This window comes from Streptomyces sp. NPDC048191 (assembly GCF_040652655.1).
In the GTDB taxonomy this organism is placed as follows: domain Bacteria; phylum Actinomycetota; class Actinomycetes; order Streptomycetales; family Streptomycetaceae; genus Streptomyces.
The window spans coordinates 1-53,906 of the sequence record NZ_JBEZMO010000039.1; the positions used below are offsets into that span (position 1 = coordinate 1).

61 protein-coding genes, 3 tRNA genes and 1 pseudogene are annotated in these 53,906 nt (G+C 68.1%); 6 read left to right on the top strand and 59 right to left on the bottom strand.

Annotation, left to right across the window (positions count from 1 at the left end; genetic code table 11):
* The 34 genes and pseudogenes from AB0D93_RS37055 to AB0D93_RS37220 all read right to left on the bottom strand — a co-directional run.
* Nucleotides 1–120 (bottom strand): annotated as a pseudogene (locus AB0D93_RS37055) (DNA-directed RNA polymerase subunit alpha); the annotation flags it as partial.
* Between the two features lie 145 nt (nucleotides 121–265).
* Entirely contained in the window at nucleotides 266–670 is a 405-nt protein-coding gene (rpsK, locus tag AB0D93_RS37060) for a 30S ribosomal protein S11 (RefSeq protein WP_003956432.1), read from the bottom strand.
* A gap of 65 nt (nucleotides 671–735) precedes the next feature.
* Nucleotides 736–1,116 carry a 30S ribosomal protein S13 gene (gene rpsM, locus AB0D93_RS37065; RefSeq protein WP_023547369.1) on the bottom strand — a complete coding sequence of 127 codons (381 nt, stop codon included), beginning with the start codon at nucleotides 1,114–1,116 and terminating at the stop codon, nucleotides 736–738.
* Between the two features lie 189 nt (nucleotides 1,117–1,305).
* The gene (gene rpmJ, locus AB0D93_RS37070; protein ID WP_003998809.1) at nucleotides 1,306–1,419 is read right to left on the bottom strand and encodes a 50S ribosomal protein L36; all 114 of its coding nucleotides are present in this window, start codon (nucleotides 1,417–1,419) and stop codon (nucleotides 1,306–1,308) included.
* Nucleotides 1,420–1,480: 61 nt separating this feature from the next.
* A complete protein-coding gene (gene infA / locus AB0D93_RS37075; protein ID WP_003948620.1) occupies nucleotides 1,481–1,702 on the bottom strand; it encodes a translation initiation factor IF-1 in 222 nt (73 codons plus the stop codon).
* Between the two features lie 311 nt (nucleotides 1,703–2,013).
* Nucleotides 2,014–2,850 (bottom strand): type I methionyl aminopeptidase, encoded by an 837-nt coding sequence (gene map / locus AB0D93_RS37080; RefSeq protein ID WP_362129656.1) that lies wholly within the window; start codon nucleotides 2,848–2,850, stop codon nucleotides 2,014–2,016.
* 101 nt (nucleotides 2,851–2,951) lie between these two features.
* The gene (locus tag AB0D93_RS37085) at nucleotides 2,952–3,614 is read right to left on the bottom strand and encodes an adenylate kinase (RefSeq protein ID WP_362129659.1); all 663 of its coding nucleotides are present in this window, start codon (nucleotides 3,612–3,614) and stop codon (nucleotides 2,952–2,954) included.
* Nucleotides 3,614–4,927 (bottom strand): preprotein translocase subunit SecY, encoded by a 1,314-nt coding sequence (gene secY, locus AB0D93_RS37090; protein WP_362129662.1) that lies wholly within the window; start codon nucleotides 4,925–4,927, stop codon nucleotides 3,614–3,616. Before secY ends, AB0D93_RS37085 begins: the two co-directional genes overlap by 1 nt.
* A gap of 244 nt (nucleotides 4,928–5,171) precedes the next feature.
* Nucleotides 5,172–5,627: a 50S ribosomal protein L15 gene (rplO, locus tag AB0D93_RS37095; protein WP_313742844.1), complete on the bottom strand. Its 456-nt coding sequence runs from the start codon at nucleotides 5,625–5,627 to the stop codon at nucleotides 5,172–5,174.
* A gap of 2 nt (nucleotides 5,628–5,629) precedes the next feature.
* Complete coding sequence (rpmD, locus tag AB0D93_RS37100) at nucleotides 5,630–5,812, bottom strand: 50S ribosomal protein L30 (protein WP_003998814.1); 183 nt, start codon at nucleotides 5,810–5,812, stop codon at nucleotides 5,630–5,632.
* Between the two features lie 2 nt (nucleotides 5,813–5,814).
* Complete coding sequence (gene rpsE / locus AB0D93_RS37105) at nucleotides 5,815–6,420, bottom strand: 30S ribosomal protein S5 (RefSeq protein ID WP_009190144.1); 606 nt, start codon at nucleotides 6,418–6,420, stop codon at nucleotides 5,815–5,817.
* A 37-nt stretch (nucleotides 6,421–6,457) separates the two neighbouring features.
* A complete protein-coding gene (rplR, locus tag AB0D93_RS37110) occupies nucleotides 6,458–6,841 on the bottom strand; it encodes a 50S ribosomal protein L18 (RefSeq protein WP_067045323.1) in 384 nt (127 codons plus the stop codon).
* A 3-nt stretch (nucleotides 6,842–6,844) separates the two neighbouring features.
* On the bottom strand, nucleotides 6,845–7,384 hold the full coding sequence (gene rplF, locus AB0D93_RS37115; RefSeq protein WP_362129668.1) for a 50S ribosomal protein L6: 540 nt from the start codon (nucleotides 7,382–7,384) through the stop codon (nucleotides 6,845–6,847).
* Between the two features lie 24 nt (nucleotides 7,385–7,408).
* Entirely contained in the window at nucleotides 7,409–7,807 is a 399-nt protein-coding gene (gene rpsH, locus AB0D93_RS37120; protein ID WP_007384075.1) for a 30S ribosomal protein S8, read from the bottom strand.
* 213 nt (nucleotides 7,808–8,020) lie between these two features.
* Entirely contained in the window at nucleotides 8,021–8,206 is a 186-nt protein-coding gene (locus AB0D93_RS37125) for a type Z 30S ribosomal protein S14 (RefSeq protein WP_003948630.1), read from the bottom strand.
* A gap of 5 nt (nucleotides 8,207–8,211) precedes the next feature.
* The gene (gene rplE, locus AB0D93_RS37130; RefSeq protein ID WP_019753095.1) at nucleotides 8,212–8,769 is read right to left on the bottom strand and encodes a 50S ribosomal protein L5; all 558 of its coding nucleotides are present in this window, start codon (nucleotides 8,767–8,769) and stop codon (nucleotides 8,212–8,214) included.
* Nucleotides 8,769–9,092 carry a 50S ribosomal protein L24 gene (gene rplX, locus AB0D93_RS37135; RefSeq protein WP_361252263.1) on the bottom strand — a complete coding sequence of 108 codons (324 nt, stop codon included), beginning with the start codon at nucleotides 9,090–9,092 and terminating at the stop codon, nucleotides 8,769–8,771. Before rplX ends, rplE begins: the two co-directional genes overlap by 1 nt.
* A 2-nt stretch (nucleotides 9,093–9,094) precedes the next feature.
* Entirely contained in the window at nucleotides 9,095–9,463 is a 369-nt protein-coding gene (gene rplN, locus AB0D93_RS37140) for a 50S ribosomal protein L14 (RefSeq protein WP_003998823.1), read from the bottom strand.
* A 245-nt stretch (nucleotides 9,464–9,708) separates the two neighbouring features.
* The gene (rpsQ, locus tag AB0D93_RS37145; protein WP_153539280.1) at nucleotides 9,709–9,993 is read right to left on the bottom strand and encodes a 30S ribosomal protein S17; all 285 of its coding nucleotides are present in this window, start codon (nucleotides 9,991–9,993) and stop codon (nucleotides 9,709–9,711) included.
* Nucleotides 9,993–10,217: a 50S ribosomal protein L29 gene (rpmC, locus tag AB0D93_RS37150; RefSeq protein WP_007494763.1), complete on the bottom strand. Its 225-nt coding sequence runs from the start codon at nucleotides 10,215–10,217 to the stop codon at nucleotides 9,993–9,995. Before rpmC ends, rpsQ begins: the two co-directional genes overlap by 1 nt.
* Entirely contained in the window at nucleotides 10,217–10,636 is a 420-nt protein-coding gene (gene rplP / locus AB0D93_RS37155; protein WP_009190136.1) for a 50S ribosomal protein L16, read from the bottom strand. Before rplP ends, rpmC begins: the two co-directional genes overlap by 1 nt.
* Nucleotides 10,637–10,641: 5 nt before the next feature.
* Nucleotides 10,642–11,463 (bottom strand): 30S ribosomal protein S3, encoded by an 822-nt coding sequence (gene rpsC / locus AB0D93_RS37160; protein ID WP_014674374.1) that lies wholly within the window; start codon nucleotides 11,461–11,463, stop codon nucleotides 10,642–10,644.
* The gene (rplV, locus tag AB0D93_RS37165) at nucleotides 11,463–11,810 is read right to left on the bottom strand and encodes a 50S ribosomal protein L22 (protein ID WP_019329637.1); all 348 of its coding nucleotides are present in this window, start codon (nucleotides 11,808–11,810) and stop codon (nucleotides 11,463–11,465) included. Before rplV ends, rpsC begins: the two co-directional genes overlap by 1 nt.
* A gap of 43 nt (nucleotides 11,811–11,853) precedes the next feature.
* Nucleotides 11,854–12,135 carry a 30S ribosomal protein S19 gene (gene rpsS, locus AB0D93_RS37170; protein ID WP_023547380.1) on the bottom strand — a complete coding sequence of 94 codons (282 nt, stop codon included), beginning with the start codon at nucleotides 12,133–12,135 and terminating at the stop codon, nucleotides 11,854–11,856.
* Nucleotides 12,136–12,147: 12 nt separating this feature from the next.
* Nucleotides 12,148–12,984, bottom strand: a complete 837-nt coding sequence (gene rplB, locus AB0D93_RS37175; protein WP_153539282.1) for a 50S ribosomal protein L2 — start codon at nucleotides 12,982–12,984, stop codon at nucleotides 12,148–12,150.
* A gap of 40 nt (nucleotides 12,985–13,024) precedes the next feature.
* Complete coding sequence (gene rplW, locus AB0D93_RS37180; protein WP_362129678.1) at nucleotides 13,025–13,444, bottom strand: 50S ribosomal protein L23; 420 nt, start codon at nucleotides 13,442–13,444, stop codon at nucleotides 13,025–13,027.
* Complete coding sequence (rplD, locus tag AB0D93_RS37185; RefSeq protein ID WP_030641187.1) at nucleotides 13,444–14,097, bottom strand: 50S ribosomal protein L4; 654 nt, start codon at nucleotides 14,095–14,097, stop codon at nucleotides 13,444–13,446. The genes rplW and rplD overlap by 1 nt, the downstream gene beginning before the upstream one ends.
* An 8-nt stretch (nucleotides 14,098–14,105) precedes the next feature.
* The gene (gene rplC, locus AB0D93_RS37190; protein ID WP_014674369.1) at nucleotides 14,106–14,750 is read right to left on the bottom strand and encodes a 50S ribosomal protein L3; all 645 of its coding nucleotides are present in this window, start codon (nucleotides 14,748–14,750) and stop codon (nucleotides 14,106–14,108) included.
* 16 nt (nucleotides 14,751–14,766) lie between these two features.
* Complete coding sequence (rpsJ, locus tag AB0D93_RS37195; RefSeq protein ID WP_003948644.1) at nucleotides 14,767–15,075, bottom strand: 30S ribosomal protein S10; 309 nt, start codon at nucleotides 15,073–15,075, stop codon at nucleotides 14,767–14,769.
* A gap of 419 nt (nucleotides 15,076–15,494) precedes the next feature.
* Nucleotides 15,495–16,595 carry a hypothetical protein gene (locus AB0D93_RS37200; protein ID WP_362129683.1) on the bottom strand — a complete coding sequence of 367 codons (1,101 nt, stop codon included), beginning with the start codon at nucleotides 16,593–16,595 and terminating at the stop codon, nucleotides 15,495–15,497.
* Between the two features lie 34 nt (nucleotides 16,596–16,629).
* On the bottom strand, nucleotides 16,630–18,864 hold the full coding sequence (locus tag AB0D93_RS37205) for a hypothetical protein (protein ID WP_362129686.1): 2,235 nt from the start codon (nucleotides 18,862–18,864) through the stop codon (nucleotides 16,630–16,632).
* Between the two features lie 47 nt (nucleotides 18,865–18,911).
* Nucleotides 18,912–19,319, bottom strand: coding sequence for a hypothetical protein (locus tag AB0D93_RS37210; RefSeq protein WP_362129689.1), 408 nt, complete (start codon nucleotides 19,317–19,319; stop codon nucleotides 18,912–18,914).
* Between the two features lie 123 nt (nucleotides 19,320–19,442).
* Nucleotides 19,443–19,631, bottom strand: a complete 189-nt coding sequence (locus AB0D93_RS37215) for a DUF397 domain-containing protein (RefSeq protein ID WP_362129692.1) — start codon at nucleotides 19,629–19,631, stop codon at nucleotides 19,443–19,445.
* The gene (locus AB0D93_RS37220) at nucleotides 19,628–20,473 is read right to left on the bottom strand and encodes a helix-turn-helix transcriptional regulator (RefSeq protein ID WP_362129695.1); all 846 of its coding nucleotides are present in this window, start codon (nucleotides 20,471–20,473) and stop codon (nucleotides 19,628–19,630) included. The genes AB0D93_RS37215 and AB0D93_RS37220 overlap by 4 nt, the downstream gene beginning before the upstream one ends.
* A gap of 128 nt (nucleotides 20,474–20,601) precedes the next feature.
* Between AB0D93_RS37220 and AB0D93_RS37225 the strand changes: the two genes are divergently transcribed.
* On the top strand, nucleotides 20,602–21,111 hold the full coding sequence (locus tag AB0D93_RS37225) for an ATP-binding protein (RefSeq protein ID WP_362129777.1): 510 nt from the start codon (nucleotides 20,602–20,604) through the stop codon (nucleotides 21,109–21,111).
* Between the two features lie 198 nt (nucleotides 21,112–21,309).
* On the top strand, nucleotides 21,310–22,275 hold the full coding sequence (locus AB0D93_RS37230; RefSeq protein WP_362129697.1) for a helix-turn-helix domain-containing protein: 966 nt from the start codon (nucleotides 21,310–21,312) through the stop codon (nucleotides 22,273–22,275).
* A gap of 213 nt (nucleotides 22,276–22,488) precedes the next feature.
* On the opposite strand, the gene AB0D93_RS37235 is transcribed toward AB0D93_RS37230, so the two are convergent.
* The 5 genes from AB0D93_RS37235 to rpsL form a co-directional block, all read right to left on the bottom strand.
* Nucleotides 22,489–23,145, bottom strand: a complete 657-nt coding sequence (locus AB0D93_RS37235) for a serine/arginine repetitive matrix protein 2 (protein ID WP_362129700.1) — start codon at nucleotides 23,143–23,145, stop codon at nucleotides 22,489–22,491.
* Between the two features lie 217 nt (nucleotides 23,146–23,362).
* Nucleotides 23,363–24,556: an elongation factor Tu gene (tuf, locus tag AB0D93_RS37240; RefSeq protein ID WP_362129702.1), complete on the bottom strand. Its 1,194-nt coding sequence runs from the start codon at nucleotides 24,554–24,556 to the stop codon at nucleotides 23,363–23,365.
* A 156-nt stretch (nucleotides 24,557–24,712) separates the two neighbouring features.
* The gene (fusA, locus tag AB0D93_RS37245; protein ID WP_362129705.1) at nucleotides 24,713–26,839 is read right to left on the bottom strand and encodes an elongation factor G; all 2,127 of its coding nucleotides are present in this window, start codon (nucleotides 26,837–26,839) and stop codon (nucleotides 24,713–24,715) included.
* Nucleotides 26,840–26,878: 39 nt separating this feature from the next.
* Complete coding sequence (gene rpsG, locus AB0D93_RS37250; RefSeq protein WP_003998848.1) at nucleotides 26,879–27,349, bottom strand: 30S ribosomal protein S7; 471 nt, start codon at nucleotides 27,347–27,349, stop codon at nucleotides 26,879–26,881.
* A gap of 2 nt (nucleotides 27,350–27,351) precedes the next feature.
* Nucleotides 27,352–27,723, bottom strand: coding sequence for a 30S ribosomal protein S12 (gene rpsL, locus AB0D93_RS37255; RefSeq protein WP_003948652.1), 372 nt, complete (start codon nucleotides 27,721–27,723; stop codon nucleotides 27,352–27,354).
* 404 nt (nucleotides 27,724–28,127) lie between these two features.
* Here rpsL and AB0D93_RS37260 point away from each other — a divergent pair, with 404 nt between their 5' ends.
* A complete protein-coding gene (locus AB0D93_RS37260; RefSeq protein ID WP_362129708.1) occupies nucleotides 28,128–29,252 on the top strand; it encodes a hypothetical protein in 1,125 nt (374 codons plus the stop codon).
* 25 nt (nucleotides 29,253–29,277) lie between these two features.
* On the opposite strand, the gene AB0D93_RS37265 is transcribed toward AB0D93_RS37260, so the two are convergent.
* From AB0D93_RS37265 to AB0D93_RS37310, 10 genes are all read right to left on the bottom strand, one after another.
* The gene (locus AB0D93_RS37265) at nucleotides 29,278–33,177 is read right to left on the bottom strand and encodes a DNA-directed RNA polymerase subunit beta' (RefSeq protein WP_362129711.1); all 3,900 of its coding nucleotides are present in this window, start codon (nucleotides 33,175–33,177) and stop codon (nucleotides 29,278–29,280) included.
* A 97-nt stretch (nucleotides 33,178–33,274) separates the two neighbouring features.
* On the bottom strand, nucleotides 33,275–36,760 hold the full coding sequence (gene rpoB / locus AB0D93_RS37270; protein WP_362129714.1) for a DNA-directed RNA polymerase subunit beta: 3,486 nt from the start codon (nucleotides 36,758–36,760) through the stop codon (nucleotides 33,275–33,277).
* 593 nt (nucleotides 36,761–37,353) lie between these two features.
* Nucleotides 37,354–37,743: a 50S ribosomal protein L7/L12 gene (rplL, locus tag AB0D93_RS37275; RefSeq protein WP_159535284.1), complete on the bottom strand. Its 390-nt coding sequence runs from the start codon at nucleotides 37,741–37,743 to the stop codon at nucleotides 37,354–37,356.
* Between the two features lie 111 nt (nucleotides 37,744–37,854).
* Nucleotides 37,855–38,385 carry a 50S ribosomal protein L10 gene (gene rplJ / locus AB0D93_RS37280; RefSeq protein ID WP_362129718.1) on the bottom strand — a complete coding sequence of 177 codons (531 nt, stop codon included), beginning with the start codon at nucleotides 38,383–38,385 and terminating at the stop codon, nucleotides 37,855–37,857.
* A gap of 1,413 nt (nucleotides 38,386–39,798) precedes the next feature.
* Nucleotides 39,799–40,710: a hypothetical protein gene (locus AB0D93_RS37285; RefSeq protein WP_362129721.1), complete on the bottom strand. Its 912-nt coding sequence runs from the start codon at nucleotides 40,708–40,710 to the stop codon at nucleotides 39,799–39,801.
* A gap of 122 nt (nucleotides 40,711–40,832) precedes the next feature.
* Complete coding sequence (gene rplA, locus AB0D93_RS37290) at nucleotides 40,833–41,558, bottom strand: 50S ribosomal protein L1 (RefSeq protein WP_362129724.1); 726 nt, start codon at nucleotides 41,556–41,558, stop codon at nucleotides 40,833–40,835.
* Between the two features lie 101 nt (nucleotides 41,559–41,659).
* Nucleotides 41,660–42,094, bottom strand: coding sequence for a 50S ribosomal protein L11 (gene rplK / locus AB0D93_RS37295; protein WP_030345386.1), 435 nt, complete (start codon nucleotides 42,092–42,094; stop codon nucleotides 41,660–41,662).
* Nucleotides 42,095–42,264: 170 nt separating this feature from the next.
* Nucleotides 42,265–43,128 carry a transcription termination/antitermination protein NusG gene (gene nusG, locus AB0D93_RS37300; RefSeq protein WP_362129727.1) on the bottom strand — a complete coding sequence of 288 codons (864 nt, stop codon included), beginning with the start codon at nucleotides 43,126–43,128 and terminating at the stop codon, nucleotides 42,265–42,267.
* Between the two features lie 80 nt (nucleotides 43,129–43,208).
* Nucleotides 43,209–43,496, bottom strand: a complete 288-nt coding sequence (gene secE / locus AB0D93_RS37305) for a preprotein translocase subunit SecE (protein ID WP_362129730.1) — start codon at nucleotides 43,494–43,496, stop codon at nucleotides 43,209–43,211.
* A 106-nt stretch (nucleotides 43,497–43,602) separates the two neighbouring features.
* A tRNA-Trp gene (locus AB0D93_RS37310) sits at nucleotides 43,603–43,675 on the bottom strand.
* A gap of 264 nt (nucleotides 43,676–43,939) precedes the next feature.
* On the opposite strand from AB0D93_RS37310, the gene AB0D93_RS37315 reads away from it, so the two are divergent.
* Together AB0D93_RS37315 and AB0D93_RS37320 are read left to right on the top strand one after the other, a co-directional pair.
* Nucleotides 43,940–45,166 (top strand): pyridoxal phosphate-dependent aminotransferase, encoded by a 1,227-nt coding sequence (locus AB0D93_RS37315; RefSeq protein WP_362129733.1) that lies wholly within the window; start codon nucleotides 43,940–43,942, stop codon nucleotides 45,164–45,166.
* Between the two features lie 125 nt (nucleotides 45,167–45,291).
* Entirely contained in the window at nucleotides 45,292–46,332 is a 1,041-nt protein-coding gene (locus tag AB0D93_RS37320) for an adenosine deaminase (RefSeq protein WP_362129736.1), read from the top strand.
* Between the two features lie 222 nt (nucleotides 46,333–46,554).
* Here AB0D93_RS37320 and AB0D93_RS37325 read toward each other — a convergent pair whose 3' ends face one another.
* The gene (locus AB0D93_RS37325; protein WP_362129739.1) at nucleotides 46,555–47,166 is read right to left on the bottom strand and encodes a helix-turn-helix domain-containing protein; all 612 of its coding nucleotides are present in this window, start codon (nucleotides 47,164–47,166) and stop codon (nucleotides 46,555–46,557) included.
* Nucleotides 47,167–47,272: 106 nt separating this feature from the next.
* On the opposite strand from AB0D93_RS37325, the gene AB0D93_RS37330 reads away from it, so the two are divergent.
* The gene (locus AB0D93_RS37330; protein ID WP_362129742.1) at nucleotides 47,273–47,905 is read left to right on the top strand and encodes an NAD(P)-binding oxidoreductase; all 633 of its coding nucleotides are present in this window, start codon (nucleotides 47,273–47,275) and stop codon (nucleotides 47,903–47,905) included.
* 19 nt (nucleotides 47,906–47,924) lie between these two features.
* Here the strand turns inward: AB0D93_RS37330 and AB0D93_RS37335 are convergent, their stop codons facing one another.
* The 9 genes from AB0D93_RS37335 to AB0D93_RS37375 form a co-directional block, all read right to left on the bottom strand.
* A complete protein-coding gene (locus AB0D93_RS37335; protein WP_362129780.1) occupies nucleotides 47,925–49,010 on the bottom strand; it encodes a UDP-N-acetylmuramate dehydrogenase in 1,086 nt (361 codons plus the stop codon).
* Between the two features lie 242 nt (nucleotides 49,011–49,252).
* Nucleotides 49,253–49,633, bottom strand: a complete 381-nt coding sequence (locus AB0D93_RS37340) for a DUF3291 domain-containing protein (RefSeq protein ID WP_362129745.1) — start codon at nucleotides 49,631–49,633, stop codon at nucleotides 49,253–49,255.
* A 54-nt stretch (nucleotides 49,634–49,687) separates the two neighbouring features.
* On the bottom strand, nucleotides 49,688–51,199 hold the full coding sequence (locus AB0D93_RS37345) for a DHA2 family efflux MFS transporter permease subunit (protein ID WP_362129748.1): 1,512 nt from the start codon (nucleotides 51,197–51,199) through the stop codon (nucleotides 49,688–49,690).
* A gap of 86 nt (nucleotides 51,200–51,285) precedes the next feature.
* Nucleotides 51,286–51,855, bottom strand: a complete 570-nt coding sequence (locus AB0D93_RS37350; protein ID WP_362129751.1) for a helix-turn-helix domain-containing protein — start codon at nucleotides 51,853–51,855, stop codon at nucleotides 51,286–51,288.
* A 123-nt stretch (nucleotides 51,856–51,978) separates the two neighbouring features.
* On the bottom strand, nucleotides 51,979–52,407 hold the full coding sequence (locus AB0D93_RS37355; RefSeq protein ID WP_362129754.1) for a MaoC family dehydratase: 429 nt from the start codon (nucleotides 52,405–52,407) through the stop codon (nucleotides 51,979–51,981).
* 7 nt (nucleotides 52,408–52,414) lie between these two features.
* Nucleotides 52,415–52,867 (bottom strand): MaoC family dehydratase N-terminal domain-containing protein, encoded by a 453-nt coding sequence (locus tag AB0D93_RS37360; protein ID WP_362129757.1) that lies wholly within the window; start codon nucleotides 52,865–52,867, stop codon nucleotides 52,415–52,417.
* Nucleotides 52,868–53,023: 156 nt separating this feature from the next.
* A complete protein-coding gene (gene rpmG / locus AB0D93_RS37365; protein ID WP_003948671.1) occupies nucleotides 53,024–53,188 on the bottom strand; it encodes a 50S ribosomal protein L33 in 165 nt (54 codons plus the stop codon).
* A 90-nt stretch (nucleotides 53,189–53,278) separates the two neighbouring features.
* Nucleotides 53,279–53,351 (bottom strand) — tRNA-Met (locus AB0D93_RS37370).
* Nucleotides 53,352–53,397: 46 nt separating this feature from the next.
* Nucleotides 53,398–53,470, bottom strand: a tRNA-Thr gene (locus tag AB0D93_RS37375).
* Between the last annotated feature and the right edge of the window lie 436 nt (nucleotides 53,471–53,906).

Genomic DNA, 53,906 nt, shown 5'->3' on the forward strand with positions numbered 1-53,906 from the left:
ACGACGGAGAGAGTTGCCGAGGGTGTAGCCGAAGCCCGGCTCCAGCGGCTCGATCACGAACCGGGAGCGGAACTCGTCGACGACCTCTTCGGTCAACGAGGGACGCTGAGCGATCAGCATGTGTGGATCAGATCCTTCTTTCGTGGACGCCCGCTATTTGACGTCCGACAGAAACCGCACCCGGTGAAAAGTGCGGGTACTGCAAGGGTACGGGCGGCACGACCCCAGGGAGCCGTACCGCCCGGACCAGCGACCGTGAGAAGCGTCAGACGCGACGACGCTTCGGCGGGCGGCAGCCGTTGTGCGGGGTCGGGGTGACGTCCTGGATGGAGCCGACCTCGAGGCCCGTGGCCTGCAGGGAGCGGATCGCGGTCTCACGACCGGAACCCGGGCCCTTCACGAACACGTCGACCTTGCGCATGCCGTGCTCCTGAGCGCGGCGGGCAGCCGACTCGGCGGCCATCTGCGCGGCGAACGGCGTGGACTTCCGGGAGCCCTTGAAGCCGACGTGGCCGGCGGAGGCCCAGGAGATCACGTTGCCCGACGGGTCCGTGATGGAGACGATCGTGTTGTTGAACGTGCTCTTGATGTGCGCGTGGCCGTGAGCGACGTTCTTCTTTTCCTTGCGGCGCACCTTCTTGGCAGCGCCCTGACGTCCCTTGGGGGGCATCTACTAACTCCTACGGGAGGTGGTCGGTCCTACAGCGAAGACCGTGGACAGGTGTCCGCTGCGGACTACTTCTTGCCCGGCTTCTTCTTGCCGGCGATGGCGCGACGCGGGCCCTTGCGGGTACGGGCGTTGGTGCTGGTGCGCTGACCGCGGACGGGCAGACCGCGACGGTGACGGAGACCCTGGTAGCAGCCGATCTCGACCTTGCGGCGGATGTCGGCCTGGATCTCGCGACGGAGGTCACCCTCGGTCTTGATGTTGTTGTCGACGTACTCGCGGATCGCGACCAGCTGCTCTTCGGTCAGGTCACGAACGCGGGTGTTCGGGTCGACGCCGGTCGCAGCCAGCGTCTCCTTCGAGAGGGTCCGGCCGATGCCGAACACGTAGGTGAGGGCGACCTCCACGCGCTTTTCGCGCGGGATGTCAACACCGGAAACGCGTGCCATTCAATGGCTCCTGGTGATCTTCGGAGGTCTTCCGCAGAACCGGCTCCCGGCCGCCGTACGAGGTACGAACCGGGTCCCCGGCCTCCGAACCGGGGGTGTCGAGCTGGATGGCTCGGGTTCTGCGTATGAACATATTCAGCTCGCGTCGCGCGAAACTCTGCGATAGAGGTGCAGAGGGTAGGTCGTGCGTCAGCCCTGGCGCTGCTTGTGGCGCGGGTTCTCGCAGATGACCATGACCCGGCCGTGACGGCGGATCACCCTGCACTTGTCGCAGATCTTCTTGACGCTCGGCTTGACCTTCATGGGATTGAGGTTCTCCGGGTCAGTGCCACCACCCCGCCGTTCAGCGGGATGCGGGCAAGATCTACTTGTACCGGTAGACGATCCGGCCACGCGTCAGGTCGTAAGGAGACAGCTCCACCACGACCCGGTCGTCAGGGAGGATGCGGATGTAGTGCATACGCATCTTGCCGCTGATGTGTGCCAGGACCTGGTGGCCGTTCTGGAGCTCGACCTTGAACATGGCGTTCGGCAGAGACTCGACGACAGTGCCCTCGATCTCGATGGCACCTTGCTTCTTGGCCACGCTTCGCCCTTCGAATCGACTACCTTGATCGGATCCCGTCTCACTCTCAGGCTTGAAGGCATGAGGGCGCACGAGAGCCGACGAGTCAGTCTACGTCGGCCTACCGGGAAAGGCGAATCGAGAGAGTCTGCCCCACGAGGGAGATCACTATGCGAGCGGGTCCGGCGCGGCCGTGATGCCGTACTCCGCCGGCTTCGCCCCTCCGCCGACCCGTCCTCGACGCCGCTCTCGCGGGCTCGGCGCCCAGCGCGCCTCCCAGGCTTCGAGCGGCTGCGCCGGCCTCCGACCGGCGGTCCCGGCCAGGGCCGTGGTCACGCGAGAGGGTCCGGCGCGGCCGTGATGCCGTACTCCGCCAGCTTCGCCTTGCCGCCGTCGGGGGCGGTGAGGACCAGGGGCCCCTCCGCCGTCAGGGCCACCGAGTGCTCCCAGTGCGAGGACCAGGTGCCGTCCGTCGTGATGACCGTCCAGTCGTCCGACAGGACCTCGGTGCGCGGGGTGCCGAGGGAGACCATCGGCTCGATCGCCAGGCAGAAGCCGGGCACCAGCTTGGGGCCCTTGCCGCGGCGGCGGTCGACGTAGTTCAGCAGGTGCGGGTCCATGTGCATCTCGGTGCCGATGCCGTGGCCGCCGTAGTCCTCGATGATCCCGTACTTGCCGCCGCCCGGCTTCGGCTGGCGGCGGATGTACGTCTCGATCGCGCGGGAGACGTCGACCAGCCGGTTGCCCTGCTTCATGGCGGCGATGCCGGCCCACATCGACTCCTCCGTCACCCGGGAGAGCTCGATCAGCTCCGGGGCGTGACCGGAGCCCACGAAGGCCGTGTAGGCGGCGTCACCGTGCCAGCCGTCGACGATCGCGCCGCAGTCGATGGAGATGATGTCGCCGTCCTTCAGGACGACGTCGTCGGAGGGGATGCCGTGGACGACGACGTCGTTCACGGAGGTGCAGATGGTCGCGGGAAACCCGCCGTAGCCCAGGAAGTTCGACTTGGCGCCGTGCTCGGCCAGCACCTTGCGGGCGACCTCGTCCAGGTCCTTGGTGGAGGCTCCGGGCACCGCGGCGTCGCGGGTGGCCGCGTGAATGGCGGCTACGACCAGGCCCGCCGCACGCATCTTCGCGATCTGCTCGGGGGACTTGATCTGCACCATGGGGGCCTGCGCTCTCCGTCACTCACGTCGGCTGGGGTATCTGTACAACAGTACGGCCGCGGCGCCCCGGGGAGGGCACCGCGGCCGCAGGAGCCGGGATCCTAGCTCTCGGCCTTCTCGCGCTTGAGGGCCTCGAGGGCCCGCTGCGTGATCTCGTCCACGGGGCCCAGGGCGGAGATCGTCACGACCAGGCCCTGCGCCTTGTAGTAGTCGATGATCGGCTCGGTCTGCGTGTGGTAGACCTCGAGCCGCTTGCGGACGGTGTCCTCGGAGTCGTCGTCGCGCTGGTACAGCTCACCGCCGCAGACGTCGCACACGCCCTCCTTCTTCGGCGGGCTGTACGTCACGTGGAAGACGTGCGACGACTCGTTGCGGCAGATCCGCCGGCCGGCGATCCGCTTGACGACCTCGTCCTCCGGGACCTCCAGGTCCAGGACGGCGTCCAGCTTGATGTCCTCGGTCTCCAGGAGCTCGTCCAGCGCCTCGGCCTGCGACACGTTGCGCGGGAAGCCGTCCAGCAGGAAGCCCTTCTCGGCGTCCGGCTTCTCCATGCGGTCCTTGGCCATGGCGATGGTGACCTCGTCCGGGACGAGGTTGCCGGCGTCCATGTAGGACTTCGCGAGCTTGCCCAGCTCGGTCTGCTGGCTGATGTTGGCCCGGAACAGGTCGCCCGTGGAGATGTGCGGGATCGACAGCTTCTCGGCGAGGCGGACGGCTTGCGTTCCCTTACCGGCACCCGGCGGCCCGACGAGGACGATACGCATCAGCGGAGGAACCCTTCGTAATTGCGCTGCTGGAGCTGGCTCTCGATTTGCTTCACCGTCTCGAGACCGACACCCACGATGATCAGGATGCTGGTACCGCCGAACGGGAAGTTCTGGCTTGCCCCGAAGCCCACCAACGCCATTGTCGGCACGAGAGCGATCAGACCCAGATACAGCGAACCCGGCCAGGTGATCCGGTTGAGCACGTAGCTGAGGTACTCAGCGGTCGGTCGGCCAGCCCGGATGCCCGGGATGAAGCCACCATACTTCTTCATGTTGTCGGCGACTTCCTCGGGGTTGAAGGAGATCGCCACGTAGAAGAACGCGAAGAAGACGATGAGCAAAAAGTACGCCGTGATGTAAATCGGGTGGTCGCCCTTGGTCAGGTTCTGCTGGATCCAGTCCTTCCAGCCCGACCTGCCTCCCGCGAACTGCGCCACGAGCGCCGGGATGTAGAGCAGCGAGGAGGCGAAGATGACGGGAATCACACCCGCCTGGTTCACCTTGAGCGGGATGTAGGTGGACGTACCACCGTAGGAACGACGGCCGATCATGCGCTTCGCGTACTGCACCGGGATGCGGCGCTGGGCCTGCTCGACGAAGACGACGAGCCCGACCATGACCAGGCCCACCAGGATGACCGTGCCGAACTCGATCCAGCCGCCGGCCAGGGTGCCCTGCTTCTTGATGGCCCACAGCGCGGACGGGAAGGTCGCGGCGATCGAGATGAACATCAGGATCGACATGCCGTTGCCGATGCCGCGGTCGGTGATCAGCTCACCGAGCCACATCACGACGGCCGTACCGGCGGTCATGCAGACGACCATCGTGATCGTCGTGAAGATCGCCTGGTCCGGGACGATGCTCGTGGCGACCGAGCAGCCGTTGAAGAGCGCGCCGCTGCGCGCCGTGGCGACCAGGCCGGTGCCCTGGAGGATGGCGAGGGCGACGGTCAGGTACCGGGTGTACTGCGTGATCTTCGCCGTACCCGCCTGGCCCTCCTTCTTCAGGGCCTCCAGGCGCGGGATGACCACGGTCAGCAGCTGAAGGATGATGCTGGCCGTGATGTACGGCATGATGCCGAGCGCGAAGACCGTGATCTGCAGCAGCGCACCGCCGCTGAACATGTTCACGAGACCGAACAGGCCCTGGTTGCCCTGTGCCTCGGTCACACACTGCTGGACGGCCTTGTAGTTGACGCCGGGGATCGGAATGTGGGTACCGACCCGGTAGACCACGATGATGGCCAGCGTGAAGAGCAGCTTCTTGCGCAGGTCGGGCGTCTTGAACGCCCGGGCGAACGCGGTGAGCACGGTGCCTCCTGCGACCCCCGCGCAACTGCGTCAAGGGTGACGGTCTTGAGGTTCGACGGATACAGACGAATTACTAACGGTCAACTGCCGCTCAGGGTGCCCCATGGGAAGCACCCGATGAAAGTAGGCAGTGCTGGCCACCTTACCGGCGAGAGCACCGCTCCTGGAACGACCAACCGGGGATACCCCTTTTGTGGAGTATCCCCGGTCGGGATCGTTCACGTCATCGAGGGACCTGAGGAACTCAGACCAGCTCGGTGACCGTACCGCCGGCGGCGGTGATCTTCTCCTTGGCGGAGCCGGAGACGGCGTCGACCGTCACCTGCAGCGCCACGGTGACCTCGCCCTGGCCGAGGACCTTGACGAGCGCGTTCTTGCGAACGGCGCCCTTGGCCACCAGACCCTCGACGGTGACCTCGCCACCCTCGGGGTAGAGCGCGGCCAGCTTGTCGAGGTTCACGACCTGGTACTCGGTCTTGAACGGGTTCTTGAAGCCCTTCAGCTTCGGGAGGCGCATGTGCAGCGGCATCTGGCCACCCTCGAAGCGCTCCGGAACCTGGTAGCGGGCCTTGGTGCCCTTGGTACCACGACCGGCCGTCTTACCCTTCGACGCCTCACCACGACCCACACGGGTCTTGGCGGTCTTGGCGCCCGGGGCGGGACGGAGGTTGTGGATCTTCAGCGGGTTCTGCTCCGCCATGATCAGTCGACCTCCTCGACCGTCACGAGGTGGCGGACGGTGTGCACCATGCCGCGGAACTCGGGGCGGTCCTCCTTGACGACCACGGTGTTGATCCCCTTGAGACCAAGCGACCGCAGGGTGTCACGGTGGTTCTGCTTGCTGCCGATGTAGGACTTGACCTGCGTGATCTTGAGCTGCGCCATGATTACGCACCCGCCCCGGCACGCGCACGGAGGAGAGCCGCGGGAGCGACGTCCTCGAGCGGCAGACCACGGCGGGCCGCGATCTCCTCGGGACGCTGCAGGCCCTTCAGGGCCTCCACGGTCGCGTGCACGATGTTGATCGCGTTGTCGGAGCCGAGCGACTTCGACAGCACGTCGTGGATACCGGCGCACTCGAGCACGGCGCGCACCGGGCCACCGGCGATAACACCGGTACCGGGGGACGCGGGCTTGAGCAGCACGACGCCGGCAGCCTTCTCACCCTGGATCGGGTGCGGGATGGTGCCCTGGATCCGGGGGACCTTGAAGAAGTGCTTCTTGGCCTCCTCAACGCCCTTGGCGATGGCGGCCGGCACCTCCTTGGCCTTGCCGTATCCGACACCCACGGTGCCGTCACCGTCGCCCACCACGACCAGCGCGGTGAAGCTGAAGCGACGACCACCCTTCACAACCTTGGCGACGCGGTTGATCGCGACGACGCGCTCAACGTACGCGGTCTTCTCGGCGGCAGCAGCGCCGCCGTCACGGCCCTTCCGGTCCCGCCGCTCGCCGCCACCGGCACCGCCACCGCGGCGCTGGGGTCCAGCCATTGGATTTACCTCTCTCTTTTCCGCTAGCTACGGCGGCTCAGAACCTGAGCCCGGCCTCGCGGGCGGCGTCCGCCAGGGCGGCGATGCGCCCGGCGTACTGGTTGCCACCACGGTCGAACACGACGGCCTCGACACCGGCGGCCTTGGCACGCTCGGCGACCAGGGCGCCGACCTGCTTGGCCTGCGCGGACTTGTCGCCCTCGCCACCGCGGATCGAGCTGTCCAGAGTGGACGCCGACGCCAGGGTGTGGCCCTTCAGGTCGTCGATCACCTGCGCCACGATGTGGCGGTTGGAGCGGGTCACGACCAGACGGGGACGCTCCGCCGTACCGGAAAGGTTCTTGCGGATCCGGATGTGACGGCGCTTGATCGCGGCGCGCTTGTAGGCGTCGCCCTTGAGGATCTTCTGCCCGTATGCCATGGCTTACTTACCCGCCTTTCCGACCTTGCGGCGGATGACTTCGCCCTCGTACTTGACGCCCTTGGCCTTGTACGGGTCGGGCTTGCGCAGCTTGCGGATGTTGGCCGCAACCTCGCCGACCTTCTGCTTGTCGATGCCCTCGACCGAGAAACGGGTCGGGGTCTCCACCTTGAAGGAGATGCCCTCGGGGGCCTCGACGACGATCGGGTGGCTGTAACCGAGAGCGAACTCCAGGTTCGAACCCTTGGCGGTCACTCGGTAACCGACACCGCTGATCTCGAGCTTCTTCACGTAACCCTGGGTCACGCCGGTGATCATGTTCGCCACCAGCGTGCGGGAGAGGCCGTGCAGGGCCTTGCTCTGACGCTCGTCGTTCGGGCGGGTCACCTGCAGGGTGCCGTCCTCGCCCTTAGCGATGTCGATCGGAGCCGCGACGGTGTGGGTCAGCGAGCCCTTGGGGCCCTTGACCGAGACCGTACGGCCGTCGATGGTGACGTCCACGCCGGCGGGAACCGCGATGGGGAGCTTGCCGATGCGCGACATAGCTGTTTCCTCCGTTCCCTTCTGCTACCAGACGTAGGCGAGGACTTCCCCACCCACGCCCTTCTTGCCGGCCTGCTTGTCGGTGAGGAGCCCGTGCGACGTGGAGATGATCGCCACGCCGAGGCCGCCGAGCACCTTCGGCAGGTTGGTGGACTTCGCGTACACCCGGAGACCGGGCTTGGAGATCCGCTTGATGCCCGCGATGGAGCGCTCACGGTTCGGGCCGAACTTCAGCTCGAGAACGAGGTTCTTGCCGACCTCGGCGTCCTCGACCTTCCAGCCCGTGATGAAGCCCTCCTGCTGGAGGATCTCCGCGATGTGCGACTTGATCTTGGACGCCGGCATCGTCACGGAGTCGTGGTACGCCGAGTTCGCGTTCCGCAGACGCGTCAGCATGTCTGCGATCGGATCAGTCATGGTCATGAATTGGCCTTCGGCCTCTCTCGCCGGGGTTTCCTGGTGCGCCATCCCTCTCCCCGATCCGAGACGGGACGGGTGCGGCGCGGTGGACCTACGGCGTAGTAAGTCGTACGGGCTGCCGTCAGGCGCCCAACCCTCCAAGCCTAAGCCATGAAGGGCAGGGCACCTGACACGCCCATTGCTTACCGAGAGCTTCAGGAATCCCTAAAAGGGGGATTACCAGGAGCTCTTGGTCACGCCCGGCAGCTCGCCACGGTGAGCCATCTCACGAAGGCACACGCGGCACAGGCCGAACTTGCGGTACACGGAGTGCGGACGGCCGCAGCGCTGGCAGCGGGTGTAGCCACGCACACCGAACTTGGGCTTGCGAGCAGCCTTAGCGATCAGAGCCTTCTTCGCCATCTCGCTCACGCCTCCTTGAACGGGAAGCCGAGGTGACGAAGGAGCGCGCGGCCCTCAGCGTCGTTGGTCGCCGTGGTGACCACGGTGATGTCCATACCCCGGACGCGGTCGATCTTGTCCTGGTCGATCTCGTGGAACATGACCTGCTCCGTGAGACCGAAGGTGTAGTTGCCACGGCCGTCGAACTGCTTGGGGGACAGGCCGCGGAAGTCGCGGATGCGCGGCAGCGCGAGCGACAGGGTGCGGTCCAGGAACTCCCACATGCGGTCGCCACGGAGCGTGACGTGGGCACCGATCGGCTGGCCCTCACGCAGCTTGAACTGCGCGATGGACTTGCGGGCCTTGGTGACGGCCGGCTTCTGACCGGTGATGGTGGTCAGGTCGCGGATCGCGCCCTCGATCAGCTTCGAGTCACGGGCGGCGTCGCCGACACCCATGTTGACCACGATCTTGACGAGGCCGGGAACCTGCATGACGTTCTCGTACTTGAACTCGTCACGCAGCTTGCCCGCGATCTCCTCGCGGTACTTCTGCTTCAGACGCGGAGTGGTGGTGGTAGCCATCAGATGTCCTCACCCGTCCGCTTGGCAACGCGGATCTTGTTGCCCTCTTCGTCGAAGCGGTAGCCGACACGCGTGACGACCTTCTGACCGTCCTTCTCCACGACCAGCTGAACGTTGGACACGTGGATCGGGGCCTCGGTGGTCACGATGCCGCCGGCCTGGGAACCGCGAGCGGTCGGGCCGGCCTTGGTGTGCTTCTTGACCCGGTTGACACCCTCGACCAGGACGCGGTCCTCGCGGGGGTAGGCCGCGATGACCTTGCCCTGCTTGCCCTTGTCCTTGCCGGTGATGACCTGGACCAGGTCGCCCTTCTTGATCTTCATGCTTACAGCACCTCCGGCGCGAGCGAGATGATCTTCATGAACTTCTTCTCGCGCAGCTCACGGCCGACCGGGCCGAAGATGCGGGTGCCGCGAGGGTCGCCGTCGTTCTTCAGAATGACGGCGGCGTTCTCGTCGAAGCGGATGTACGAGCCGTCCGGACGGCGGCGCTCCTTGACGGTGCGAACGATGACCGCCTTGACGACGTCACCCTTCTTCACGTTGCCACCGGGGATCGCGTCCTTGACGGTGGCGACGATGACGTCACCGATGCCCGCGTAGCGGCGACCGGAGCCACCGAGCACACGGATGCAAAGGATCTCCTTCGCACCAGTGTTGTCGGCGACACGCAGTCGCGACTCCTGCTGGATCACGTCTATCTCCTGTTTGTCTGCCGGTTCCCTCCGGGGGTTGGACCGGAGAGCCTGGCGGAACTGTCCTGCGAGGGGTGCCACGCAGGAATTGCTTGCCTATCGGAAGAGCCGCGTCGAACGACTCACGCTTTCACGTGTGCGTCTTCGCAGCTCAGCCGGTCCCCGGCGGGTGGGCGCGCAAGTGGTTCACGCGCCCACCCGCCGAGTAGGCGGAACTTGTCCTCGGGGTCGGAGCCCCGCAGGGACTACTTGGCCTTCTCGAGGATCTCGACGACGCGCCAACGCTTCGTCGCGGACAGCGGCCGGGTCTCCATGAGGAGGACGCGGTCGCCGACACCCGCGGCGTTCTGCTCGTCGTGCGCCTTGAGCTTGTTGGTACGGCGGATGACCTTGCCGTACAGCGCGTGCTTGACGCGGTCCTCGACGGCGACGACGACGGTCTTGTCCATCTTGTCGCTGACGACGAGGCCCTCACGGGTCTTGCGGAAACCGCGCGCCTCAGTGTTCTCAGTCACGTTCTTCTCGCTCATCAGGCGTTCTCCACCGTCTCGATGCCGAGCTCACGCTCACGCATGAGGGTGTAGATCCGGGCGATGTCCTTGCGGACCGCCTTGAGACGGCCGTGGTTCTCGAGCTGACCCGTCGCCGCCTGGAAGCGGAGGTTGAACAGCTCTTCCTTGGCCTCGCGGAGCTTCGCCAGAAGCTCCTCGTTGCCCAGCTCGCGCAGCTCGGACGCCTTGGTACCGGCCGACATCACGCTTCACCTGCCTCGCGCTTGACGATCCGGCACTTCATCGGCAGCTTGTGGGCCGCACGGGTCAGCGCCTCACGGGCGATCTTCTCGTTGGGGTACGACAGCTCGAACATCACACGTCCGGGCTTCACGTTCGCGATCCACCACTCCGGAGAACCCTTACCGGAACCCATGCGGGTCTCGGCAGGCTTCTTGGTGAGGGGACGGTCCGGGTAGATGTTGATCCAGACCTTGCCGCCACGCTTGATGTGACGGGTCATCGCGATACGAGCCGCCTCGATCTGGCGGTTCGTCACGTAGGCCGGGGTCAGCGCCTGGATGCCGTACTCGCCGAACGCAACCTGCGTTCCACCCTTGGACATACCGTTGCGCTTCGGGTGGTGCTGCTTGCGGTGCTTGACCCTACGGGGGATCAGCATGACGGTCAGGCCTCCGTTCCGGTGCTCTCAGCCGGAGCGGCGGCGGGAGCCTCGGCCTTGGGGGCCTCGGCGCCGGCAGCCTGCTGCGGCTTGCGACCGCGCCGCTCGCCACCGCGGCCACCACGGGCCGGGCGGTCGGCGCCACCGCGGGCCGGGCGGTTACCCGCACGGGCGGCAGCGTTCTCGGCGCGGACCTCGGCGATGTTCTTCACGTCGCCCTTGTAGATCCAGACCTTCACACCGATGCGGCCGAAGGTCGTCTTGGCCTCGAAGAAGCCGTAGTCCACGTTCGCGCGGAGCGTGTGCAGGGGCACGCGGCCCTCGCGGTAGAACTCCGAGCGGGACATCTCGGCGCCGCCGAGGCGGCCACCGCACTGGATCTTGATGCCCTTGGCGCCGGCCTTCATGGCGGACTGCATGCTCTTGCGCATGGCCCGACGGAAGGAGACGCGGGAGGAGAGCTGCTCGGCGACGGCCTGGGCAACCAGCTGAGCGTCGGTCTCGGGGTTCTTGACCTCGAGGATGTTCAGCTGGACCTGCTTGCCCGTGAGCTTCTCGAGGTCACCGCGGATGCGGTCGGCCTCGGCGCCACGGCGGCCGATGACGATGCCCGGACGAGCGGTGTGGATGTCCACACGCACGCGGTCACGGGTGCGCTCGATCTCAACCTTCGAGATGCCGGCGCGCTCCATGCCGGACGTCATCATCCGACGGATGGCGACGTCTTCCTTGACGTAGTCCTTGTACAGCTTGTCGGCGTACCAACGCGACTTGAAGTCGGTCGTGACACCGAGCCGGAACCCGTGCGGGTTTACCTTCTGGCCCATTACCGGGTTCCTTCCTTGCTGCTGACGACCACGGTGATGTGGCTGGTCCGCTTGCGGATCCGGTAGGCACGGCCCTGGGCACGCGGACGGAACCGCTTCAGGGTCGGACCCTCGTCGACGTACGCCTCGGAGATGTAGAGGCTGTCGGCGTCGGTGTGGTCGTAGTTGTGCGCGGCGTTGGCGATGGCGCTGTCGAGCACCTTGCCGACCGGCACGGAGGCTGCCTGCGGAGCGAATCGCAGAACAGCCTGGGCCTCCGTGGCGTCCATGCCACGGATGAGGTCCACCACGCGGCGGGCCTTCATGGGCGTGACGCGGATGTACCGCGCCTGGGCCCTGGCTTCCATGGTTGTCCCTTCAGTTACTTACGTGTCTGAATGCGATCCGCTACTAGCGGCGCTTCGACTTCCGGTCTTCCTTGACGTGGCCCCGGAAGGTGCGCGTCGGCGAGAACTCGCCGAGCTTGTGGCCGACCATCGACTCGGTGACGAACACCGGGATGTGGGTCTTGCCGTTGTGCACCGCGAGCGTGTGGCCCAGCATGGCCGGGACGATCATGGAGCGACGGGACCAGGTCTTGATGACGTTCTTGGTGCCGGCTTCGTTCTGGGCGTCCACCTTCTTGATCAGGTGGTCGTCGACGAAGGGCCCCTTCTTCAGGCTACGAGGCATCTCAACCCGTCCTTAGCGCTTCTTGTTCGTCTTGCGGCGGCGGACGATGTACTTGTTCGACGCCTTCTTGGGCGAACGAGTACGGCCTTCCTTCTTGCCCCACGGGGACACAGGGTGGCGACCACCGGAGGTCCGGCCCTCACCACCACCGTGCGGGTGGTCAACCGGGTTCATCACGACACCACGGACGGTCGGGCGAACGCCCAGCCACCGCTTACGGCCGGCCTTACCCCAGTTGATGTTGCTCTGCTCGGCGTTGCCGACCTCACCGACGGTGGCGCGGCAGCGGACGTCGACGAGACGGATCTCGCCGGACGGCATGCGGAGGTGGGCCATCGAGCCCTCCTTCGCGAGCAGCTGCACGGAGGCACCGGCGGAGCGGGCGAACTTGGCACCGCCACCGGGACGGAGCTCGATCGCGTGGATCGTGGTACCGACCGGGATGTTGCGGAGGGCCAGGTTGTTGCCCGGCTTGATGTCGGCCCCGGGACCGTTCTCCACGGTGTCGCCCTGCTGCAGGTTGCGCGGGGCGAGGATGTAGCGCTTCTCGCCGTCCGCGTAGTGCAGCAGCGCGATGCGCGCGGTGCGGTTGGGGTCGTACTCGATGTGCGCGACCTTCGCCGGCACGCCGTCCTTGTCGTGACGACGGAAGTCGATCACTCGGTAGGCGCGCTTGTGTCCGCCACCCTGGTGGCGAACGGTCACACGACCGGCGTTGTTACGGCCGCCCTTGCTGTGCAGGGGACGGACCAGCGACTTCTCCGGCGTGGACCGCGTGACCTCGACGAAGTCGGCGACGCTGGCGCCACGACGGCCCGGCGTAGTCGGCTTGTACTTGCGGATTCCCATTTCTCAGTCCTCGTCCGATATCGGACGATCCGGACCGCCCTTAGGCGGTCGGACCGCCGAAGATGTCGATACGGTCGCCCTCGGCGAGGGTCACGATCGCGCGCTTGGTGCCCGCGCGCTGGCCGAAGCCGGTGCGGGTCCGCTTGCGCTTGCCCTGGCGGTTGATCGTGTTGACCCCGGTGACCTTGACCGAGAAGACCGCCTGGACGGCCTGCTTGATCTGGGTCTTGTTGGCGTTCGGGTCGACGATGAACGTGTACTTGTTCTCGTCGAGGAGCGCGTAGCTCTTCTCGGAGACGACCGGCTTCAGCAGGACGTCACGGGGGTCCGTGTACGACTTGCTCAGCGGGGTCTCGACGGTGTTCTTGCCCTCGGCGGCGTGACGGCGCGCCTTGGCGACGCGCGCGGCCTTGGCGGCCTTGGCGGCCTTCGAGGCGATAGCGGGGTGACGGATGGCCATCAGACCTCGCTCCCTTCGGTGTCGTTGGCCTTCGGGCCGGCGACGAAGGACTCGAAAGCGGCCTGGGTGAAGACCACGTCGTCCGAGACGAGAACGTCGTACGTGTTCAGCTGGCCCGGCTCCAGGATGTGGACCTGGGGCAGGTTGCGGGCGGACAGCCACGCGGCCTCGTCGGCGCGGTCGACGACCAGGAGCAGGTTCTTGCGCTCCGAGATCTTGCCGAACAGCGACTTGGCGGCCTTGGTGCTGGGGGTCTCGCCCTCGACCACGCCGGAGACGACGTGGATGCGGTTGTGACGCGCCCGGTCGGTGAGGGCACCGCGCAGGGCGGCGGCCTTCATCTTCTTCGGGGTGCGCTGCGAGTAGTCGCGCGGCACGGGACCGTGCACGACGCCACCACCGGCGAACTGCGGCGCGCGGGTCGAACCCTGACGGGCGCGACCGGTGCCCTTCTGGCGGTAAGGCTTCTTGCCACCACCACGGACCTCGCCACGGGTCTTCGTCTTGTGCGTGCCCTGACGGGCAGCGGCCAGCTGCGCGACGACGACCTGGTGGATCAGCGGAACGCTGACCTTGGCGTCGAAGATCTCCGCGGGGAGCTCGACGGAACCGGCCTTGTCGCCCGCCGGCGAAAGGATGTCAACAGTGCTCATCGGTTACCTCAGGCCCCCTTGGCCGCGGTGCGGACCAGGACGAGGCCGCCGTTCGGACCGGGAACCGCGCCCTTGATGAGCAGCAGACCCTTCTCCGCGTCAACGGCGTGGACGGTCAGGTTCTGGGTGGTGACCCGCTCGTTGCCCATGCGACCCGCCATGCGGAGGCCCTTGAACACGCGGCCCGGGGTGGCGCAGCCACCGATGGAACCGGGCGAGCGGTGCTTGCGCTGGGTGCCGTGTCCGGCGCCGAGGCCACGGAAGTTGTGGCGCTTCATGACACCGGCGAAGCCCTTGCCCTTGCTCTTGCCGGTCACGTCGACCTTCACGCCGGCCTCGAACACCTCAGCGGTGATCTCCTGGCCCAGCGTGTACTCGGAGGCGTCCGCGGTGCGGATCTCGACGAGGTGACGACGGGGGGTGACGTCGGCCTTGGCGAAGTGACCCTTGAGGGGCTTGTTCACCTTGCGCGGGTCGATCTCGCCGAAGGCGATCTGAACGGACTCGTAGCCGTCCACGTCATTCGTACGGACCTGGGTGACGACGTTCGGGCCGGCCTTGACGACGGTGACCGGAACAACACGGTTGTTCTCGTCCCACACCTGCGTCATGCCGAGCTTCTCGCCCAGGATGCCCTTGATCTGCTTAGCCATTCTCAGCCCACCAGCCTCAGAGCTTGATCTCGATGTCGACACCGGCCGGCAGGTCGAGTCGCATCAGAGAGTCAACGGTCTTGGGGGTCGGGTCGAGAATGTCGATCAGGCGCTTGTGCGTGCGCATCTCGAAGTGCTCGCGCGAGTCCTTGTACTTGTGCGGCGACTTGATGACGCAGTACACGTTCTTCTCAGTGGGCAGCGGCACCGGGCCCGCGACCGACGCACCAGTGCGGGTCACCGTCTCGACGATCTTCTTCGCCGAGGAGTCGATGACCTCGTGGTCGTAGGCCTTGAGCCGGATGCGGATCTTCTGTCCCGCCATGGCTACTCAGTAGTCCTGTCTCTCTACAGCTCTGGAACCAGGTGTTCCCCCGACATTCGCCGACCCACGCGGTCGGGCGTGTCGCACTCCCGCTGACACAGATGTCCCTTGTTCGAACATCCCTTGCCGTGGGAAAGAGGTTCACCGGGCGCCTGGCCAGTGCCGCACCACACTTCCCGGAAGATTCCCGTACGTCCGCCCCAGTGCTGCCATCAGGCAGTTAGGGCGACGAGTACTGTGGGACTCGCTTCCGGTCCTCCCGGCGGGAGGCGCGCAGCATCAACACTCGACCGAGCAACTCGGACAGTCTGCCATATGGGGCGGGGACGACGCCAATCGGGCCGGAGAGAATACCCCGGGGGTGACGTAGGTCAAACCGGGGGCGTGGGCCTCCCCGGGGGTGCCCCGCCGGACCGGCTTCACGACCGGCCGGTCATCCGTACACCGGCGCAGCCGCGCTGCTTCGCCTCGTGGCCGGCGAAGGCCTGCAGGGCGTCGCGGGCGAACGAGGCGGAGTAGTGCGGGACCGGGTAGGTGTCGGTGTCCCCGTCGTGCAGGTGGTACAGCACGAACACCGCCTGCTGCGCCGACCGCGGGCACGTCGCGGTGGCCCAGGCGTAGTCACGGTCGCCGTGCTTGGGTCCGTAGCCCGCCTTGAGCTGATCGCCCTCGCTGGTCAGGAAGTCCTTGGCGGCGGCGCCGTAATAGGCGTAGAGGCCGTAGCCGGGCTTCTTCGCCTTCGTGACCAGGTAGCAGTTGGTCTGCGGGGCGTCCGGGTCCGCCGGGTACTCCATGACGTCGGGCGTGCCGTTGCGTGCCGCGTCCGTTCCACGCAGCGCGGCGCACGATCCCTGAGCCTGCGACAGCGGCTTCGCCGTGCCGGGCGCACCCAGCCGGGCGGTGGACAGCCCGGTGAGCCGCTCGCCGGCCTTCACCTGGCAGCCGTGCCGCTCGGCCGCCTTCGCGGCGGTCTCGGTGGTCACCCGGCCGAGACCGGTCAGGGTCGTGCCGTTCGACGTGCCGAGCAGGTCACCGTAGGCGACCAGGGCCCTGCCCTTCTGGTTGACGCAGTCCAGCGCCGCCATGACCTGGTACGTCCCGCCCGCGTACCTGACGACACCGGACCAGCCGTGGCCGAGGGGCGCCGCCTGCTCCCGCACTCCGTCGTAGTCCGCGTTGTACCAGGTGAGCGCGGCGGAAGGGGCCTTCGCAGTGCTCCACCGCAGCTTCAGTTCCAGGGAACTGCCCTGCGGCCCGGATTCCCGGTTGCGGACACGGCAGGCGGCCAGGTAGTCACTGTCGCCCTCGCCGTCGGCGCTCAGGTGTGACGAGTGCAGCGCCGCGCTGAGGCCGTCCTGGGCCAGGGAGCCGTCGCACGCGCGGTCCAGTGAGCCTTCATCGCCCGCGGAACCGAAGGTCCCGGTGCCGTAGAGCACGGCTCCCACCAGAGCCAGAACCAGCAGGACGGCCCCTGCGTACCAGCCGGCGTGTACGCGTCGGAACCCGGATTTCGTCTGCATCGTGCTCATTCCGTCGGAGGGCGTCGCGCGCCGGTCAGCGGTCGGCGCGCAGCGTGCTCAGGGTCCGGTCACGTCCGTGCGCGTAGTCGTCCTGACCGGCATGGACGTAGTACTTCGTCCAGTCGCTGTCGACGGCGTGACCACGGCTGTCCGCCCACGACCTGACCAGCTTCTCGACGTCGTGCTGGCCGGCGTCGTAGGTCTTGGCGTTCTGCTCGGTCGCGGCGAGGTTCGCCTCTGCCACGTGCTCCTTGTTCGACTCGTACGCCCACACGTCGAGCGTCCTCTGGCTGAGGTCCCCCACGGGGCTGAGGTCCTTGACGGGATTGAACATCAGCGCCGTGCTGAGGGACGTGCCGAGGCCGTGGTTGAAGTCGGCGGCCCACTGCGTCTTCTTGAACCGCTCGTCGTAGATGATGTCCGACCGGATGCCGTCATAGGCGCCCATGGCACGCGACGACTCCACGATGCGGTCCCGGATCGTCTTGTCGCCGGCGTCCGGCGGGATCGTGTCCAGGACATGGTGCGAGTACTGCTGCTCGGCCCCGTAGAGGTGCCCGAAGGCCTCCGGGTCGTTGGCGATGCCGCGCATGACGGCGGCGAGTCGCTGGTGCCCCACGGCCATGTGCGCGCCGTCCTTGTCGCTCCAGACGGAACCCGGGCTGTCCCAGTCGATGTCGTACTTCGACGACGACTCCGCGTAGGTCTCGTGGGTGTCGGCCGTGTACGACGTCATGATGTGGGCCAGCGGCTGGACGAGGTTCGTCGGCAGGTTCTGGGCGTGCTTGTCGGTGTACAGCGTGTTGATCGTCTGCTGGAGGATGCGGGCCTGCGGCTCACTGTGCTCGCCGATCGGGTGGTACCCGCCGGGGGCCTGGCCGGTCGTCGCGGCTTCCAGGGCCGCGCCGAAGCCCTTGCGTACGTCGCCGTCCTCCCCCATGACGGGGATGCCGACCGTCGTACCGCCGGGCGGGGTCGCGAAGTGGTCCACGACCGTGTTCCAGTCCCGGCCGTGGAGCAGGTACTGCAGGTTGTCGTTGTGGGCCGGGTCCAGGTAGTCGGTGCTCGTCTTCGGGTCGTGCGACATGATGCCGAGCACACCGTCGAGCGGGTCGTTGGCGAACCAGCCCCGGTCCTTGCCGCTGAACTTGTCCCGCAGGCCCCAGATGGACTCGCTCGGGTTGTCCCCCTTGGGTACGTACGACTCCTCCGCGTGCCGGATGTCGTCGGCGGTGTCCTCCAGGAACTGCCCGTTGTAGCCGTGCCCCTGCTGCATCAGGGTGACGAGGCTCTGGTAGCCGCGGACCTTCTCGTCCGGGATGGGGCTGAGGCCGTCGACCTTGAACTGCTCGGTTCCGGCCTTCTGCATGTCCGAGCGGAACTTCTTGTAGAAGGACGACTGCGGGTCCTGGGTCGCGGTCGCCAGCGTGTCGGCGAGGCCCTTCTGGATGTCCAGGTACTGCCCGCTGTGCTGCTTGTCGTCGTGGTAGGCGAGGCCGTCGAGGCTGTTGGAGAGCTGCAGCGTGCCCTTGGCGCCCAGTTCGTCCAGCAGGGTCTGGCTGAACGCCCTGTCGCCGGAGTTGTCGTGGAAGAGGCGCTGCAGCTCCTTGTAGTCGGCCGCCGAGGCCTTACCGGAGTTGACGCGCTGCGCGATGTCCTTGCCCTCGTCGGCCTCGTACTTCTCGATGTCGCCCTGGGCCTTGCCGTTGAAGTCGGGGGCCTTGCCGAGGCCCGTTTCGGGACCCTTCACGACGGCGGTGAAGGCGACCTCGACCCCCTTGTCGGCGTCCGCCACGTCCTTCACGCACTGGTCGATGCGCGCCTGCCAGGAGGCGACCGACGTGCGGATGCTCTCCTGGTAGTCGGGGTCGTGGGCGAGCGCCTGACGGTCCCCCTGGCTGAGCTTTCCGGTGTCGTACGAGACCACGCCCTGGTCCGACACCTTCATGCCCTTGGCGATCGCGTCGTCCCGCGCCGACTCCAGCTTCTTGCGCAGGTCCACGAACTGGGTGTGCGCATCGCGCAGGAGGGAGGCGATGGCCTTGGCCTCGGTCTGGGCGTTCTGGAACTCCGTGAGCCGGATTCCGAAGCGGGCGTTGGCGGCCTGCTGGCTCTCACCGGCCCAGGTCGGGCGCAGGGTGATGCCGTGTACGTCCCGCCGGTAGGCGGTCTCCTGCTTGCCGAGCTCCGTCGCCATGCCGGCCCAACGCGTGGCGGCCGTGGTGAGCGTGGACAGGTCTGTCGTCAGTATCTCGTGGTACGTCGGCATGGGGTCCCCGTTGAATGCAGTGGCGTACGAGTGGGCTCTGCTGTGCGTCAGTGCGCCGGTGGCGACGAGTAGGTGTCGAACACCGACACCTTGCGCGCGTTGTCGCCCACTCCGACGTCCGTCCCGGACAGCAGCGTGGTGTCGGCCCGGAGCGCCGATTCGTCACCCGACAACTGGTTCACCAGGTTCTGGACCTGTTCGCCCCAGGTCTTGTGCGCCTTGCTCACGGCGCCGGACGTGAGCCAGCCGTGCCCGTCCTTCGCGTCGAACGCCTTCACCACCGCGCTCGTCTCGTCGTCCGCCCAGGCCCCCGCCTTCTTGGTGCCCGGCTCGATGTCGTTGTGGAGCGTGTTCGCCGCGGCCTTCTTCTCGGCGGGAGAGGACGCGAGGTCGGGGCCGCCGCCACCCGGCGATCCGCCGCCGCCCGGGTCCGCCGGGTACTGGTTGAGCCGCATTCCAACGGCGTGTTCGCCGCCACTTCCTGCCACGATGACAACCCCCGTATGCCGATCTGGCGTGACCGCGTCACCGTAGCAAATGCCGTTGCCCCACAGGGAAGTTGGGTCGGCGCGGGCCTGTCAGCGTTCAGCGGTGTACGCGACGAAGGCGGTCCAGGTGGCGGGGGCGACGGCGAGCCGGGGACCGTCGGTGTTCTTGGAGTCGCGGATGTGGATGGTGGTGGGGGTGGGGGCGACTTCGAGGCAGGAGCCGGGTTCGCCACTGTCGCTGTAGCTACTCTTGAACCAGTGGAGTTCGGCGGTGCTCATAGTCTCCCCAGCGTTCGCTCGATGAAGGCCTGCGACTCCCGCGGCGTGAGAGCCTGCGCCCGGATCATGCCATAGCGCAGTTCGAGGATCCGGAGATCCTTGGGGCTTGAGACCGGGCGCCCGTTGAACGCGCCTTCGGAACGTCCGATCGCCGTGCCGTCAGCGAATTTCAGGACCTGGATCGGGCCCTGTGATCCGGCGTGCTCCTCCCGGTCGGTCGGCATCACCTGGAGCGTGACGTTCCGCAACTGCGTTACCTCCAGGAGGTGTTCGAGCTGTCGGCGCAGCACCATCTTCCCACCGTAGGGACGTTCGAGCGTCACCTGTTCCTGGACGAAGCTGAGCGTCGGGGCCGGCTCTCGCTCGAAGACAGCCTTTCGAGCCATCCGTGCAGCCGTCTCTCGCTCCACGACGTCTTCGGTAAGTGCGGGCTGCGTCATCTCGAACAACGTTCGCGCATACTCCGGCGTCTGCAGGAGGCCATGGATGTTGTGGTTGCCGTACGCCAGCATCTCCACCGCCCGCCCCTCCAGCTCCGCCAGCTCGCGCACCTTCTTCGGGTACCGGGCCTTCCGCATGTCCTCCATGAACGCCCGCAGATGTCCCTGCGCCTTCAGGATCCGGTCCGCCCTGTCCAGCGACTCCGGCCGGGGAATCCGCGCCCCGCGCTCGATCTTGCGGATCATGTCCTCGCCGTAGCCCAGCGCAGTGGCCAGCTCGGACACGCTCATGCCGGCCGCCTCCCGGCACACCTTGAGCAGCCGCCCCACCGCTTGCACCACCGGCTCGATCTCGTCCCCCGGCTCGACGTCCCAGCCCGCCTCGTCCACACCGTCGCCCATGACCCCTCCTCCGACGCGCACCCGTACCCGTACAACGCCCGAGACAGCCGAGACAGCCGAGACAAAGCGGGGACAGTCACCGTACGTGAAGGCGTTGTCACCCGCCCATGGAAGCAAGGTCGGCCACGCTGAGTGACGTGAATCAAGAAACCGCCGAAACCCGTGAGTCTCCGGCCGAACTCACCCACCCCATCCCGAACTTCACGGTCCTCCTGTCCCCCACGCGCCGCGGCGCCCGACTGGCCCGACTGCTCGCGACCGAGCAACTCCGCACCTGGGGGCTGCCGTTCGAGACGGCGCAGCACATCGTGGCCGAGCTGGCGGCCAACGCCGCGACCCATGGCAGGGTGCCCGGAAGGAGCTTCCGGCTCACGCTCTACGTCGTCGGCGAGACGCTTCGCATCGAGGTGACCGACACGCGCGGTGACCGTACGCCCCGGATCCAACCCCCGTCCGCCGAGGGCGAGTCGGGACGGGGGCTGGTCGTCGTGGACGCGTTGGCCGACCGCTGGGGCGTCTCGGCGGGCCGGACTCCGCGCAAGACCGTCTGGGCCGAGGTCACCGTTCGGGCGCCGGAACCCGGAGGCTCGCGCTCCGGTGCCACGGGCGGTCTTTCCCAAGGAAGAAAACCAGGGTGAAAAGACCCCCACCAAACCCCACCCCTCCCGCCCCCGGCGCAAACTCACCCGCGCGGGTGAACATGCCCAACTCAGCTGGATTTGAGGCGGGTTGTCTGTCCTACGCTCAGCGCAACACACCGCAGACATGCGACGGCCCCCGCCGGGAGTAGCGATCCCGTGCGAGGGCCTGACCACCGAGGAAGGTAGCTCTTCCTGATGGACGTAGAAAACCCTAGCGTGCCCCCGCACGCCCAGTCCCGCGTTGCCGCCAACAAGCACCCGATCCAGCGGAACCGAGCCACACACGCCACGCCCTCCGGGGGGCTCGTCCACGAGCACACCCGCCACACCTCACGGTTCACGGTGATCGGCAACCACCTGGCCCAGCACCCGGAGCTGTCGGGGCTCGCCATCGGGCTCGGTGTGCACATCCAGTCGCTGCCGCCCGGCGCCCGCGTCGACATCAAGACCCTCGCCGCCCGCTTCCCCGAGGGCGCGACCCGCATCGCCGCCGCCCTGCGTGAGCTGGAAGCCCACGGCTACCTGCGCCGCGAACGCACCCGCATCCCTGGCGGGCGCATCGTCACCCGCACGATCTCCTGCAACCAGCCACAGGCCGCCGTACGCCGGCACGCACCCGCCGCTGCTCCCACCAAGCCGACGGCGGCCCCCGAGGAACCCCCCGCAAGGCGCGACACGCCCCACGAACCCCGCAAGAAGCGGCACCCGCTTCCCCCGGTCCCCCAGCCGGCGTACCCCTCTCCCACCCTCCTCGAGCAGGCCACGGATCTCCTCGCCACTCTCCACCGCGAGGACCCCCGCCTCCTCCTCTCCGCCTGCGACGCCGCCCACCTGGCCCCCGGCGTCGCCACCTGGCTGCTGCACGACGTGTCCCCGACCGCGGTCCGCCGCGCCCTGACCGCCGACCTGCCACCCGAGGGCGTACGCCGCCCAGCAGCTCTGCTGGCCCACCGCCTCACAGTCCGGCTCCCGCCCCCAGCCCCCTTCCGAGACCTGACCGCCCCACGACCCGTCCAGCGTCCCCTGCGGAACTGCGACGGCTGCGACCGCGCCTTCCGCGGACCCGAGCCCGGAGGTCTGTGCCGGGACTGCCGTGCCACGGCCGCGAGCCCCGCGGGATCTCGGCCCGGCTCCGGCCCCAGCCACTCGCCCACCCACTGACCACAAAGGCGGCACAGCATGTCCGCGCTCCCGTACCACAACCGTCCCGGACGACGGGCGGCGAGGTCGGGGCGGAGACGTCATCGTTCCCGGCGGGATATTCACGTACCAGATCGTCGTGCGCAGCGAGCGCGTCCATGTCCTGCAGATCACCCACCTGGGCGGGTGAGCCGGCGGCCGGCCGCTCTCAGTGCGGCCGGGTGACGAACCGCGTCAGGACACCGGCCCGGCAGGCGGTGGACCCCACTGCGGCGCAGGGGCCCACGCGGCGGCCAGCCGTCGGCGGTGGCGGCCGCGGCGGACGGCGGTGACGATGACGATGGTCGCGGTCGTGGCGAACGCGGCGATGAAGCAGCCGATCGCCGCGGCGATGCCGCCGATCGTGGACCCCGCGTCGGGCTTGTCTCCCAGCGCGAACTCGGCCGGCAGTTCGGAGGTGCAGGTGAGCGTGTAGTCACCGGTGCTGCCGGGCTTCACCTCGAAGACGCGGTCCCAGGTGCGGGAGCCGAGGGTGATGCGGAAGGTGCTGTCCGGCTGCGTCATCGACCCGGACCGCATCTCCGGGATCCGGCAGTCGACATGGCCCTGCCCGGACTGGGAGACGTAGATCGCCTTGGTCTGTCCCTCGACGAAACTGAACGTCCGCGAGTCACCGCTGGAGAAGCTGCGGGCCGTGTCGATGGAGTCGATCGTGTTCTTCACCGTCGCCACGATGAACACGATGCCGACACCAGCCAGGACGATCCCCAGCAAGGCGGCCACCAGGTACCAGATGCGCCGAGGCCGGAGGTCCTTCGCCGGGATGTGCGCCGCAGGAGGCGGCGGGCCACCATACGGCGGTCCCCACGGGTACGGATTCTGTATCGCCACGATGTCGGATGGTAGGGCAATCAGAGTGTGCGGGTGTGCACGCCCCGCCAGGTCCATTCTCGACGGACGATCTGCCGCTCCACGAGTGACCGGCGGAAGCTTGTGCACGCGCCCGGTGTCCCCGCCGGCATGGAGAAGAGGCCCGCACGACCGAAGTCGTACGGGCCTCTCCTCAGGTCAGAGACCTCAGGTCAGGTGACCCTCAAGCAAGCGGAACTTACTTGACGATCTTGGTGACCTGGCCGGCGCCCACCGTGCGGCCACCCTCGCGGATGGCGAACTTCAGGCCCTCTTCCATGGCGACGGGCTGGATGAGCTGCACCGTCATCTCGGTGTTGTCACCCGGCATGACCATCTCGGTGCCCTCGGGGAGGGTCACCACGCCGGTCACGTCCGTCGTGCGGAAGTAGAACTGCGGGCGGTAGTTGTTGAAGAACGGGGTGTGGCGGCCACCCTCGTCCTTCGACAGGATGTAGGCCTGGGCCTCGAAGTCGGTGTGCGGCGTGACCGAACCCGGCTTGATGATGACCTGGCCGCGCTCGACGTCCTCGCGCTTGATGCCACGGAGGAGCAGACCGACGTTCTCACCGGCCTGGCCCTCGTCGAGCAGCTTGCGGAACATCTCGATGCCGGTGACCGTGGTGGAGGTCTTCTCCGGCTTGATGCCGATGATGTCGACGGTCTCGTTGACCTTCAGGACACCACGCTCGATACGGCCGGTGACGACCGTACCGCGACCGGTGATCGTGAAGACGTCCTCGATCGGCATCAGGAACGGCTTGTCGACGTCGCGCTCCGGCTGCGGGATCGACTCGTCGACGGCGTTCATCAGGTTGAGGACGGAGTCCACCCACTCCTTCTCGCCCTCGAGGGCCTTGAGAGCGGAGACCTTGACGACCGGAACGTCGTCGCCGGGGAACTCGTACTCGGTGAGGAGCTCACGGACCTCGAGCTCGACGAGCTCCAGGATCTCCTCGTCGTCCACCATGTCGGCCTTGTTCAGGGCGACGACGATGTACGGAACGCCGACCTGGCGAGCCAGGAGCACGTGCTCCTTGGTCTGCGGCATCGGGCCGTCGGTCGCGGCGACCACCAGGATCGCGCCGTCCATCTGGGCGGCACCGGTGATCATGTTCTTGATGTAGTCCGCGTGACCCGGGCAGTCGACGTGGGCGTAGTGACGCGCCTCGGTCTGGTACTCGACGTGCGCGATGGAGATGGTGATACCGCGCTGGCGCTCCTCGGGCGCCTTGTCGATGTTGTCGAACGGGGTGGCCTCGTTCAGGTCCGGGTACGCGTCGTGCAGCACCTTGGTAATGGCGGCCGTGAGGGTCGTCTTACCGTGGTCGATGTGACCGATGGTGCCGATGTTGACGTGCGGCTTAGTCCGCTCGAACTTCGCCTTCGCCACTGGGGTCCTCCTGTGGAGTGGTTCTGTACGCCTTACTTCATCGGCGCCAGGTGATCTTTGCTGTAAAGGCCCGGAACCGGGGGCAAACATCCGGGTTTACGGCTGTTTGCCCCTTGAGGCTCCGGAGTCAAGCCTACGGCGTGTGAACGCGGTGCGTTACTCGCCCTTGGCCTTCGCGATGATCTCCTCGGCGACGTTCCGCGGAACCTCGGCGTAGGAGTCGAACTGCATGGAGTAGCTCGCACGGCCGGACGTCTTGCTGCGCAGGTCGCCGACGTAACCGAACATCTCCGAAAGGGGCACGAGGCCCTTCACGACGCGGGCACCGGCCCGCTCCTCCATGGCCTGGATCTGGCCACGGCGGGAGTTGATGTCGCCGATGACCTCACCCATGTAGTCCTCGGGCGTGGTGACCTCGACGGCCATCATCGGCTCGAGCAGCACGGGGCTGGCCTTGCGCGCGGCCTCCTTGAAGGCCTGCGAACCGGCGATCTTGAAGGCGAGCTCGGAGGAGTCGACCTCGTGGTAGGCACCGTCGTGCAGGATCACGCGGACACCGGTCATCTCGTAACCGGCGAGGATGCCGAACTGCATGGCCTCCTGCGCACCGGCGTCCACCGAAGGGATGTACTCCTTCGGGATACGGCCACCGGTCACCTTGTTCACGAACTCGTACGAGGTGTCGCCACCCTCGAGCGGCTCGATGCCGATCTGCACCTTCGCGAACTGACCGGTACCACCGGTCTGCTTCTTGTGGGTGTAGTCGACGCGCTCGACGGCCTTGCGGATCGTCTCGCGGTAGGCCACCTGCGGCTTGCCGACGTTGGCCTCGACCTTGAACTCACGGCGCATACGGTCGACCAGCACCTCGAGGTGCAGCTCGCCCATGCCACCGATGATGGTCTGGCCGGTCTCCTCGTCCGAGTGGACCTGGAAGGACGGGTCCTCCTCGGCCAGGCGCTGGATCGCGACGCCCAGCTTCTCCTGGTCGCCCTTCGACTTGGGCTCGATGGCGACCTGGATGACCGGCGCCGGGAAGTCCATGGACTCCAGGATGACCGGGTTCTTGTCGTCGGACAGCGTCTCACCGGTGGTGGTCTGCTTCAGGCCCATGACGGCGACGATGTCGCCGGCGCCCACCGACTCGATCTCCTCACGCTTGTTGGCGTGCATGCGGTAGATCTTGCCGATGCGCTCCTTCTTGCCCTTGACGGAGTTCAGCACCGAGGTGCCGGACTCCAGGCGGCCCGAGTAGACCCGGACGAAGGTGAGCTTGCCGAGGTGCGGGTCGCTCATGATCTTGAACGCCAGCGCCGACAGCGGCTCCTCGTCGGACGGCTTGCGCTTGACGACCGTCTCCGGGTCCTTGACGTCGTGGCCCTCGATGGCCTCGATGTCGACCGGGGAAGGCAGGTAGCGCACGACCGCGTCGAGCAGGGGCTGGACGCCCTTGTTCTTGAACGCGGTACCGCAGAACACCGGGGTGACCGTGGTGCCCTTGCCCTTGCCGGAGGCGATGGTGATACGACGGATCGCGGCGTACAGCTGCTCCTCGGTGGGCTCGGTGCCCTCCAGGTACAGCTCCATCAGCTCTTCGTCGTTCTCGGCCACGGCCTCGAGCAGCTTGCCGCGGTACTCCTCGGCAGCCTCGGTGTGGGTGTCCGGGATGTCGACGACGTCGTACATCTCGCCCTTGGTCGCCTCGGCGGACCACACGAGCGCCTTCATGCGGACCAGGTCCACGACGCCCTTGAAGTCGGCCTCGGCACCGATCGGGAGCTGCATGACGATCGGCTGCGCGCCCAGGCGGTCGCTGATCATGTCGACGCAGCGGTGGAACTCGGCACCGGTCCGGTCGAGCTTGTTGACGAAGCAGATACGCGGAACGCCGTAGCGGTCCGCCTGACGCCACACGGTCTCGGACTGCGGCTCAACGCCGGCGACACCGTCGAACACCGTCACGGCACCGTCGAGCACGCGCAGGGAGCGCTCCACCTCGACGGTGAAGTCGACGTGGCCCGGGGTGTCGATGATGTTGATGGTGTGGTCGACGTTCTCCAGCGGCCAGTGGCAGGTGGTGGCAGCAGAGGTGATCGTGATGCCACGCTCCTGCTCCTGCTCCATCCAGTCCATGGTGGCAGCGCCGTCGTGGACCTCACCGATCTTGTACGACACACCGGTGTAGAACAGGATCCGCTCGGTGGTGGTCGTCTTGCCCGCGTCGATGTGGGCCATGATCCCGATGTTGCGGACCTTGGCCAGGTCAAGTGAAGTGGTAGCCATAAGGCTTCAGTCTTCTCTCGGTCTCGATGTGGGTAGCGACTACCAGCGGTAGTGCGCGAAGGCCTTGTTGGACTCGGCCATCTTGTGCGTGTCCTCGCGCTTCTTGACGGCCGCACCGAGGCCGTTCGAAGCGTCGAGAAGCTCGTTGAGCAGACGCTCGGTCATGGTCTTCTCGCGACGGGCGCGGGAGTAACCGACCAGCCAGCGCAGCGCCAGGGTGTTGGCACGGCCGGGCTTGACCTCGACCGGGACCTGGTAGGTGGCGCCACCGACACGGCGGGACTTGACCTCAAGGGTCGGCTTGATGTTCTCGAGAGCGCGCTTCAGCGTGATGACCGGGTCGTTGCCGGTCTTCTCGCGCAGGCCCTCCATGGCGCCGTAGACGATGCGCTCGGCGGTGGAGCGCTTGCCGTTCAGCAGCACCTTGTTGATCAGGGAGGTCACCAGAGGAGAACCGTAGACCGGGTCGATGATGACCGGGCGCTTCGGGGCGGGGCCCTTACGAGGCATTCTTACTTCTCCTTCTTGGCGCCGTAACGGCTGCGGGCCTGCTTGCGGTTCTTGACACCCTGGGTGTCGAGGGAGCCGCGGATGATCTTGTAGCGAACACCCGGCAGGTCCTTCACACGGCCGCCGCGCACGAGCACGATGGAGTGCTCCTGCAGGTTGTGTCCCTCACCCGGAATGTAAGCGGTGACCTCGATGCCGCTGGTCAGACGCACACGCGCGACCTTGCGGAGGGCCGAGTTCGGCTTCTTCGGGGTGGTCGTGAACACACGCGTGCAGACGCCACGACGCTGAGGGGAACCCTCGAGTGCGGGCGTCTTGTTCTTCTCGACCTTGTCCTGCCGGCCCTTGCGGACCAGCTGCTGGATCGTAGGCACTACTTCTCCGGTTTCTGTGTGCCGATGGGTACAGCTAACCTGGAACGTCTCCGACCCACGCGGTCGGGTGTGTCGAATCCGACGGACTCCCGCCGCAAGGCGAAAAGAGCACAGATTACGGTGGCCGCTCACGGCTCGCCATGCGGTCTGAAGGCACGCACGAGAGCCAGGGCACACCCCAGGCACAAGGTCTGAGCGTACCTACCTCATTCGCTGTGGTCAAAACAAATGGGACGCGCCCCTACCACGTCGGCCGCGCTGTCAAGCCCCTCGGCCCTTCCACCCCTCCCTGGTTGCCGGAATCCGGCAGCCGAAACGGCCGAAACACAGCCGAATCGACCACTGACACCACCGCCCGGCCGGGCGCACGCTCAAAACCGCGGTCTGGAACCGAGGGGGCGGTCATGGGCGAGCGGGAACCACGTGAGGCCGGCGGGGACGGGCACAGACGGACGCCGGGCGCGTCCGGCCGCCCGCAGCCCGTCAGGTACCTGCGCTACGGGCTGCTCAGCGGGCTGATCAACTTCCTGCTCCTGTACGCCGCCGGGAACCTGCTCTCCCCGGGCGCGTCGGCATGCCTGTGGCTCGCGTCCCTGGTGGTGGCACCGGCGCTGGCCGCCCGCCGGTTCTCGGCCCGGCCCGGTACGGCGCGGCGGCGGGCGCCGCTGCCGAGCGCGGCCGACACACCCCGGCCGGTGCGGGCGGCGGAGCCGGGAGCGGCGCAGAAGGCGGCCCAGCGGGCCGTCACGTCCTACGGCGAGTTGCTGCGCCTGCACCCGTACGCGCCCGGCCCGGCGGCCGACCCCGACGACCTCGCGGACTTCCGCACCGCCCTGGAGGCGTACGAGGAGGCCCGGCGGAGCACGCCCGGCCGCGTCCCGGAACTGCTGGAGCGCGGCCGCGCGGCTCTGGAACGGCTGGAGACGGCCCGCCTCGCCGCCACCGACGTGTCCTGGACGCACGGCACCGGCTCCGCCGAGCTGCGGCTCGCCGGGCCATCGGGGGACGGGCCGGCGCTGCTGGTGTTCGAGGCGGCGCCCTGCGCCTACTCCGTGTCCGTCCCGGGACGGTCCGGCGCCCGCCGGCACAGGCTCGTCTCGGGACGGTCCCTGAAGGCCCCCGTCCGGGCCCGGGTTGTCGTACCCGCGCCGGCCGGCGGCGAGCTGTCCGTGAGCATCCACGCATCCGCCCGGTGGCGGATCGCGGTGCGCCCGGCCGGTGAGGCCCGGCGCCTGGAGCCGGAGCTGCCGCTGAACGGGCGGGGCACGGAGGTGGTCCTCCGGGACGGCCACTCCCGCGGGCTCGAGTTCGAACACCACGACGGCGGCCGGTTCGCCGTCCGACTGCTCACGTCGGACCTGCGCACGGACCACGCACTGGCCGGCGGGCGGGGGGCGGCGCGGCTGCACCTCGCCGCCCCCGGGCACCGCGCGGTGCGGATCGAGGCGGACGGATCGTGGACCCTGCGCGAGCCGCGCGCCCGAGCCGCCCCGGGAACGCCGAAGGGCGGCCACCCCCCGAGGGAGTGACCGCCCTTCAGCTCAAGCTGCCCGCTTACTGGTTGTACGGACCGTAGTCGTAGTCCTCCAGCGGAACGGCCTGGCCGGAGCCGGTGCCGAACGGCGAGTAGTCGATGTCGTCGTAGCCGACGGCCGAGTACATCGCGGCCTTGGCCTCCTCGGTCGGCTCGACCCGGATGTTGCGGTAACGGGACAGGCCCGTACCGGCCGGGATGAGCTTACCGATGATGACGTTCTCCTTGAGGCCGATGAGGCTGTCGGACTTGGCGTTGATCGCCGCGTCCGTCAGGACTCGGGTCGTCTCCTGGAAGGAGGCGGCCGACAGCCAGGACTCCGTCGCCAGCGAGGCCTTGGTGATACCCATCAGCTGCGGACGACCGGAGGCCGGGTGACCGCCCTCCTGGACCACACGACGGTTCTCGGTCTCGAACTTCGAGCGCTCGACCAGCTCGCCGGGCAGCAGCTCGGCGTCGCCGGACTCGATGATCGTCACACGGCGCAGCATCTGCCGGATGATGATCTCGATGTGCTTGTCGTGGATCGACACACCCTGCGAGTTGTAGACCTTCTGGACCTCGCCGACCAGGTGGACCTGGACGGCACGCTGGCCCAGGATGCGCAGCACGTCGTGCGGGTTGGTGGCACCCACGGTGAGCTGCTGGCCCACCTCGACGTGCTCGCCCTCGCTGACCAGGACCTTGGCACGCTTCGAGATCGGGTAGGCCGTCTCGTCGCTGCCGTCGTCCGGGGTGACGACGAGCTTCTTGGTCTTCTCGGTCTCCTCGATGCGGACGCGGCCGCTCGCCTCGGAGATCGGGGCGACACCCTTCGGGGTACGGGCCTCGAAGAGCTCGACGACACGCGGCAGACCCTGGGTGATGTCGTCACCGGCCACACCACCGGTGTGGAAGGTACGCATCGTCAGCTGGGTACCGGGCTCACCGATGGACTGGGCGGCGATGATGCCGACCGCCTCACCGATGTCGACCAGCTTGCCGGTGGCCAGCGAACGGCCGTAGCACATGGCGCAGGTGCCGACGGCGGACTCACAGGTCAGGACCGAGCGGGTCTTGACCTCCGCGACACCGTGCTTGACCAGCTCGTCGATGAGCACGTCGCCGAGGTCGGTACCGGCCGGGGCCAGCACCTTGCCGTCGACCACGATGTCCTCGGCGAGGCAGCGCGCGTACACGGACGTCTCGACGTCGTTCGCCTTGCGCAGCACGCCGTCCGCGTCGACCTCCGCGATGTGGAGCTTGAGGCCACGGTCGGTGCCGCAGTCCTCCTCGCGGATGATGACGTCCTGCGAGACGTCGACCAGACGACGGGTCAGGTAACCCGAGTCGGCGGTACGAAGGGCGGTGTCCGCGAGACCCTTACGGGCACCGTGCGTGGAGATGAAGTACTCCAGCACGGACAGACCCTCACGGAACGACGCCTTGATGGGCCGCGGGATGGTCTCGTTCTTCGCGTTCGACACCAGACCACGCATACCGGCAATCTGACGCATCTGCATCATGTTGCCTCGTGCACCCGAGTTCACCATCATGAAGATCGGGTTGGTCTTCGGGAAGTTCTCGTTCATCGCCTCGGCGACCTCGTTGGTCGCCTTGGTCCAGATCGCGATGAGCTCCTGCGTGCGCTCGTCCTTGGTGATCAGACCGCGCTCGTACTGCTTCTGGACCTTCTCGTCCTGCGCCTCGTAGCCCTTGACGATCTCCTTCTTCGCCTCGGGAACGACGACGTCGGAGATGGCGACGGTGACGCCGGAACGGGTCGCCCAGTAGAAGCCGGCCGCCTTCAGGTTGTCGAGCGTCGCCGCCACGATGACCTTGGGGTAGCGCTCGGCGAGGTCGTTGACGATCTCGGAGAGCTGCTTCTTGCCGACCTCGTAGTCGACGAACGGGTAGTCCTCGGGCAGCAGCTCGTTGAAGAGCGCGCGGCCCAGCGTGGTGTTCAGGCGGAAGCTGTCACCCTGCTGCCACTCCGGCTCGCCCTCCTCACGCGCCGGCGGGGTCCAGCCGCGCGGCGGGATGGTGCCCACCGGGAAGCGGATGTCCACGCGCGACTGCAGCGAGAGCTCGCCGGCGTCGAACGCCATGATCGCCTCGGCCACGGACGCGAACGAGCGGCCCTCGCCCTTGACGTCACGCATCTCGCCGTCGGTGGTGAGGAAGAACAGACCGAGGACCATGTCCTGGGTCGGCATCGTCACCGGACGGCCGTCGGCCGGCTTGAGGATGTTGTTCGAGGACAGCATCAGGATGCGGGCCTCGGCCTGCGCCTCCGCGGACAGCGGCAGGTGCACGGCCATCTGGTCACCGTCGAAGTCCGCGTTGAACGCGGTGCAGACGAGCGGGTGGATCTGGATGGCCTTGCCCTCGACCAGCTGCGGCTCGAAGGCCTGGATGCCGAGGCGGTGCAGGGTGGGAGCACGGTTCAGCAGGACCGGGTGCTCGGCGATGACCTCTTCGAGGACGTCGTACACGACCGTGCGGCCGCGCTCCACCATGCGCTTGGCGCTCTTGATGTTCTGCGCGTGGTTCAGGTCGACCAGGCGCTTCATCACGAACGGCTTGAAGAGCTCCAGCGCCATGGCCTTGGGCAGACCGCACTGGTGCAGCTTCAGCTGCGGGCCGACGACGATGACGGAACGCGCCGAGTAGTCGACTCGCTTACCGAGCAGGTTCTGACGGAAGCGGCCCTGCTTGCCCTTGAGCATGTCGGACAGCGACTTCAGCGGACGGTTGCCGGGGCCCGTGACCGGGCGACCACGACGGCCGTTGTCGAAGAGCGCGTCGACGGCCTCCTGGAGCATGCGCTTCTCGTTGTTCACGATGATCTCGGGCGCACCGAGGTCGAGAAGGCGCTTCAGGCGGTTGTTGCGGTTGATGACACGGCGGTACAGGTCGTTCAGGTCGGAGGTCGCGAAGCGGCCACCGTCCAGCTGCACCATCGGACGCAGGTCCGGCGGGATGACCGGGACGCAGTCCAGGACCATGCCCTTGGGGCTGTTGGACGTCTGCAGGAACGCGGAGACGACCTTCAGGCGCTTGAGGGCACGGGTCTTCTTCTGGCCCTTGCCGGTGCGGATGATCTCGCGGAGCTTCTCGGCCTCCTCCTCGAGGTCGAAGGACTCCAGGCGCTTCTGCAGCGCCGCGGCACCCATCGAGCCGTCGAAGTAGGTGCCGAAGCGGTCACGCAGCTCGCGGTAGAGCAGCTCGTCGCCCTCCAGGTCCTGGACCTTGAGGTTCTTGAACCGGTTCCACACCTCGTCGAGGCGGTCGATCTCGCGCTGCGCGCGGTCGCGCAGCTGCTTCATCTCGCGCTCGGCGCCCTCGCGCACCTTGCGGCGCACGTCGGCCTTGGCGCCCTCGGCCTCCAGCTCGGCCAGGTCGGACTCGAGCTTCTTGGCGCGGGCCTCCAGGTCGGCGTCGCGGCGGTTCTCGATCTGCTGGCGCTCGACCGAGACGTGCGCCTCCAGGGAGGGCAGGTCGCGGGTACGGCGCTCCTCGTCGACGTACGTGATCATGTACGCGGCGAAGTAGATGACCTTCTCGAGGTCCTTGGGAGCCAGGTCGAGCAGGTAGCCCAGACGGCTCGGGACGCCCTTGAAGTACCAGATGTGCGTGACGGGGGCGGCCAGTTCGATGTGGCCCATCCGCTCACGGCGCACCTTGGCGCGGGTGACCTCGACGCCACAGCGCTCGCAGATGATGCCCTTGAAGCGGACGCGCTTGTACTTGCCGCAGTAGCACTCCCAGTCCCGGGTCGGACCGAAGATCTTCTCGCAGAAGAGTCCGTCCTTCTCGGGCTTGAGGGTGCGGTAGTTGATGGTCTCGGGCTTCTTGACCTCGCCGTGGCTCCACTGGCGGATGTCGTCAGCGGTGGCCAGGCCGATCCGGAGCTCGTCGAAGAAGTTGACGTCGAGCACTATGCGTCAATCCCTCTCAGGGTCGTAAGTCTGTGGTCTGAAACGGGGGCCTGGGGGTCGGCGGGGCCCTGTGGGTGAGGGCCCCGCCGGACTCCCGTCAGACCTCTTCGACGCTGCTCGGCTCGCGCCGGGACAGGTCGATGCCGAGCTCCTCCGCAGCGCGGAAGACGTCCTCGTCGGTGTCACGCATCTCGATGGACATACCGTCGCTGGACAGCACCTCCACGTTCAGGCAGAGCGACTGCATCTCCTTGATGAGCACCTTGAAGGACTCGGGGATGCCGGGCTCGGGGATGTTCTCGCCCTTGACGATGGCCTCGTAGACCTTCACGCGGCCGGTGACGTCGTCGGACTTGATGGTCAGCAGCTCCTGGAGGGCGTACGCGGCGCCGTAGGCCTCGAGGGCCCACACCTCCATCTCACCGAACCGCTGGCCACCGAACTGGGCCTTACCACCCAGCGGCTGCTGGGTGATCATGGAGTACGGACCGGTCGAGCGGGCGTGCAGCTTGTCGTCGACCAGGTGGTGCAGCTTCAGGATGTACATGTAGCCGACCGAGATCGGGTCCGGGAACGGCTCACCACTACGGCCGTCGAACAGCCGCGCCTTGCCGGTCGGGAGCACCATGCGCTCGCCGTCCCGGTTCGGGATGGTGTGCTGCAGCAGACCCGCGAGCTCGTCCTCGCGAGCACCGTCGAAGACGGGGGTCGCGACGTTCGTGCCCGGGTCGACCTGGTCGGCGCCGATCGCCTGGAGGCGCTGCGCCCACTCCTCCGCGAGGCCGGAGACGTCCCAGCCGCGGCTGGCGAGCCAGCCCAGGTGGATCTCCAGGACCTGTCCCGGGTTCATTCGGGACGGCACACCCAGCGGGTTGAGGATGATGTCGACCGGGGTGCCGTCCTCCAGGAACGGCATGTCCTCGATCGGCAGGATCTTGGAGATGACACCCTTGTTGCCGTGCCGGCCGGCGAGCTTGTCACCGTCGGTGATCTTGCGCTTCTGCGCGACGTAGACGCGGACCAGCTGGTTCACGCCCGGCGGCAGCTCGTCGCCCTCCTCGCGGTCGAAGACGCGCACGCCGATGACCTTGCCGGTCTCGCCGTGCGGCACCTTCAGCGAGGTGTCGCGGACCTCACGGGCCTTCTCACCGAAGATCGCGCGCAGCAGGCGCTCCTCGGGGGTCAGCTCCGTCTCACCCTTGGGGGTCACCTTGCCGACGAGGATGTCGCCGGCGATGACCTCGGCACCGATGCGGATGATGCCGCGCTCGTCGAGGTCGGCGAGGACCTCCTCGGAGACGTTCGGGATGTCCCGGGTGATCTCCTCGGGGCCGAGCTTGGTGTCACGGGCGTCGACCTCGTGCTCCTCGATGTGGATCGAGGAGAGGACGTCGTCCTGCACGAGGCGCTGCGACAGGATGATCGCGTCCTCGTAGTTGTGACCCTCCCACGGCATGAACGCCACGAGCAGGTTCTTGCCGAGGGCCATCTCGCCGTTCTGGGTGGCCGGGCCGTCGGCCAGGACCTGGCCGGTGACGACGCGGTCGCCCTCGTTGACGATGACCTTCTGGTTGACCGAGGTGCCCTGGTTGGACCGGGAGAACTTGGCCAGGCGGTACGTGATGTACGTGCCGTCGTCGTTGGCGGTGGTGATGTAGTCCGCGGAGACCTCCTGGACCACACCGTCCTTCTCGGCCTTGACCACGTCGCCGGCGTCGACGGCGGAGCGGTACTCCATGCCGGTGCCGACGAGCGGGGCCTCGGACTTAATCAGCGGCACGGCCTGACGCATCATGTTCGCGCCCATGAGGGCACGGTTGGCGTCGTCGTGCTCGAGGAAGGGGATCATGGCGGTCGCGACCGACACCATCTGGCGCGGCGAGACGTCCATGTAGTCCACGTCCTCGGGGCCGACGTAGTCGACCTCGCCGCCACGGCGGCGGACCAGCACGCGGGCCTCGGCGAACCGCATCTCGTCGTTCAGCGGCGCGTTGGCCTGCGCGATGACGAAGCGGTCCTCCTCGTCGGCGGTCAGGTAGTCGACCTCGTCGGTGACCTGGCCCTCGACGACCTTGCGGTACGGGGTCTCGATGAAACCGAACGCGTTGACCCGGCCGTAGGAGGCGAGCGAGCCGATCAGACCGATGTTCGGGCCTTCCGGCGTCTCGATCGGGCACATGCGGCCGTAGTGCGAGGGGTGCACGTCACGGACCTCGAAGCCGGCCCGCTCACGGGAGAGACCACCCGGGCCGAGGGCGTTCAGACGACGCTTGTGCGTCAGCCCCGACAGCGGGTTGTTCTGGTCCATGAACTGGGACAGCTGCGAGGTGCCGAAGAACTCCTTGATCGACGCCACGACCGGGCGGATGTTGATCAGGGTCTGCGGCGTGATCGCCTCGACGTCCTGGGTGGTCATGCGCTCGCGCACGACACGCTCCATACGGGCGAGACCCGTACGGACCTGGTTCTGGATCAGCTCGCCGACGCTGCGGATACGGCGGTTGCCGAAGTGGTCGATGTCATCGGTCTCGACCATGATCGAGCGGCCGGACTCGCCGGTCGTCTCGGTCTCGCCGGCGTGCAGCTTCACCAGGTACTTGATGGTGGCGATGACGTCGTCGGTGGTGAGCACGCCGGCGTCCAGCGGCTCGTCCGCACCGAGCTTCTTGTTCACCTTGTAGCGGCCGACCTTGGCGAGGTCGTAGCGCTTCGGGTTGAAGTAGAGGTTCTCCAGCAGCGTCTGCGCGGCCTCACGCGTGGGGGGCTCGCCCGGACGCAGCTTGCGGTAGATGTCGAGCAGCGCGTCGTCCTGGCCCTGGGTGTGGTCCTTCTCCAGGGTGGCGCGCATCGACTCGTACTCGCCGAACTCCTCGAGGATCTGCTCGGTCGTCCAGCCGAGAGCCTTCAGCAGCACGGTGACCGACTGCTTGCGCTTGCGGTCGATGCGGACACCGACCATGTCGCGCTTGTCGATCTCCATCTCCAGCCAGGCACCCCGGGACGGGATGATCTTGGCGGAGAAGATGTCCTTGTCGGACGTCTTGTCGATGGTGGAGTCGAAGTAGACACCGGGGGAACGAACCAGCTGGGACACCACGACACGCTCGGTGCCGTTGATGACGAAGGTGCCCTTGTTCGTCATGAGCGGGAAGTCGCCCATGAAGACGGTCTGGGACTTGATCTCACCGGTCTCGTTGTTGGTGAACTCGGCGGTGACGAAGAGCGGGGCGGCGTACGTGAAGTCGCGCTCCTTGCACTCGTCGATGGAGTTCTTCGGCGGCTCGAAGCGGTGGTCCCGGAACGTCAGGGACATCGACCCGGAGAAGTCCTCGATCGGGGAGATCTCCTCGAAGATCTCCTCCAGACCGGACTTGGTGGGGACGTCCTGACCGTTCTCCAGAGCCTCCTCGACCCGACTCTGCCAGGCGGTGTTGCCGAGCAGCCAGTCGAAGCTCTCGGTCTGCAGCGCGAGCAGGTTCGGAACCTCGAGAGGCTCCTTGATCTTTGCAAAGGAAATGCGCAGCGGGGCGGTGCTGGCGCCGTTGTTCGTATTCGCGGTCGAGGCATTGCGCGAGGCGGCCAAGAGGGGGTCCTTCCGAGGGCTCGGACTCACTACGCGCGTGCCGGCCCCTCTCCCGTACACAGAGACAGAAACCCCAGGTCAAGGGTGCTTCGGTCATCAGTGCTCGAGTGAGGGCAGACCCCTGGTGACGGGCAGGGGACAGCTAACAGGCAGCGCAAAGGGTCAGTGTAGCCACTTGGCACACTGATGTCCAGTGCGGGTTTTTCGAGACCCTCGCTGTGCTCACCGCTCTTGTCAACGCCCTCGGCATGCCTGCCCTCAACGCACGTTGATACTGCCCTCTTCGTCGTCGATCCATGCCTCGGATTCGGATCCTTGTGACGACGCGTCCTGAGAATTGCGCGCTGCGTGCGGTTCGTCAAGGCCCCCCAGTCCGATGCGGATCGTGGCGGAGACACGACGAAGATCACCTTACCCCTCGCCGTCGCGAGTGCAAGGCAACCGTGGCCGGGCCCGCCGGATACGCCGAAGAGCGACCACCCGGATGGATGATCGCTCTTCGGTGCGTTCGCGTTACAGCCCTACGGGGCACTTTTTACGGTGCCGCACGGCTGCGGTCGGCGCGCGTTCGAGTCCCTGGGACCCGGAAGGTCTTACTTGACCTCGACGGACGCGCCGGCGCCCTTGAGGGCCTCGGCAGCCTTGTCGGCGGCCTCCTTGTTGACCTTCTCGAGGACCGGCTTCGGGGTGCCGTCGACGAGGTCCTTGGCCTCCTTCAGACCCAGGGAGGTCAGCTCACGCACGACCTTGATGACCTGGATCTTCTTGTCGCCGGCGCCGGTGAGGATGACGTCGAACTCGTCCTTCTCCTCGACGGCCTCGGCGGCGGCGCCACCAGCGGCACCACCGGCGACGACGACCGGCGCGGCAGCGGCGGCGGTGACGTCGAACTTCTCCTCGAAGGCCTTCACGAACTCGGAGAGCTCGATGAGGGTCATCTCCTCGAACTGGGCAAGCAGCTCGTCCTGGGTGAGCTTCGCCATGATGGCGGTCCTTCCACTCAAATCGGCAGGTGCCGGATGTACTGGATAAGGCGGGCGTACGTCGGCCCGCTGCGACCCGCGCCGTTGGTGCGGGTCAGAAAGCGAGCCGAATTACTCGGCACCGCCCTGCTCGGCCTGCTTGGCGCGCAGCGCGTCCACGGTGCGGACGAGCTTCGACGGCAGCGCCTGGAAGACGGAGGCAGCCTGGGACTGCTTCCCCTTGAAGGCACCGGCCAGCTTGCTGAGCAGAACCTCGCGGGACTCGAGGTCCGCAAGCTTCTTGATCTCGTCGGCGGACAGCGCCTTGCCGTCAAGGACACCGCCCTTGATGACGAGATTGGGGTTGTCCTTGGCGAAGTCACGCAGACCCTTCGCCGACTCCACCGGGTCACCGGTGACGAAGGCGACGGCCGTCGGGCCAGCGAAGAGCTGGTCCTCCAGCGTGATCCCGGCCTCCTTGGCCGCAATCTTGGTCAGCGTGTTCTTCACCACGGCGTACTGGGCGTTCTCACCGAGCGACCGGCGCAGCGTCTTGAGCTGCGCCACGGTGAGACCGCGGTACTCGGTCAGCACGGCGGCGCTGGAGCTGCGGAACTTGTCCGTCAGCTCCGCAACCGCGGCAGCCTTGTCGGGCCTCGCCATAGAGCCTCGGCCTCCTTCCGGGTGATTCGGACCGCGCGGACCCGAAGGAGGACTGGGGAAAACGAAACGCCCCGGCGCAGGCGCTCGGGGCGGACTCGACCGGCCGCACACGCGCTCGGCGCGCGCACTCCGGGAGTTCTTCCACTGACACCTGCGCGGGTCGCCCACTTTTCAGCGGATCCTTCGGCCACCGCACCCTCGTTCAGAGCGCACGGCAACGACCAGCGGTCTTTGGCTTCTGCAAGAGAGTACGGGACCGGGGCGGCATCGAGCAAATCGGCCCGTAACCGGTCTGTACGGGGCTCGGGGCCGGGGTGCCGGGGGCGGGGCGTCGGGGGCGAAGGCGTCGGGGGCGGGGCGTCGGGGGCGGGGCGTCGGGGGCGAAGGCGTCGGGGGCGGGGCGTCGGGGGCGAAGGCGTCGGGGGCGGGGCGCCGGGGCCGGAACCTCGGGACCTGAACGCCGAGACCGGGGCGTCGGGGCCGGAACGCCGGGGCCGGGACGTCAGGGCCGGAACGCCGGGGCCGGGAGGGCCGGAACGCCGGGACCGCAACGCCGGGACCGGAACGTCAGGGCCGCAACGCCGGGACCGGAACGTCAGGGCCGGTTTGCGCATGGTCGTCATCGGACGGCCGAAGTCGGTGACCGTGACGGTCAGGTCGAGCTCATCGTGCCGTCCGGAGCCGCGTACGCGCTGCCACCTGACCCGTCGTCCCGCCCCGCGAGCCACACGCCCAGAACCAGCTCGCCGAGGATCTGCTTACGGTGGGGCAGGCCGGGCCGGAGTCGGCGACGGTGACCGAGCGGGTGCAGTGCGCCGTGCAGGCCCCGCCGACGGTCTCGGTGCCCGTGCGGCGGATGTCCTTCGCGGCGCCGGGGAAGGCAGCCCCACCGCCCGGGTTGCGCCGGCCTCGTCGCGCGTGGCGGTCATGTCCACGAGCAATCCGCCACCGGACCGGAACCTGGCCGTGAGACCGAAGCCGAGCCAGTGCCGACCGCGGTTCCCCCGAACCTCGTCGCCGACCACATCACAGGCACCGGACGACCAGGCGCAGCCACAGCCGCCCAGCCGGGGGCGCGGACACCCGGCCCGCCACAGGCCTGGTGCCGACCCGGAACTCGGCCACACTCGCGTACCGGCGCCGGTCGGCCCAGCTACAGCCGCTCGGGGCCGCCGAGGGGTGGTCCGCAGTCGGACCGCCGCAGGCCCGGTGGCGGCCCTCCTGGGCCCGGATCCAGGCGCGTGCCCGGTGATCCGGTGGTGCAGCGAGGGACGGGTCTCGGTCGTGCGTTCCGCGTGGGCGCCGGCCGAGCACCGGCGCCGCGTTCCTCGGCGGAATCCGTGAAACCGTCTCTGCGCACCCCTGACCCCGTCCCCCGTCCTCACCGGCGCGGGCGCGCAGGCCCCGGAAACCTCAGCGAGTGGCGGTGCCGCTGCCCGACGCGGCGCCGCCGGACTTCAGCAGGTCGGTGAAGTCCATGGTGTCCCCGGCCGGAGGTGCCTCGGCGGAGACCTTCACGCCGTAGTCGCTGTAGTAGGCGGTGCTGGTCATGGGGCCCTTGGCCGTGTCGGCCTTCTCGGACTTCTTCACCAGCAGGTTCTGGCCGTTGACCCAGATGTCGATGGTGTCGGTGGTGATGCCCGCCTGGTTGAGCTGCTTCTTCAGGGCCGACAGCTGGTCCGCGCTGAGGTTGCTGCTCTTGCTCGCGAGGTCGGCGACGCCCACCGTGCCCGCGTAGTGCGTGGTGCGGGTGCCGGAGATCGTCTCCTCGCCGACCTTCTTGACGTCACCGGAGGCCAGCAGCATCTGCACGGACTGGTTCGGCGTGGAGGTCTGGAGCTGGTTCTTCAGGGCCGTGCCGGAGGCGCCGCCGAACTTGGCGAGGGCGTCGTACGAGTACCTCACCCAGTGCTTGCCACCCGTGGCCTTGGCGAAGGCGTCGCTCATGTGGGCGTAGTAGCCGTCCGACAGGTACCGGGCCTCCATCGAGGAGGTGCCGGCCTTCTTCATGGCCTCGGCCATCTGTCCGCCGGTGTAGGTGATGGTGAGGGTGCCCTTGAGCCCGTTGCCCCAGGTGAGGGCGCCGTTCCCGGTCATCGTCATGAGGTCGCCGATGGACGTGGTGGAGCGCACCTTGGCCGACTCCGCCTTGTCGGTGGACTGCTCGGCGCTGCGCAGCGCGGCGATGGGGCTGACGTTGATCGCGGTGCCGCCGGACGCCTTGTCGCCCTTCCCGGAGTTCGAGGAGCCGCAGGCGGCCACCCCGGTCAGCGCGGCCACCACCGCCACGGAAAGGGTCACCCGGCGCGCCGTCGTGCTCTTCATCTTGTCGTACCCCCATGCGAGTCGTGTCGTACAAAGAAAAGACGGACCCCGCACCCGGAAGGTTGCAGGGCCCGCCCTTTACTTACGCGCACTTGACGCGGCTACCGGGGTGAGCGCAGGGCTCAGACGGCGGCCGGGTCCTCCTCGACGAGGAGGTTGCGGGTGCGGTTCGGGTCGACCGGGATGCCGGGGCCCATCGTGGTGGTGATGGCGGCCTTCTTGATGTAGCGACCCTTGGCGGCGGACGGCTTCAGACGGAGGATCTCCTCCAGCGCGGCGCCGTAGTTCTCCACCAGCTTGGCGTCGTCGAAGGACGACTTGCCGATGATGAAGTGCAGGTTCGAGTGCTTGTCGACGCGGAACTCGATCTTGCCGCCCTTGATGTCGTTGACGGCCTTGACCACGTCGGGCGTGACGGTGCCGGTCTTCGGGTTCGGCATCAGACCACGCGGGCCGAGGACGCGGCCGAGGCGGCCGACCTTGCCCATGAGGTCCGGGGTGGCGACAACGGCGTCGAAGTCCAGACGGCCCTTCGCCACCTCGTCGATCAGCTCGTCGGCGCCGACGATGTCGGCGCCCGCGGCACGCGCGGCCTCGGCACGGTCGCCGGTCGCGAAGACCAGGACCCGGGCGGTCTTACCGGTGCCGTGCGGAAGGTTCACGGTGCCACGGACCATCTGGTCGGCCTTGCGCGGGTCGACACCCAGACGGAAGGCGACCTCGACGGTGGCGTCGAACTTGGTCGTGGAGGTCTCCTTGGCGAGACGGACGGCCTCGAGCGGGGCGTACAGCTTCTCCCGGTCGACCTTGGCGTCCGCAGCGCGGAGAGCCTTGCTGCGCTTGCTCACAACTTGCTCCTGTGTGTTCTGAAAGGAGTCGTGGTCCGTGGGCCGAGCAGGCCCTGCCACGTGCGGCCGGCTAAGGCCGCATGACTACTGGGGGGTTGAGGTCAGCCCTCGACCGTGACGCCCATGGAGCGCGCGGTGCCGGCGATGATCTTCGCCGCGGCGTCCAGGTCGTTCGCGTTCAGGTCGGGCATCTTGGTCTGGGCGATCTCGCGGACCTGCGCCTCGGTGATCTTGGCGACCTTGGTCTTGTGCGGCTCGCCGGAGCCCTTCTCGATGCCCGCGGCCTTGAGGATCATCTTCGCGGCCGGCGGCGTCTTGGTGATGAAGGTGAAGGAGCGGTCCTCGTAGACCGTGATCTCCACCGGGATGACCCAACCGCGCTGCGACTCGGTCGCGGCGTTGTAGGCCTTGCAGAACTCCATGATGTTGACACCGTGCTGACCCAGCGCGGGGCCGACCGGCGGGGCCGGGTTGGCGGCACCGGCCTGGATCTGGAGCTTGATGAGCCCCGTGACCTTCTTCTTCTTGGGAGGCATAGCTCTCCGGGTCCTTTCATTCGGGTCCATGCCCGCGCGAGGATCGCGATCCTGACGCAGGCATACCGCACAACGATAACGGGTATAGATGCGCGGCTAAAAACCGAGCAGGTCAGACCGGCTGAGACAGCCCGCCTGACCTGCTCGGAAGCGCGAAGTCCGATAGAGGACTAGTTCTTCTGGATCTGGTCGAAGGACAGCTCGACCGGCGTCTCGCGGCCGAAGATCTCCACCAGGCCCTTGACCTTCTTCGAGTCGGGGTTGATCTCGTTGATGGTCGCCTGCAGCGTGGCGAACGGGCCGTCGGTGACGGTGACCGAGTCGCCGACCTCGAAGTCCAGCACCTGGACCTCGACCTTGCGCTGCGGGGCGGGCTTTCCCTCGGCCTCGGCGGCCTCGCGGGCGGCCTTCTCCTCGGCCTCCGGGGCGAGCATCTTGACGATCTCGTCCAGGGTCAGCGGGTACGGGTCGTAGGCGTTGCCGACGAAGCCGGTGACGCCCGGAGTGTTGCGGACGACGCCCCAGGACTCGTTGGTCAGGTCCATGCGGACCAGGACGTAACCGGGCAGCTTGTTCTGCTTGATCGTCTTGCGGTCGCCGTTCTTGATCTGGACGACCTCTTCCTGCGGCACCTCGGCCTGGAAGATGTAGTCCTCGACGTTCAGCGAGACGGCGCGCTGCTCCAGGTTGGTCTTCACGCGGTTCTCGTAACCGGCGTAGGTGTGGATGACGTACCACTCGCCGGGCAGGGTGCGCAGTTCCTCACGCAGGGCCGCGACGGGGTCGACGGGCTCGGCCGGCTCCTCCTCGGCGGCCTCGACGGCAGCCTCCCCGGCCTCTTCCTCGTCCTCGACGTTGTCCTCGTCCTCGACGTTCAGGGCAGCCTCTTCGGCCGGCTCCCCCGCCTCGGCCTCGGCAGCCTCGAACTCGTCCTGCTCGTCCGCGCCCTCGACGATGTCGAGCTCGTCGTCCACCATCTCGGCAGCGGTCCCGCGAGACTCGATGGCGTCGTCGTTCAGGTTCGGGTCAGACACGATGGCTGCTTCTTCCTGGATACATAGGGGTGGAACATGCGAAAACGGGCGCCGGTGCCACGGCGCCCTTCGCTCTTGGCTCAGCCGAAGACGTACTTGGCCGCGTGGTTGAGCCCATAGTCAATCACGGTCACCAACGCGATCATGATGGCGACGAAGAAGATCACCACGGTGGTGTACGACGTCAGCTGGTTGCGCGACGGCCAGACGACCTTGCGGAGCTCCGCGATGATCTGGCGGTAGAAGGTGGCGAGGCGCTTCAGCGGGCCCTTCTTGGCACGCTTACCGCCCTTGCGGGCCTTCTTCTTCGACTCGAGCGCCTCATCCTGGGCGTCAGGCGTGTCGATGGAGCCCACGGCGTCCGTCATAATCCTCACCTGATCCCGGGTCGTGGCCGTGCCGCGCCCGGTTTCTGAGCCGCACGGCGGTGCAATGCTGTACGTACATGCGCACACATCCTGGCGGTGTGTGTAGCAGGGCCGGAGGGACTTGAACCCCCAACCGCCGGTTTTGGAGACCGGTGCTCTACCAATTGAGCTACGACCCTTTGCGTGTCCCCCCAAACGTACCGCATCCGGACGGGTGCGCGGTGTGCACCAGTTTCGGCGGCGGCTGCTGAAGGCCAACGAGGTGTGAGTGTACGTGGTCCACGGCCCGGCGTCGAACAGAAAGTGCCCGTCCGGGGCCACTTGACTAAAGATCGTCCTGGCCGGGGGCCGGATTCGGACCCGTGTTCACGTCCCGACCCCTGGCTGTTCAGTCTGTGAAACCCGCGTGCCCGGGGTGTTTCCGGTCTGGAACGATGGACTCCATGAGCGCTGCAACCCCACCCACCGAGCGCCGGGTCTCCGCCCGAGTCGGCGCGATCTCCGAGTCCGCCACCCTCGCCGTGGACGCCAAGGCCAAGGCCCTGAAGGCCGCCGGGCGTCCGGTGATCGGCTTCGGCGCCGGCGAACCCGACTTCCCGACCCCGGACTACATCGTCGAGGCGGCCGTCGAGGCCTGCAAGAACCCCAAGTACCACCGCTACACCCCGGCCGGCGGCCTGCCCGAGCTGAAGGCCGCCATCGCCGCGAAGACGCTGCGCGACTCCGGCTGGGAGCCCGACGTCTCGCAGATCCTCGTCACCAACGGCGGCAAGCAGGCCATCTACGAGGCGTTCGCCGCGATCCTCGACCCGGGTGACGAGGTCATCGTCCCGGCGCCGTACTGGACGACGTACCCGGAGTCGATCCGCCTGGCCGGCGGTGTCCCGGTGGAGGTCGTGGCCGACGAGACGACCGGCTACCGCGTCTCGGTCGAGCAGCTGGAGGCGGCGCGCACGGAGAAGACGAAGGTCGTGCTCTTCGTCTCCCCGTCCAACCCGACCGGCGCGGTGTACTCCGAGGCCGAGACCGAGGCGATCGGCCGCTGGGCCCTGGAGCACGGCCTGTGGGTGCTCACCGATGAGATCTACGAGCACCTCGTCTACGGCGACGCCTCCGCGGTGTCCCTGCCGGCGCTGCTGCCCGAGCTGCGCGACAAGTGCGTCGTGGTCAACGGTGTGGCGAAGACGTACGCCATGACCGGCTGGCGCGTGGGCTGGGTCATCGGCCCGAAGGACGTCGTCAAGGCCGCGACCAACCTGCAGTCGCACGCCACCTCGAACGTCTCCAACGTGGCCCAGGTGGCCGCCCTGGCCGCCGTCTCCGGTGACCTTCAGGCCGTGGCGAAGATGCGCGAGGCCTTCGACCGGCGCCGCCGGACCATCGTGCGGATGCTCAACGAGATCGACGGCGTGGTCTGCCCGGAGCCCGAGGGCGCGTTCTACGCCTACCCGTCGGTCAAGGCCCTGCTCGGCAAGGAGATCCGCGGCAAGCGGCCGCAGGACACGGTCGAGCTGGCCGCGCTGATCCTGGAGGAGGCCGAGGTCGCGGTCGTCCCGGGCGAGGCCTTCGGCACGCCGGGCTATCTGCGGCTGTCGTACGCGCTCGGCGACGAGGACCTCGTCGAGGGCGTGAGCCGCATCCAGAAGCTGCTGGCGGAGGCCAGGGCCTGAGCTGGTCCGTCTTCGGACAGGGGCACCCGGGAACGGTCCCGGGTGCCCCTGTTCTTTTGTGCGAGCAAGACCACGTACGGGGAAACGGCTACCGGTGTGACCGGTGTGTACGGCAGGATCCTGGGATGGAGCGTGTACGTGACCTCTCTGAGCTGCCGAAAGCCCATCTGCACCTGCACTTCACCGGCTCGATGCGACCGGGCACCGTCCTGGAACTGGCCGACAAGTACGGCGTACGCCTGCCCGACGCCCTGACGGAAGCGCTGACCAGCGGCGAACCACCCAAGCTGCGGGCCACCGACGAACGGGGCTGGTTCCGTTTCCAGCGGCTGTACGACGCGGCGCGCTCCTGCCTGCGTGAACCGGAGGACATCCAGCGGCTGGTCCGGGAGGCCGCCGAGGAGGACCTGAAGGACGGCTCGGGCTGGCTGGAGATCCAGGTGGACCCGACGTCGTACGCGCCCCGGCTGGGCGGGCTGATCCCGGCCCTGGAGATCATCCTGGACGCGGTGGACACGACGTCCCGGGAGACCGGGCTCGGCATGCGCGTGCTGGTCGCCGCCAATCGCATGAAACACCCGCTGGACGCCCGGACGCTGGCCCGCCTGGCGGTGCGGTACGCGGACCGGGGCGTGGTCGGTTTCGGGCTCTCCAACGACGAGCGGCGGGGCATGGCACGGGACTTCGATCGGGCCTTCCACATCGCGCGCGAGGGCGGTCTGCTGTCGGCCCCGCACGGCGGCGAGCTCACCGGCCCGGCCTCGGTGCGCGACTGCCTGGACGACCTGCACGCCGCGCGGATCGGCCACGGCGTGCGCGCGGCGGAGGACCCGCGGCTGCTGAAGCGGCTGGCCGACCGGGGCGTGACCTGCGAGGTGTGCCCCGCCTCGAACGTGGCGCTCGGCGTGTACGAGAAGCCCGAGGACGTGCCGCTGCGGACCTTCTTCGACGCCGGTGTCCCGATGGCCCTCGGCGCCGACGACCCGCTGCTGTTCGGCTCCCGGCTGGCCGCCCAGTACGAGATCGCCCGGCACGCGCACGGCTTCTCGGACGCCGAGCTCGCCGAGCTGGCGCGGCAGTCGGTACGGGGCTCGGCCGCCCCGGACGACGTCAGGGCACGGCTGCTGGCCGACGTGGACGCCTGGCTGACCCGCCCGGCCGCCTGAGGCGCTCGCCCGGCCGTCCGAAACGCTCGCCCGGCCGTCCGAAGTGGGCGTCGGGCGGATCGGGCTTGAGCTTGAGGAGATCGGCACATCGCGCGCGTCCCCGTCACCGGGGGGCCAGCCCAGCGCCGCGAACTCCACCGGCGGTGCGGGTCCAGGGCTCGCGTGCTCTCAGCCGCGCGGGCGCATGACCGGCGAGGGGCTCCTCATCGCCCAGCTCGCGGTTCACCCCGAGGCCGGCGCACCGGAGATTCCGCCCAGCAGCGTCTGGGCGAGCCGTTCGGCGAAGTCGTCGACCGGCGGCCGCTCCCCCGACTCCGTCGCGTCGTAGGCGAAGGCGCGCTGCGCGCAGGCGCCGAGCAGCAGGGAGGCGGCCGCGAAGGTGTCGGCGTCACCGCGGACGCGGCCGGCGGCCTGTTCGGCGCGCAGGTAGGCGTCCAGTTCCTGGATGGGCCGGTGCGGTCCGGAGCCGAGTGTGCGCAGGACCTCGTAGTGGCGCTGCTTGAGCTGGGACTCGGCGTACAGCGAGGCGGCGATCGGGAAGCTCTGCTCGTAGAAGAGCGCTGCCTGGCGGGCGATCTCGGTGAGGTTGCCCGCGAGGGTGCCCTGTCCCGGCTCGGCGGCGAGGCTGCTCAGCAACGGCTTGAGCCGGGGCAGCCGCTCGGTGAGCACCCGGACGAACAGCTCCTCCTTGCTGTCGAAGTACTTGTAGAGGGCCGCCTCGGAGCAGCCCGCCGCACGCGCGATCTCCTTGGTGGTGGCTCGGGCGAGTCCGACGGTGAGCATGAGCTCGTGTGCGGCGTCGAGGATGCGGACACGCGCCGGCTTCGGCTCCATGGGGCTCCTGTCGGGCTTGACGAGTGGGTGAGTGCTTACCCACTCTAGAGGGCAGCGTGGTGAGTGAATACTCACCCACCAGTCCGCCCCGAGTACGGGAGCACACATGAACCTCACCGTTTTCGGCGCCACCGGCGGCATCGGCCGGGAGATCGTGCGTCAGGCGCTAGGCGCCGGCCACCGGGTGACCGCCGTGGTCCGCGATCCGGCCCGGCTCGATGTCACCGGGGACACCCTGGAGGTGTTCCGCTCCGACCTGACCGACCCGGAGGAGCTCCGCGCCGCCGTCCGGGGCCGGGACGCGGTCCTCTCCGGCCTGGGCGCGCGCAGCCGCAAGGACGCCGGCGTCGCCACCCGGCTGACCCGTACGGTCCTGCGCGCCATGGAGGCGGAGGGCGTACGACGGCTACTCGTGGTCAGCGCCGGTCCCGTCGGCCCCGCCCCCGAGGACGACGGCGCCCTGGACCGCACGATGCGCGGCCTGGTGTCGGCCGTCTTGAAGGACGTCTACACCGACCTGCGCGGGATGGAGACCGAACTGGCCCGCAGCGGCACGGACTGGACCTCCGTTCGGCCACCGCGGCTGCAGGACAAGCCGCTCACCGGCCGCTACCGCACCGTCGTCGGGGGCTTTCCGCGCAAGGGCCGCTTCATCGCGCGGGCGGACGTCGCCCACGCGATGCTGGCGATGATCGACGACCAGGGAACGGTGAAGCAGGGGGTGGGGGTGGCGTACTGAACGGCGCGGACCGGTACGGCTACAGGTGGACGCCGACCGTCACCGGCTCGTTGACGAGCGTGATCCCGAAGGCCTCGTGGACGCCGGCGACCACCTCACGGGCCAGCGTCAGCAGGTCCTCGGTGGTGGCGGCGCCGCGGTTGGTCAGGGCGAGGGTGTGCTTGGTGGAGATGCGGGCCGGCCCGGTGCCGTAGCCCTTCGTGAAGCCCGCCTTGTCGATCAGCCAGGCCGCCGAGGTCTTCGTACGGCCCTCCCCCGCCGGGTAGGCGGGCGGTTCGACGCCGTCGCCCAGCCGCTCGCGCACGCGCGCGTGGAACGCGGCGAACTGCTCGTCGGTGAGGATCGGGTTGGTGAAGAACGACCCGGCGGACCAGGTGTCGTGGTCCTCGGCGTCGAGGACCATGCCCTTCCCGGCGCGCAGCTTCAGCACGGTCTCCCGGGCGTCGGCCAGCGGCACCCGGTCACCGGGCTCGACGCCGAGCGCCCGGGCCGCCTCGGCGTACTTGACGGGCGCGGACAGCCCGCCCGCGTCCGCCAGCTCGAAGCGGACCCGCAGCACGACATGGCGCTCGGGATCCGCCTTGAAGCGGCTGTGACGGTACGAGAAGGCGCACTCCTCGTTCGTGAGCGTGACGGTCTCGCCGGCGCGCCGGTCGTAGGCGATGACCTCGGTGATGGTGGAGGAGACCTCCTGGCCGTAGGCCCCCACGTTCTGGATCGGCGTGGCGCCCGCGGAGCCGGGGATGCCGGCCAGGCACTCGATCCCGGCGAGCCCCGCCTCGACCGTGCGGGCGACGGCGTCCGTCCACACCTCGCCGGCGGCCAGCTCCAGCGTCGTGCCGCGCAGTTCCACCCCGCGCGTGGCGATGCGCAGGGCGGTGCCGTCGAAGCCCTTGTCGCCGATGACCAGGTTCGACCCACCGCCGATGACCAGCAGCGGTGTCCCGCTGTCGTCGGCCTCGCGCACGGCGGCGATCACCTCGGCATCGGTCACCGCAGTGACCAGCCGCGTCGCGGGACCGCCCAGCCGGAAGGTGGTCAGCGGGGCAAGGGGGGCGTCGTGGAGTACCTGCACGCGCCCAAGACTACGAGACGCCTCCGACAGCCCGGCATCCAGCGAGCCCTGGGGGCGGCTGGGTGGACCGGCACCCGTCGCGGCGCGGTGCGAGCTTTGGTCCTGCTCCGCCCGAGCCATGGCCGGAACACCCGCGCGGCGTGACGTCCCTGGGTCACTCCGCCGGTGACCGGCCGCTGCCGTCAGCCGCCACACGCTGACACGCACGTACGCGCGCGTGGACGCCTCTCGACGTCCACGCGCGCGTAGCCGACGTACGGCCGGCCGGTGATCTACGTAAGGTGCCGTTCCGCCTCCTCCCAGCGCACCGGCAGCCGGTCGGCGGACGTCTGCCAGGTGGCGAACCGGACGTCGCGCATCTGGGAGGAGAGGCCGCGGGCGGTGGGCCGGTGGGCACCGGAGCGGGCGAAGGTCTTCAGCGCGTCGGCGGACTCCCAGGCGGACAGCGTCCAGAAGGTCCGCCGCAGGGGCCGCGCCTTGAGGGCGGCCCCGTAGGCGCCGGGCGCGCGGCCGATCTGCCGCCACACGGCAGGCGTGCGGGCGAGGAAGCGGAGGGCGCCCCACAGCGAGCGGGTCTCGAAGCGGGAGGCGAAGACGTGCACCTCGGTGTCGCGCGGCGCGGCGTTCGGCACGATCCAGGGAAGGGTGGGCATCGCGATCTCCTTGCGGCAGGGCGGGGCGAGGGCGGCGAGGGTCCGGGCCAGGCTTCAGCCGGCTGCGCTCTCCAGGGCACTGGCGTTCGCAGCGGAGCTCTGCACGGCGGTGGCCGTCGGTGCGTCGGCCGCAGAGGCGGTCGCAGGCGTCTGCCCGTCCACCGCGGCGAGCCGGGCGGCACTCCGCCGGGCCGGGATCGCCAGGGCCGCGACCGCGGCGAGGGCGACCACCGCCGAGCCGGTGACCAGGGCGGGCCGCAGGCCGTCCACGAAGCTCTGCGCGCTCTCGTAGCCACCCTGCGCCGAGAAGATCGACGACATCACCGCGATACCGAGCGCCCCACCCACCTCACGCAGCGCGTTGTTCGCGCCGGAGGCGATGCCCTGCTCCTGCGGGCGGACGCTGGACATCACCAGATTGGCGGCCGGCGCGAAGTACAGGGCCATGCCGACGCCGCTGATGACCAGGGCGGGCAGCTGGACGGCGTAGGAGGCGTCCGCGGTGGCCACGGCGGCCATGTAACCGAGGCCGGCGGCCTGCAGGAACAGGCCCGCGGCGACGACCGGCCGGCCGCCGATGCGGTCGGAGAGGATCCCGGCGATCGGCGCGACGAGCATGGGCATGCCGGTCCAGGGAAGCATGCGCAGCCCCGCCTCGGTGGGCGAGTAGCCGAGCACGCCCTGCATGTACTGGCTGAGCAGGAAGATCGAGCCGAACATGCCGACGAACATCAGCAGGCTGGCCGCGTTGATGCCGGAGAAGGCGCGGGACCGGAACAGCCGCATCGGCAGCATGGGGTTGGCCACGCGTGAGCTGTACAGCACGAACCCGGTCAGCAGCGCACCGCCGGCGAACAGCGCGGTCAGGACCACGGTGTCGGTCCAGCCGTCGGCGGGCCCGCGGACCAGGCCGTACACGATCCCGAAGAGACCACCGCTGGCGAGCAGCGTGCCGGGGACGTCGAGCCGGGCGGCGGTGCCGTGGGACTCGGCGAGGCGCAGACGGGCGAGCGGCAGCGTGACCAGGCCGAGCGGAACGTTCAGCCAGAAGATCCAGTGCCAGGACACGTGCTCGGTGAGGCTGCCGCCGATGAGCGGTCCGGAGGCGACGGCGAGTCCGTTGACGGCTCCCCAGATGCCGTACATCATGCCGCGCTTGGCGGCGGGCACGGCCGCGGTCAGCAGGGTCAGGGTGAGCGGCATCATCACGGCCGCGCCGACGCCCTGGACCGCGCGGGCGGCGATCAGGGATCCGATGCCGGGTGCCATGGCCGCGGCGGCGGAGGCGCCGGTGAACATGGTGAGGCCGGCGATGAAGAGCCGGCGGCGCCCGAAGCGGTCACCGAGGGCCGCGCCGAACATCAGCAGGACGGCGAAGGTGAGCGTGTAGGCGCTCACGGTCCACTCGAGGTCGTCCAGGGCGCCGCCAAGGTCCTTGCGGATGGAGGGCAGGGCGGTGGTGACGACGAGGTTGTCGAGGGCCGCCATGAATCCGGCGACGCTGGTGATGACGAGGGCCCACGCTGCGCTTCCGCGCGGTGCGCTCGGTGCGGTCTGCTGTGACATCTCTCCCCCAGAGAGCGATCTTCTAGTTAGTTATTGCTGACTAACTTTCTTGGGCATGAACGAGGCGGCCCACCGCCTCGTCCGCGCTACTTCTCCAGCCGCCCGGTGATCCGAGCCGACGGATACATCCCCTGCCAGACCCGGTGCTCGGGCGGAAACCCCATGGCGGTGAGGGTGTTGATGAGCATTCCGTACGCCAGGAAGGTCGTGGTCTCGCCGTCGTCCGCCCCGAGCGGCAGGTGAACGGTGCCCCAGAGCTTCATCCAGGCGGCCCGTACGGCCTCACCGAACTCGTGGTCGCCCTCGGCCTCGGCCGCCGCCACCGTGATGTACGTCTGCATCTGCATCTGCAGCTTCTCGGGCTGTTCGGTGATCATTCGCACGTAGGCGTTCGCCATGGCGTGCAGGGCCTCCTCGCCCTCCAGCCCCTCGGCCGCCTTCTCGAAGACCCGGCAGGTGTCCTCCACGCACCGCAGCGAAGCGGCGGCGAAGATCGCCTTCTTGCTTGCGAAGAGCCGGAAGAGATACGGCTGCGAGACACCCACGCGGCTCGCGATCGCCTCGGTGGAAGTGCCGTAGTAGCCCTTCCGCGCGAATTCCGCGATCGCCGCACGGATGACGCTCTCCCGTCGCTCTTCTGCGCTCATCCTGACCATGGGAAGTAAGTTAGTACTCAATCACTAACTTGGCAACACCCTGGGTGCAGACGTGCGCAAGGGGCGCCCCACCAGGGAGGACGCCCCTTACTCAGCACTGCTTCCGTTGCCGTCGAGCGGGCTTCAGGCCAGGCGTACGACCGCGCGGGACATGCCCAGCACCTTCTGCCCGCCGCTGGTCGCCGTCAGGTCCACGCGCACGGTGTTGTCGTCCAGCTTGGCCGCGATCTTGCCGCTGACCTCGATCAGGGCGCCCTGGTCGTCGTTCGGCACGACGACGGGCTTGGTGAAGCGGACGCCGTACTCGACGACGGCCCCCGGGTCCCCGGTCCAGTCGGTGACCACACGGATCGCCTCGGCCATGGTGAACATGCCGTGCGCGATGACGTCCGGCAGGCCGACCTCCTTGGCGAACTTCTCGTTCCAGTGGATCGGGTTGAAGTCCCCGGAGGCGCCCGCGTACTGCACGAGCGTGGCACGGGTCACGGGGAAGGTCTGCGCCGGCAGTTCGGTGCCGACCTCGACGTCGTCGTACGCGATCTTCGCCGTCATCGGGTCCTCACGCCTCCTCGGCCGCACGGGCCACGAGCTTGGTCCAGGCGGTCACGACGTGCTCGCCCGCCTCGTCGTGCACCTCGCCGCGGATGTCCAGGATGTCGTTGCCCGCGAGGGACTTGATGCCCTCGATGGTGGAGGTGACCGTGAGCCGGTCGCCGGCGCGCACCGGGCGGCTGTAGGCGAACTTCTGGTCGCCGTGCACCACGCGGCTGTAGTCCAGGCCGAGCTGCGGGTCCTGGACGACCTGGCCCGCGGCCCGGAAGGTGATGGAGAACACGAACGTCGGCGGGGCGATCACATCGGAGTGACCGAACGACTTCGCGGCCTCGGGATCCGTGTACACCGGGTTGGTCTCACCCACCGCCTCGGCGAACTCGCGGATCTTTTCCCGGCCCACCTCATAGGGCGCGGTGGGCGGGTACGTCCGTCCAACGAAGGACTGGTCGAGCGCCATGGCCCGGCACCTCCTGATGTCTGCTGTGATGGCCCCAAATTAGCCGCAACCCTGCCCAGAAACGCGCACGGGGACGGGTGGGCGCAGAGGCGGCGAGCCGGTGAAACGCCGCGAGGCCGCCCCCTCGGAAGGGGACGGCCTCGCGGACGAGCCTGTTTATCGCGTTTCGCGGTGCGCGGTGTGCGCGTTGCAACGCGGGCAGTGCTTCTTCATCTCAAGGCGATCCGGGTTGTTACGCCGGTTCTTCTTGGTGATGTAGTTCCGCTCCTTGCACTCCACGCAGGCCAGCGTGATCTTCGGGCGGACGTCGGTGGCAGCCACGTGAGTGCTCCTAAGACGAACGGGTGGACTAATTCAACGCAAGAAAGAGTAGCCGATCGAAGGACCGACCCCGCAATCGGCTACTGTGAGTAGCGGTGACCGGACTTGAACCGGTGACACAGCGATTATGAGCCGCTTGCTCTACCGACTGAGCTACACCGCTGCGGTGCGATCGGGCCCCGTCTTTCGACGGGAACCTCTCACACCAGAGCCCCAAAACGGAATCGAACCGTTGACCTTCTCCTTACCATGGAGACGCTCTGCCGACTGAGCTATTGGGGCGAGCGATGAAGACATTACACGGTCCGCCGCCGTTCACCCAAATCCGTATCCGGCGGTCCGGCAGCACTCCCATCTCAGCCCGCGCAGCGGCCTCGTGAGTCGCGGGGCACCCGGCTGCCGGGGGGTGCGCAGGTGGCCAGCAGGTGGTCAGCAGGTGGTCCCGGGTGCACGCGTGGGCGTCGCCGGCCGCCCGGCGGTCGTGGCACGCGCGAGAGCGCCGTCGGGAAGACCGGCAAGCCGGGAAAGCGCAGGACGACCGGGAAGTCGCGGACTCCACGCAGGTGGGCGACACACGTACCGCCAAGAGCGGACCACGCCGGTACGACTATTGCCCTCCTGCGCGCCCCGCGCGGCTGTCCACCCTAGGCTCGACTCACTCTGCGTGATCATGGGGTTCCCGCGCCCCGGCCCTCACGCGGGCTCGCCCGACCCCCGG

Coding starts and splice junctions, on each gene's coding strand:
- rplB (WP_153539282.1), bottom strand. CDS start 12,984: ATGGGAATCCGCAAGTACAAGCCGACTACGCCGGGCCGTCGTGGCGCC.
- rplO (WP_313742844.1), bottom strand. CDS start 5,627: ATGGCGGAGCAGAACCCGCTGAAGATCCACAACCTCCGTCCCGCCCCG.
- rplV (WP_019329637.1), bottom strand. CDS start 11,810: ATGGAAGCCAGGGCCCAGGCGCGGTACATCCGCGTCACGCCCATGAAG.
- AB0D93_RS37205 (WP_362129686.1), bottom strand. CDS start 18,864: ATGCCGACGTACCACGAGATACTGACGACAGACCTGTCCACGCTCACC.
- rpmJ (WP_003998809.1), bottom strand. CDS start 1,419: ATGAAGGTCAAGCCGAGCGTCAAGAAGATCTGCGACAAGTGCAGGGTG.
- AB0D93_RS37285 (WP_362129721.1), bottom strand. CDS start 40,710: ATGAAGAGCACGACGGCGCGCCGGGTGACCCTTTCCGTGGCGGTGGTG.
- rpsE (WP_009190144.1), bottom strand. CDS start 6,420: ATGGCTGGACCCCAGCGCCGCGGTGGCGGTGCCGGTGGCGGCGAGCGG.
- AB0D93_RS37315 (WP_362129733.1), top strand. CDS start 43,940: ATGAGCGCTGCAACCCCACCCACCGAGCGCCGGGTCTCCGCCCGAGTC.
- rplK (WP_030345386.1), bottom strand. CDS start 42,094: ATGCCTCCCAAGAAGAAGAAGGTCACGGGGCTCATCAAGCTCCAGATC.
- rplX (WP_361252263.1), bottom strand. CDS start 9,092: ATGAAGATCAAGAAGGGCGACCTGGTCCAGGTCATCACCGGCAAGGAC.
- rpsJ (WP_003948644.1), bottom strand. CDS start 15,075: ATGGCGGGACAGAAGATCCGCATCCGGCTCAAGGCCTACGACCACGAG.
- rpmD (WP_003998814.1), bottom strand. CDS start 5,812: ATGGCGCAGCTCAAGATCACGCAGGTCAAGTCCTACATCGGCAGCAAG.
- map (WP_362129656.1), bottom strand. CDS start 2,850: ATGGTGCAGATCAAGTCCCCCGAGCAGATCGCGAAGATGCGTGCGGCG.
- rpsM (WP_023547369.1), bottom strand. CDS start 1,116: ATGGCACGCGTTTCCGGTGTTGACATCCCGCGCGAAAAGCGCGTGGAG.
- AB0D93_RS37220 (WP_362129695.1), bottom strand. CDS start 20,473: ATGGGCGACGGTGTGGACGAGGCGGGCTGGGACGTCGAGCCGGGGGAC.
- AB0D93_RS37350 (WP_362129751.1), bottom strand. CDS start 51,855: ATGGTCAGGATGAGCGCAGAAGAGCGACGGGAGAGCGTCATCCGTGCG.
- AB0D93_RS37330 (WP_362129742.1), top strand. CDS start 47,273: ATGAACCTCACCGTTTTCGGCGCCACCGGCGGCATCGGCCGGGAGATC.
- rplC (WP_014674369.1), bottom strand. CDS start 14,750: ATGGCTAAGCAGATCAAGGGCATCCTGGGCGAGAAGCTCGGCATGACG.
- AB0D93_RS37340 (WP_362129745.1), bottom strand. CDS start 49,633: ATGCCCACCCTTCCCTGGATCGTGCCGAACGCCGCGCCGCGCGACACC.
- AB0D93_RS37360 (WP_362129757.1), bottom strand. CDS start 52,867: ATGGCGCTCGACCAGTCCTTCGTTGGACGGACGTACCCGCCCACCGCG.
- AB0D93_RS37260 (WP_362129708.1), top strand. CDS start 28,128: ATGGGCGAGCGGGAACCACGTGAGGCCGGCGGGGACGGGCACAGACGG.
- AB0D93_RS37355 (WP_362129754.1), bottom strand. CDS start 52,407: ATGACGGCGAAGATCGCGTACGACGACGTCGAGGTCGGCACCGAACTG.
- rpsQ (WP_153539280.1), bottom strand. CDS start 9,993: ATGAGCGAGAAGAACGTGACTGAGAACACTGAGGCGCGCGGTTTCCGC.
- rplL (WP_159535284.1), bottom strand. CDS start 37,743: ATGGCGAAGCTCACCCAGGACGAGCTGCTTGCCCAGTTCGAGGAGATG.
- AB0D93_RS37210 (WP_362129689.1), bottom strand. CDS start 19,319: ATGCGGCTCAACCAGTACCCGGCGGACCCGGGCGGCGGCGGATCGCCG.
- rpsG (WP_003998848.1), bottom strand. CDS start 27,349: ATGCCTCGTAAGGGCCCCGCCCCGAAGCGCCCGGTCATCATCGACCCG.
- rplJ (WP_362129718.1), bottom strand. CDS start 38,385: ATGGCGAGGCCCGACAAGGCTGCCGCGGTTGCGGAGCTGACGGACAAG.
- AB0D93_RS37200 (WP_362129683.1), bottom strand. CDS start 16,595: ATGCAGACGAAATCCGGGTTCCGACGCGTACACGCCGGCTGGTACGCA.
- AB0D93_RS37085 (WP_362129659.1), bottom strand. CDS start 3,614: ATGCGTATCGTCCTCGTCGGGCCGCCGGGTGCCGGTAAGGGAACGCAA.
- rplP (WP_009190136.1), bottom strand. CDS start 10,636: ATGCTGATCCCCCGTAGGGTCAAGCACCGCAAGCAGCACCACCCGAAG.
- rplE (WP_019753095.1), bottom strand. CDS start 8,769: ATGGCTACCACCACCACTCCGCGTCTGAAGCAGAAGTACCGCGAGGAG.
- rplW (WP_362129678.1), bottom strand. CDS start 13,444: ATGGCCATCCGTCACCCCGCTATCGCCTCGAAGGCCGCCAAGGCCGCC.
- AB0D93_RS37345 (WP_362129748.1), bottom strand. CDS start 51,199: ATGTCACAGCAGACCGCACCGAGCGCACCGCGCGGAAGCGCAGCGTGG.
- AB0D93_RS37325 (WP_362129739.1), bottom strand. CDS start 47,166: ATGGAGCCGAAGCCGGCGCGTGTCCGCATCCTCGACGCCGCACACGAG.
- rplD (WP_030641187.1), bottom strand. CDS start 14,097: ATGAGCACTGTTGACATCCTTTCGCCGGCGGGCGACAAGGCCGGTTCC.
- rplF (WP_362129668.1), bottom strand. CDS start 7,384: ATGTCGCGCATCGGCAAGCTCCCCATCGCGGTTCCCGCCGGCGTGGAC.
- AB0D93_RS37320 (WP_362129736.1), top strand. CDS start 45,292: ATGGAGCGTGTACGTGACCTCTCTGAGCTGCCGAAAGCCCATCTGCAC.
- fusA (WP_362129705.1), bottom strand. CDS start 26,839: ATGGCTACCACTTCACTTGACCTGGCCAAGGTCCGCAACATCGGGATC.
- AB0D93_RS37215 (WP_362129692.1), bottom strand. CDS start 19,631: ATGAGCACCGCCGAACTCCACTGGTTCAAGAGTAGCTACAGCGACAGT.
- rpsC (WP_014674374.1), bottom strand. CDS start 11,463: ATGGGCCAGAAGGTAAACCCGCACGGGTTCCGGCTCGGTGTCACGACC.
- secE (WP_362129730.1), bottom strand. CDS start 43,496: ATGACGGACGCCGTGGGCTCCATCGACACGCCTGACGCCCAGGATGAG.
- rpmC (WP_007494763.1), bottom strand. CDS start 10,217: ATGTCGGCCGGTACCAAGGCGTCCGAGCTGCGCGAGCTGGGCAACGAG.
- AB0D93_RS37230 (WP_362129697.1), top strand. CDS start 21,310: ATGGACGTAGAAAACCCTAGCGTGCCCCCGCACGCCCAGTCCCGCGTT.
- rpsH (WP_007384075.1), bottom strand. CDS start 7,807: ATGACCATGACTGATCCGATCGCAGACATGCTGACGCGTCTGCGGAAC.
- rplR (WP_067045323.1), bottom strand. CDS start 6,841: ATGGCATACGGGCAGAAGATCCTCAAGGGCGACGCCTACAAGCGCGCC.
- rpsK (WP_003956432.1), bottom strand. CDS start 670: ATGCCCCCCAAGGGACGTCAGGGCGCTGCCAAGAAGGTGCGCCGCAAG.
- AB0D93_RS37125 (WP_003948630.1), bottom strand. CDS start 8,206: ATGGCGAAGAAGGCTCTGATCGCTAAGGCTGCTCGCAAGCCCAAGTTC.
- rpsS (WP_023547380.1), bottom strand. CDS start 12,135: ATGCCTCGTAGCCTGAAGAAGGGGCCCTTCGTCGACGACCACCTGATC.